The sequence below is a fragment of the Kitasatospora sp. UYEF31 genome (assembly GCF_057291755.1).
In genome coordinates, this window is record NZ_JBXAWK010000037.1 from 1 (window position 1) to 55,935 (window position 55,935).

Here is a 55,935-nt window from a genome sequence, read left to right on the forward strand (position 1 = left end):
TCCCGACCCGCACCACCGTGAGGCGACGGGCGCGAAGCGTCCCGACCCGCACCACCGTGAGGCGACGGGCGCGAAGCGTCCCGACCCGCACCACCGTGAGGCGACGGGCGCGAAGCGTCCCGACCCGCACCACCCCGCAGGCGACGGGCGCGAAGCGTCCCGAGCGCGCCCGGAGGGCGCGGCCCGACCGGGCGACGCGCGGGCGCCGAACGGCCCCTGAGCGAAGCGAAGGGGACGAGAGGACGACGCCCGCGCTTGGAGCCCGGCTCAAAAGAGGAGCCCGGCTCAAAAGAGGAGCCCGGCTAAAGAGCCGTGGCCGAGATGTCCGGGTTCAGTCCCGCCCGCGCCATGCTGTGCTCCAGCCAGGACCGCAGTGTGGTCACGAAATAGGTCCAGCCCTGGGTCTGTCCCACGGCCTGGGCCATGCCCTCGGCGGTGACGGGGAAGTCTGATTCGGTGATGGTCAGCAGCGTGCGGCCGGGTTCCGCGGTGGTCAGTCCGATGGTGACGGTGGCGGTAGCGGGTCCGGTGGCCGGCCACTGCCAGGAGATCAGCTTGTCGGTCTCGATCCATAGCACCCTGACCTCCACGACGGCGTCCCCGGCGTGCCCGAACGTCCAGGTGACCGTGGTGTCCTGGACGAGGGGGCCGGAGGCTGTGGTGGTGAAGAACTGGTTGAGGCCGTCGGGCGTCACGATGGTGCGGAAGATCTCCGCGGCCGGCCGGTCGATGGCGTCCTTGACGACGATCTTCATGCGGTCCGTCCTGTTCGGTCGACTGTGCGTTACTTTCTGTAATTAAATGCACAATAAATGACAATCTGGGTAAATGGTGTCAAGAGTGCTTCCTGCGGGCGGTGCGGGCCGCCCGGTACGCCCGCGCCACAATGGATCCCATGACCACCACGCTCCTGCGCAACGGCGCGATCCACAGCCCCGCCGACCCGTTCGCGACCGCCATGGTCGTCGAGGACGACACCGTCGCCTGGATCGGCGCCGAAGGCGCGGCCGACGCCCACACCGACGCCGTCGACCGGGTCGTCGACCTGCAAGGTGCCCTGGTCACCCCGGCGTTCGTCGACGCGCACGTGCACGCCACCGCCACCGGACTCGCCCTGACCGGCCTGGACCTGTCCGCCGCCGTGTCGCTCGCCGACCTGCTGCGCCGCCTGGAGGAGCACTCCCGCCGCCTGGGCCTGCGCGGCCCCGGCGCGGTCGTGCTGGGCCAGGGCTGGGACGACACCCGCTGGCCCGAGAAGCGCCCGCCCACCCCCGCGGAGCTGGCCGCGGCCACCGGCGGCGCGAAGGTCTACCTGTCCCGCGTCGACGTGCACTCCGCGGTGGTGTCCCCGGCGCTCCTGGCCGCCGTCCCCGCCTACCCGGCGGTGTCCGGGTACAGCCCCGACGCGCCGGTCACCGGCTCCGGGCACCACATACTGCGCGCCGCTGCCTTCGCCGCCCTGACCGCCGCCCAGCGCGCCGAAGCGCAGCGCGCCACCCGGCGCCGGGCCGCCGAACTGGGCATCGCCGCGCTCCACGAGTGCGGCGGCCCCGAAATCGCCGGGGAGGCCGACTTCCGCGGCCTGCTCGCCCTGGCCGCCGCCGAAGCCGGACCCGAGGTCGTCGGCTACTGGGGGCAGGCGGTCACCCGAGCCCAGGAGGCCAAGGAACTCGCCGTCGACATGGGCGCCCACGGCCTGGGCGGCGACCTGTTCGCCGACGGCTCGCTGGGCTCGCACACCGCCTGCTGCAGCCAGGCGTACACCGACCGGCCCGGCGAGACCGGCAACGCCTACCTCACCCGTGAGCACATCGCCCGGCACGTGACCGCCTGCACCGAGGCCGGGATCCAGGCGGGCTTCCACGCCATCGGCGACGCCGCGATCGCCGCCGTGACCGGGGGCCTGGGCGACGCCGCGCAACTGACCGGCATCACCGCCGTCCGCGCGCTGCGCCACCGCGTCGAACACCTGATGCTGCCCGACCAGGGCGTCATCGCCCGGCTGGCCGACCTGGGCGCGGTCGCCTCCGTGCAGCCGGCGTTCGACGCCCACTGGGGCGGCGCGGAGGGCATGTACGCCGAGCGGCTCGGCGCCGGACGCGCCGCGGGCCTCAACCCGTTCGGGTCGCTCAACCGCGCCGGAGTGCCGCTGGCCTTCGGCTCGGACGCACCCGTCACCCCCATGGACCCGTGGGGCACCGTACGGGCCGCCGCCTTCCACCGCACCCCCGGCGAGCGCATCAGCGTCCGCGCCGCGTTCGCCGCGCACACCCGCGGCGGACACCGCGCCGTGGGCCGCGACAACGAAGGGGTCCTGATGCCGGGGGCACAGGCGTCCTACGCGGTGTGGCGCACCGGCGACCTCGTCGTCCAGGCCCCCGACAACCGGGTGTCAGGCTGGTCCACCGACCCGAGTTCCGGAACCCCCGGCCTGCCCGACCTGACCCCGGGCGTGCCGCTTCCGGTGTGCCTGCGCACGGCGGTACGGGGCACGGTCGTGCACGAGGTGGAGGGCGCTTTCGCGTAAGTCCTCCCGTACAGCGGAAAAATGCTGAGGGGGCGTCACCCGGTCTGCGGGTGACGCCCGCAGGCCTTGTACGGAAAACGGCCGGAACGTGCCGCGGCGCACCGCGGCTCAGACGGCTGCGGGTGCGGCGTCGGGCACCGGGGGAGCGGGCTCCGGCCCGGCTGCGGCCGCAGGACGGTTCCCGGCTTCGGTCCCGGTCTTGGGCCCGGCCTCCGGGACGGTGAACAGCGGCAGGAAGACCTGCACCAGCGGGCCGATCGCCAACGCGTACACAACCGTGCCCAGACCGACCGAACCGCCCATCAGCATGCCGACCAGGAGCGCGGTGATCTCGATCGACGTGCGCACCAGCCGCACCGACCGGCCCGTGCGCGCCACCAGGCCCGTCATCAGGCCGTCGCGCGGACCAGGACCGAAGCGCGCCCCGATGTACAGACCACCGGCGATCGCATTCAGCACCACCCCCGACACCAGGAACAGTCCGCGCAGCCACAGGGCGTCCAGGTCGGGCAGGGCCCACAGGCCCGCGTCCACCGCCAGGCCGATCACGAACACGTTGCTGACCGTGCCGAGTCCCGGCCGCTGCCGCATCGGTATCCACAACAGCAGCACCACCGCACCCACGATGATCGTGACCGTCCCGAAGGACAACGGCGTACGCTCCGTCAGCCCCTGATGGAACACATCCCACGGGTCAAGTCCCAGACCGGCCCGCAGCATCACCGCCATGCTGAACCCGTACAGCGACAAACCCACGTACAACTGCACCAAACGGCGTGTCAACAACCAGCCCGACCGGTCCACTGAACCCCCAACATTCGCCACAGGCTTCCGTAAAAAAAGCCACTGATGCGAGAATCCCGGCAACCGGACCGGCGATCCAGAGCCAATCGTCCACAAGTGGACTCGGCCCGGACCGCCTGACACCTCGAGACGAGTCGCCCGATGAGCAGCAGCGCACCCCACCTGTCGGTCAGCAGCCACCGCCTGTCCCAGCTCCTGCAACCCTGGCCCGGCGGCGACCAGAGCGGACCCCCCGCCCCGGCGACGCGGACCACGCCGGGACAGCGCTCCACCCCGGCGTACCAGGCCCTCGCCGACCGCGTCCGCGCCCTCATCCTCGACGGCCGACTCCCGCTGACAGCCCGCATCCCCGCCGAACGCCAGCTCGCCGACGGACTCGGAGTCTCCCGCACCACCGTCGCCGCCGCCTACGACCTGCTGCGCGCCGACGGCTACCTGCACTCCCGCCGCGGGTCCGGCTCGTGGACCACTCTCCCCGGCACCAGCGCCGACATCCCCACCCGCGGCCTGTCGCCCACCAGCTCAACCGGCGTCATCGACCTCGGCCCCGCCGCCCTCCCCGGGCCCGGACGCCCCCTGCACCGCGCCCTGGCCGACGCGTCGGACTCCCTGCCCACCTACACCGCAGGACACGGCTACTTCCCCCTGGGCATCCCCGTCCTGCGCGAAACCCTCGCCGACCGCTACACCCGCCGCGGCCTGCCCACCACCCCCGACCAGATCATCGTCACCACCGGCGCCCTCACCGCCTTCACCCTGGTCATGCGCACCCTCCTGCGCGCCGGCGACCGCGTCGCCGTCGAATCACCCACCTACGCCAACGGCCTGGACGCCATCCGCCAGACCGGCGCCCGGCCCGTCCCCGTCCCCATGACCGACACCGGCTGGGACGTCGACGCCTGGCGCGACACCCTGCGCACCGCGGCACCCCGCCTGGCCTACCTCATCCCCGACTTCCACAACCCCACCGGCCACCTCGCCGACGCCGACACCCGGCGCACCCTCACCTCCCTGGCCCGCTCCACCGGAACCACCCTCATCGTCGACGAGACCTGCGCCGACCTCGACCTCGACGGCAACAACCCCGTCTCCACGGCCACCTGGGACCACGACGGCACCGTCATCACCCTGGGCTCCACCTCCAAGACCTTCTGGGGCGGCCTGCGCATCGGCTGGATCCGCACCACCGCCGACCTCGCCCGCCGCGTCGCCGCCACCCGCGCCGCCCTCGACGTCGGCGCCCCCGTACTCGACCAGCTCATCACCCACCACCTCATGGCCGACCACGAGGCCGGAATCATGGCGGAGCGGCTCCCGGTCCTGCGCACCGCCCGCGACCACCTGGCCGCCGAACTGCGCACCCACCTGCCCGACTGGACCTTCACCGTCCCGCCCGGCGGCCTGTCCCTGTGGGCCCACCTCGGCCCCCTGTCCGCACCCGCCCTCGCCCAGACCGCCATCCGCCACAGCGTCCGCATCGCCCCCGGCACCCACTTCGGCAACCACGGCACCTTCGAACACCACCTGCGCATCCCCTACACGCTGGACAATCCGACACTCACCGAAGCTGTCCGCCGGCTTGCCGTCGCCGCCGCGGAGACCCGCCGCAGCCCGGCCACCAACCACACCCCGCACACCACGACCTGCCTGGCTTGACTTACGCCGGCTCCAAGCACGGACGTCTTCCTCCGGTCCCCGTCGCTTCGCTCCGTGGCCCGTCGGCGTCCGTGCGTCGCCGGAAAAGCCGCGTCCTCCGGACGCGCTCCCTCGCTTCGCGCGGTCGCCTCGTCCGTGGTGCGGCTTCGCTGCTTGTCGCCGGCTCCAAGCACGGACGTCTTCCTCCGGTCCCCGTCGGCGTCCGTGCGTCGCCGGAAAAGCCGCGTCCTCCGGCGGTTTCCGTACGCGCGCCGGAGGTTGCCGGACCGTTTCAAACCCATGCCACCCCAAAGGCGTCCGAACGGGTCACCGTTAGACCGACCGGACGCCGAACCGCCACTCCGCACGCCGTAGCGCAACACCCCCGAAACACCCGACCTGACCTGCGTTGATACCAGAACACCGCAGGTCAAGGCGATGTTGACAACCAACCGTCACCCCCCAGTACGTTCGAGCCGTCCACCGCAGGACGAAGTCGACGAGAAGGCCTTCCCCGAGCACGTACCCGCCCCGGGCCCCAAGTGGCGACACCCGCCACCGGCAGCCAGGCCCGGACCCGGCGGCACCCCACGTCCCGTGTGGCCGCAACACGGCCAGGGCCCGCGAAGCAGCAACCCGTGCAGCTGCCCCGCAGGCCGGAAGGACCCACCCGCCGGAAGGTGAGACACCGGACGGGGCCCGGACGCCCAACAGACAACGACCACCCAGGCCCGCAGCCGGCCGGCCGGGTGTCGGCCCGAAGGGCGTCCAGGCCTCTCCGTGCGTCCCCGCGCCCCGGCGCGCCCTCCCGTACGCGCACCCGTACGCGCGGTTTCCCACGACACCGCGCCCGGGACTGCCTGAACCACTGCGGCTGCCGTGAACACCAAGCGCCCGACGTTGTACCGTCACTCCCTACAAGCCCCGCCGTGCGGCCCCCGCGACACCGCGCCGCGCCGCCGCCGGGGCCGCACGAGTGACACGGACAAAAAAAGGGGCCCACCTGTGCTGCAGCACGACGGCGCGACCGCGACCCCCGCACCCGCGGGCGCGCCTGTGGACACGGCCGCGCCCGGGGACGCCCCGGTGGACGAACCCGCGGACGTGCCCGGAGGCAGGGCCGCGGACGGGACTGCGGAATCGCCCGCAGAACCGGTGACGCCACCCCCCGGGCCCGAACCGGAGGCTCGGCCCGGGCCCGGCCGCCTGCTGCGCGTGAACGCCGCGCTGCGCCACGAACTCCGGCACCCGGCCCGCGCCCTCACCGCCATCGCCGCCGGTCTCCTGCTGGGACTGTCCTTCCCCCCGTACGACCTGTGGCCGCTGAGCATCCCCGCCGTCGCCGCGCTCACCCTCACCGTCCACGGGCGCAGCGCCAAAGCCGGTTTCGGCTACGGTCTGCTGGCCGGTCTGCCCTTCATGCTCTGGCTCCTGAAGTGGCTCCGTGTCGTCGGCACCGACGCGTGGATCGCACTGTCGGTGATCCAGGCCCTGTTCATCGCCGTCCTGGCCATGGCGCTGGCCGTCACCACCAGGCTGCGCCTGTGGCCCCTGTGGACGGCCTGCCTGTGGGTCCTGCAGGAACTCGCCCGCGACCGGCAGCCGTTCGGCGGATTCCCGTGGGGCCGCCTGGCCTTCGCGCACACTGAAAGCCCCTTCACGCCGCTCGCGGCCATCGCGGGAGCCCCCGCGGTCACCTTCGCCGTCGCGCTCACCTCCGGGTTCCTGGCCTGGGCCGCGCTGCGCCTGTACCGCACCCGCGACCGCCGCGCCCTGATAACTTCCGGCGCCGCCCTCGTCGCAGCCTGCGCCCTCCCGGCCGCCGCGTACGCCGTCCCCGTCCCCACCGGCGGACAGACCACCGCCGGGCCCGCCGCGGTCACCGTCGCCCTCGTGCAGGGCAACGTCCCGCGCTCAGGGCTGGACTTCCTCGGCCAGCGCCGCGCAGTCCTGGACAACCACGTCAACGCGACGCACAAACTCGCCAAAGACCTTCGGGACAACCCCGGCAAGCCCAAACCCGACCTGGTCATCTGGCCGGAGAACTCCTCCGACCTCAACCCGTTCGCCGAACCCGACGCGTACCGCGCCATCGACGACGCGGTCAAGGACATCGGCGTTCCGGTCCTGACCGGCGTCCTGGTCGAAGGCCCCGACGACACGCACATCCAGAACGAAGGCATCGTCTGGGACCCCGTCACCGGGCCGGGCGAGCAGTACACCAAACGCCACCCCGTGCCGTTCGGCGAGTACATCCCCTTCCGCTCCGTGCTCACCAAGGTGATCAGCCGCCTGGAGATGGTGCCCCGCGACTTCTACGCCGGGAAGACCGTCGGCGTCATGGACCTGGGCCCCGCCCGCATCGGCGACGTCATCTGCTTCGAGATCGCGTACGACCAGATCGTCCGTGACGCGGTCACCCACGGCGGACGCGTCCTGGTCGTCCAGACCAACAACGCCACCTACGGGCGCAGCGGCCAGCCCGAGCAGCAGCTCGCGATGAGCAGACTCCGTGCCGTCGAACACGGCCGCGCCGTCCTGATCGCCGCGACCAGTGGCATCAGCGGCGTCGTCACCCCCGACGGGAAGGTCAGCCGCCGGACCGCGGAGTTCACCGCCGAGACGATCGTCACCAGCATTCCCCTGCGCGACAGTCAGACCGTCGCCACCCGCCTGGGCGCGGCCCCGGAATGGACCCTGGGGGCGATCGGCCTGGCCGCACTGCTCTACGCTCTGGCACGGACTTCCCGTACAAATCGGCTCAGCGCGCGCCGACGCAACGCCACACCCGGACGGGCGGCCCGTCCCACCGCGCCCCACACGACCACACCAGGGAAGATCGAACCGTGAACGGCACCACCGGACACGCCCCCGACGACCCGCACAAAAGCGCCCGCGCACAAGGAGAAGACGTGACCGACCCCGAGCCGACGACAACCTTCGCCGACCTCGGCCGGATCCTTGTCATCATCCCCACGTACAACGAGGCCGAGAACATCACCGGCATCGTGGCCCGGCTGCGCGACGCCGTCCCCGAGGCGCACGTCCTGATCGCCGACGACAACAGTCCTGACGGTACCGGCGACCTCGCCGACACCCTGGCCAAGGACGACGGGAACGTCAACGTCCTGCACCGCAGGGGCAAGGAGGGCCTGGGCGCCGCCTACCTGGCCGGTTTCGCCTGGGCCATCGCCGAAGGCTATGAAGTCCTGGTCGAGATGGACGCCGACGGCTCGCACCAGCCCGAGCAGTTGCCCAGGCTGCTCACCGCGCTGCGGGACGCCGACCTGGTCCAGGGCTCGCGTTGGGTGCCGGGCGGCGGCGTCGTCAACTGGCCGCTGCACCGCAAGATCATCTCGCGTGGTGGCAGCACCTACTCGCGGCTCATGCTCGGCCTCGACATCCGCGACGTCACCGGCGGCTACCGTGCGTTCCGCACCGCGACGCTCCAGGGCATCGGGATGGACGAAGTCGCCTCCCAGGGCTACTGCTTCCAGGTCGACCTCGCCTGGCGCGCGGTCCGCCGCGGTTACCGGGTCGTTGAAGTGCCCATCACGTTCATCGAGCGTGAGAAGGGCAACAGCAAGATGAGCAACACGATCGTCGCCGAGGCGCTGTGGCGTGTGACCGCGTGGGGTGCGGGGCGGGCCGCCGGGAAGTACCGCGACGGTGCGGACCCCAAGGGCGACGGTGCGGACCCCAAGAAGGACGCCGGGTAGTACCGGTCGCGGGCACAGTTGTCAGGGGCGTCCCGCACGGGGCGCCCCTTTGTCGTCAGGAGACGGCGAGCGCCGGTTCCAGTCTGCGCAGTCGCTCCGCGTCGCCGGTGCGCGGGCAGGTGGAGCAAGCCTCGGCGGGTTTGATCGCGTAGTACAGGCAGCAGCCGAGCCGGGTGCGCGTCGGGTACGACTGCCCGCACGGGCCGGTGAGTTCGCGGAAGTCCGCGCCGCCGGGGAACGGCGTCACGCCGGTGGGCAGCAGTGCGGTGGCGGCCCGTACCGCGTCCGGCTCCCGGCCGAGCATCCGGCCGAGGTACCAGATCCCGGAGACCAGGTCGTCGCCGGCCATGCCCCACAGGGCGCGCGGACCGCGCCGCATCCGGGGTCCGGCCGCTGCGAGCAGTGGTTCCAGGTGGTCGGCGACGGCGGCCCGCAGTGCGGCGCGCAGCGCCTCCTCGTCGCGGACGACGCGGACGCCGGGCAGTCGCGCGGCCGGGTCGTCGGGGAGGCAGGTGAACGGTCCCGGGACGATCTCGAACTTCCCTGTCGTCAGATGGATCCGGACGTCCTGCGGGCGGACCCGCGGGACCCGGCGGTCCAGGTACCAGGGGCCGCTCATCAGCAGTGAGACGGACCACAGGTAGTGGTGCAGGGCGCGGGAGGCGGCGACGTCCGGGCGGGCGGTGTGCCGGTGCCCGGCTTCGATGCGGGCGGACTCGCCTGCGACGAACGCGTCGAACACCTCCGGGCGGGAGGCCAGTTCCGCGCCGTCGACCCAGCCTTCCGCGCCGTCGGCTCCGTCGGTCCGGCCTTTGGTCCTGCCGGTTGTGGCGGTTGTGGCGGTCGTGTCGGTCCGGCCGTCCGTCCCTTCCGTGTCGTCCGTCCCTTCCGTGTCGTCCGTCCCTTCCGTGTCGTCCGTCCCTTCCGTGTCGTCAGTTCCGTCCGTTCCGGCGGTCCGGACTTCGGCGGAGTGCGGCCCGGGGGAGGCGATCTCCACGTCCAGTGATTCGCACACCAGGGTCAGGTGCCGGTAGGCCGTGACGGGGCCGACTGCCGGAGCCGGCGGGTACATGGTCATCGACGTTCCTCAGCACCAGTGGGACACGGAAGGGCAAGGCAAGGCTTACCTTAGCTGAAATTGGATCAGGCGCACCCGTGGTCCCGCGTGGCGCGCGAACACACGGAAGAGTGTTGCGGGTTGACAGGGTTAGGTGTGCCTAACCTAAGCTGCGCTCTCGTGTCCAAGACAGCGCGGGCGGCCCCTCCGGGCGCACCCCATTCCCTCGTACGGCGAATCCCCCTCCTCCTGGTGGGAGTCGCCGCGCTGGCCCTTTGTGCCGTACTGAGCCTGGCCCTCGGGTCGCGTTCGGTACCGCTGTCCACCGTGGCCGACGCCCTGCTGCACAACGGCGGTGGACGCGACGCCCTGGTGGTCACCGGACTGCGGCTGCCCCGCACCGTCGTCGGCCTCGCCGTCGGCGCGGCGCTCGGCGTCGCCGGGGCCGTCGCCCAGGGCGTCACCCGCAACCCCCTGGCCTCACCCACCACCCTCGGCATCAACGCCGGAGCCGGATTCGCCGTCGTCACCGCGATCTACGCACTCCACCTCACCCGGCCCGCCGAGTACCTGTGGTTCGCCTTCGCGGGCGCCGCCGCCGCCGCGGTCTTCGCCCAGACGCTCGCCAAACGTTCCGGCGACCTCGACCCCGTGCGCCTCGCGCTCGGCGGGACCGTACTGACCGCCGTCCTGGTCTCCTGGACCTCGGCCGTGATGCTGGCCAGCAGGCGCACCCTGGACGAAGCCCGGTTCTGGCTGGCCGGCTCGCTCTCCGAACGCACCTTCGACATGCTTTACCCGGTCCTGCCGATGCTGGTCGCCGGCCTGGTCCTGGCCTTCGCGATCGCCCCGGCGCTCAACGCCCTCGCGCTGGGCGACGAGAGCGCCCGGTCCCTCGGCGTGCCGGTCACGAAGATCCGTATCGCGGGCGGCCTTTCAGTCGTTCTGCTGGCCGGCTCGGCCGTCGCCGTCGCCGGGCCGGTCGCCTTCATCGGACTCGCCGCCCCCCACCTGGCCCGCCTGGTGGTCGGCGGCGACCACCGCCTCCTGATTCCCGCCAGCCTCATCGCCGGCCCCCTGCTGCTGCTGTCCGCAGACATCCTCGGACGACTCGTCGTCCGCCCGTCCGAACTGGAGGTCGGCATCGTCACCGCCTTCCTCGGCGCACCCCTGCTGGCCGTACTGGCCCGGAAGGTGGCCCGATGACCACCGCCGTCCGGCCCGGTGCCCGCCCCCGCCCACCCGCGGAACAGACCGGGCCGGCCAAGCGGCCGGGCCGCTCCCGCCGCACCCTGCTCATCAGCGTGTGCGCCGTCGTCATCCTGTGCGCACTGGTCACCACCGCGGTCACCACCGGCCAGGTCACCCTGTCCGCGACCGTCGCGCTGCGCGCGCTGTTCGGCTTCGGGGACTCCGGCGACGTCCTGGTCGTCCAGGACTTCCGGGCGCCCCGGATGGCCTCGGCGCTCATCGCCGGAGCCGGACTGGCCGTCGGCGGCGCACTGCTGCAACGACTGTTCCGCAACCCCCTGGCCTCACCCGACGTGATGGGCGTGACCGGCGGCGCCTCCCTCGGCGCGGTGGTCCTGCTCGCCACCGGCGCCTCCCAGGCGCTCATCCCGGTCGCCGCGCTCGGCGGCGGCATGCTCGCCGCCCTGCTGCTCGGCGTCTTCGCCTGGAACTCCGGACTCGCCGTCACCCGCCTGGTCCTGGTCGGCCTCGCCGTGCAGGCCGGCCTCGCCGCGGCCGTCAACCTCATGGTCGTCCGGTTCCCCGCCGAACTGGCCACCTCCGCCCTGCAGTGGACCACCGGATCGCTGTACGGCCGGACCTGGACCGAGGTCAACGCCGCGGGCGGCCTGACGGTCCTCGCCCTGGCCGCGGCCTTCGCGCAGTACCGGAGGCTGTCCGTCCTGGACCTGGGCGACGACGCGGCCGGCGCACTCGGCCTGAACCCGTCCGCCGCCCGCCTCCAGATCCTCGTCACCGCCGTCGTGCTGGCCTCACTGGCCGCCGCGCTCACCGGCCCGGTCGCCTTCGTGGCCCTGGCCGTACCCCACATGGTGCGGTTCATCGCCGGACCGCCGACCCCCGGCACCCTCGCGCTCACCGGCCTGGCCGGCGCCGTACTCCTGCTCGCCTCCGACCTGGTGGTGCAGCACCTGCTCCCGGTGCGCGGGCTCCCCGTCGGAGTCGTCACCGCGACCCTCGGCGCGCCCTGGCTCCTGGCACTGATGATCCGTCAAAGCAGGCCGGCCCACCGGAGTACCGGATGACTACGACCCGACCGACCCCCACCGCCCCCGCCACGGAGCCGGACCCGAACGTGAGTGCGAAATCGACCGTGAACGCCAAGCCGACCGCACCGGCGGGCACCGGCACGAACCCGAACCAGCTGGCCACCCACGCCCTCGACCTGCGCTACGGCGACCGGCTCGTCATCGACGGCCTCGACCTGGTCATCCCCGGCAACGCCGTCACCGCGATCGTCGGCCCCAACGCCTGCGGCAAGTCCACGCTCCTGCGCGGCCTCACCCGGCTGCTCGCCCCCGCGGGCGGCACGGTGACCCTGGACGGCTCGGACATCCACCGGATGCCGGCCCGCGCACTGGCCCGCCGCATGGGCCTGCTGCCGCAGCAGCCCGTCACGCCCGACGCGATCACCGTCGAGGCGCTGGTCCGGCTCGGCCGCTATCCGCACCAGCGGATGCTCAACCCCTGGTCGGCCGCCGACCAGTCCGCCGTGGAGGAAGCGCTGGAGCGCACCGGCACCACAGAACTGCGCGACCAGCCGGTCGACCAGCTCTCCGGCGGCCAGCGGCAGCGCGCCTGGATCGCCCTCACGCTGGCCCAGGACACCGAACTGCTGCTGCTCGACGAACCGACGACCTTCCTCGACCTGCGGCACCAGCTCGACGTCCTCGACCTCGTCGCCGACCTGCACGCCGAGGCGGGCCGCACCGTCGTGATGGTGCTGCACGACCTCGGACAGGCCGCCCGCTACGCAGACCACCTGGTGGTCCTCAAAGACGGCCGGCTGGCCGCCGCCGGACCGCCGGCCGACGTCCTGGACGCCGCACTGGTCAAGTCCGTGTTCGACGTGGACTGCCGGGTCGTCCCCGACCCGGAGACCGGGACACCCCTGGTCGTCCCCAGAGCCAGGGCCCGCAGCTCCGCCGTACCCGCCTGACCTCCCACCCCCGCACTGTCCCACCCCGCCCCGCCGCACCCGCGCCCACAGCAAGGACCAACCAACCCTCATGTCCCCCGTACACACGCTCCGCCGGACAGCCCGCCCCGCCGCCGCAGTCCTCGCCGTCGTCCTCAGCGCCGCCGCCCTCGCGGGCTGCGGAAACAGCGACAACAGCGACAACACCAAGGCAGCCGCGGACACCAAGCCCACGGCAGCCGCGGACAACACCGGCTTCCCCCGCACCATCGACCACGCCATGGGCAGCACCAAGATCCCGTCCAAGCCGAAGCGCGTCATCGTCCTCGACACCGGCGAACTGGACGACGTCACCCTGCTCGGCATCAAGCCGGTCGGCGCGGTCTCCCCGCACATGAAGACCGACGGCGGCTTCCCGGCGTACCTCAAGGACAAGATCGGCGACGTCAAGGACGTCGGCCCGTCCGCCGAACCGAACCTCGAACTGATCATGTCCCTCAAGCCGGACCTGATCCTGTCCTCCAAAGTCCGCCACGAAAAGGTCTACGCCAAGCTCCAGGCCATCGCCCCGACCGTCTTCACCACCACCACCGGCCTGCCGTGGAAGGACAACCTCGCCGTCCACGCCAAGGCCCTCGGCCTGGAGAACGAGGCCGCCACCGCCCTCAAGACGTACGAGGACAAGGCCAAGAAGCTCGGCGAGGCCATCAAGGCCAAGAACGGCGGCACGCTGCCGTCCGCCTCAGTCGTCCGCTTCGTCGCCGGACCCACCCGCCTGTACCAGAAGGCCTCCTACAGCGGCGTCGTACTCGCCGACATAGGCCTGACCCGCCCGGCCTCACAGTCCTCCGAGGACCCGAAGGTCACCATGCTCGACGTCAGCCCGGAGCAGATCGACAAGGCCGAGGCCGACCTGGTGTTCGTCGCCCTGGCCGACGTCCCGGAGAAGACCCAGCAGAAGGCCGTCACCAACAACCCGGTCTGGCAGGACCTGGCCGCGGTCAAGGGCAACAAGGTCTTCAACGTGGCCGACGAGACGTGGATGTCCGGCATCGGCGTCCAGGCCGCCACGCTCGTCCTGGCCGACGTCGCCAAGGCCACAGGCGTGGAACTCCCCAAGTAGCCCCGAAGTAACTTTCCCAGCGCGCGGAAGGGGCGGGCCACACCAAGGCCCGCCCCTCCTTCCCCCACCGCACCGAGAAAGGGCCACCACCCGTGCGGCTTTACCTCCTCGCCCTCAACCCCACCGACTCGGTCACCGAGGGCTTCCTCCCAGCCGCCGCCCGGCTCGGCCTGGACGTCACCGTCCTCACCGACAAACCCGCCCCCCACCTGCGGGCCTACGGGGACACAGTCGAGGTCCTGGAGTGCGACGTACGGGACTTCCGCGCAGTGGTCACCCGCATCTCCACCCACCACACCCCCGACGCGGTCTTCTCCAACAGCGACCACCTCCAGACCCAGACCGCCCTGGCCGCCGCCTACTTCGCACTCCCCGCCAAGAGCTGGCAGGCCGCACTGCGCGCCAAGGACAAAGCCGAGATGCGCCGCCACCTGGCGGCGACCGGCGCCGACACCGTCTGGTCCGCCGAACTCGCCCCCGGCCAGGACCCCGGCGAACTCCTCCGCCACCCGGTGCCGCACCGCTGCGTCGTCAAGCCGCGCGAAGGAGTCGCCAGCGAAGACGTGGTACTGACCCAAGGGCCCGGAGAACTGCTACAGCGCTGCCAGGAGATCCAGGCCCGCCGCCCCCAGGCACCGCTCGTCGTGGAGGAATACCTCACCGGAGAGCTGTACACCCTCGAAACCCTCGGCGACGGCCACACCCGCCACATCCTGGGCGGCTTCCACACCGGACTGTCCCCGCTCCCGCACTTCATCGAAGAGTGGCTGACGTTCGTCCCCGCCCACCCCGGACCGGTCACCGCCCAGGTCCTGGCCCAACTCGACGCACTCGGCGTCGGATTCGGCGCCTGCCACACCGAGTTCGTCGTCCAGGACGGCCGCGCCCGCATCATCGAAGTCAACTACCGCGCCATCGGCGACCAGTGCGACCTCCTGCTCGCCGGACTGCTCGGCATCCCACTGTTCGAACACATCCTCAACACACACCTGGGACAACCACTGCCCGCCGACCTCGGCGCCCGCACCGACGGCCGGGCACGCCTGGACTACCCCTGCGCCGACCGCGCCGGAACACTGACCGCAGCCCCCGCCGCCACCGACCAGACGACCGACGGCGTACGGATCACCTACCGGCCCCTGCGACCCGTCGGCGAACACCACCGACACCACAGGACCAACCGCGACTACCTCGGCGTCCTGCGCACCACCGGCACCGACCAGGACACCGTCGACCGCGTCGCAGCCGCCTTCCTCACCGCCCAGCACTGGGAGATCACCCCGTGACGGCCACAGCCACCGCGGACACGGCACAAACCGAACTGCTCCTGCGGGTGCTCAGCGCACTCCTGCGCGAAGACGTCGTCGGCCTGCGCACCCGCAGCACCCCCGTCGACCGGCCCGACGGCCGCTGGCTGCGGCTACCGCTGCCCGGCGGCACCGACGCCCTGCTCCTGCCGGTGACCGCAGACGGCTTCCAGTGCGAATACGGCGCCCGCCTGCCGCTGCTGCGCACCGAGTCCGGCGGCACCGACCTCACCGGCCACGACACCGTCCTGGCCGCGCTGCGCACACTGGCCGACCCCGCCGACCGGGAAGGCTTCGACGCCTTCGCCGAAGAGTGCCGGCAGACCCTCGCCACCCTGCGCCTGCACAACGACAACAGTGAGGCCGTACGGAAAGGACTCGCGCGAACGTACGGCCCCGACCCCAGCCGGTGGACCGGCCCGGCCGCCACACTGGGCCACGACACCCTCGCCGCCTACCTCGACCACCCCGTGTACCCCACCGCCCGCGGCAGGGCAGGACTCGGCGAACACGGACTGCGCGCCTACGCCCCCGAATTCCACCCCACGTTCGAACTGGCCTGGACCGCCGTACCCCGGCACACCCTCACCGTCCACGACCCCCAGGCCAACGGCCTGCCGCACTGGTGGCCCACACCAGCCGGGCTCGGCCTGCCGCACCTCGACGACACCCACCTCGCCCTCCCGGTCCACCCACTGACCCTCGGACACTTGCCGGAACCGCCGAACGGGGGAGTGGTGGCGCAGCGCCGGCACACCCGGGTCGTCCCCACCCTCTCCATGCGCACCGTCGCCCTGGCCGACGACCCCACCCTGCACCTGAAACTCCCCCTGGCCACCGCAACCCTGGGCCTGCGCAACCGGCGGACCATAAAACCCGGAACCCTCGTGGACGGCGCAGCCGGCCAACGCCTGCTCGAAGCAGTGACCGCACGCGAACCACGCTTCCAGGACACCGTCCTGCACACCGACGAGCAGCAGTTCCTGCACGCGGGCCACGAAACCCTCGCCGTCCTGCTGCGCCGCTACCCGGCCGGGCTCGACAACGCCGTCGTGGTCCCGCTCGCCGCCCTCCTGGCCCAGGAGCCGGGCGGACGACTGGTGATCGACCGCCTCGCCGACCGCTTCTACGCCGGCGACCCCGTCGCCCTGCTCGACGCCCACCTCAGCGTGCTCTTCGACTGGCAGACCACACTCTTCGGCTACGGCATCGCCCTGGAATCCCACCAGCAGAACATCTCCCTGGTCCTGGACCAGCCCGGGGGAGCCACCCGCCTGCGTCTGCTGTTCAAGGACAACGACGGACCCCGGATCAACTCCACCCGGCTCGGCGCGCGCCTGGGGCCGCCCCCGGAGTTCGACGACTCCCGCACCTTCACCGACCGGGACGGGCCGCTCACCGACCTGTTCACCACCATCACCGTCCACCTGTGCGCCGGTGCCTACGCCTTCGGCCTGGCCCGGCACGGCCGGGCACCGCTGGACCGGCTCCTGCGCCTGGTCCGCGACCGCCTCGACGAGGCCGTCGGCCGACTGGACGCCCAGGCCGCGGCGACCCTGCGCACGCACGTCCTGGACGCCCCCCACCTGCCGGTCAAGGCGATGGTCAGCGCGGGAACCCTGCTCAGCAAAGAACGCTCCGGCGCCGCCGACGTCAACAAGCACTACACGACGGGCCCCAACTACCTCCTGCGCGGCGGTGGGCCGCGATGACCGCCGAGTCGCCGCCGGCCCAAGCACCGCCCACCACCGGCAGAACCGCCCGGGACCGCCCGGCGGGGGGACTGGACCGCCGCCAGGTGCACGCCGTGGCCGCCTGCTACTTCGTCGCGTCCTTCGCCGCGCTGGGCCTGCCCCCGTACCTCACCTCGATCCTCCCCGAACTGGGCGACACCACCGCCCACTGGGCCGGCCTGCTGTACATCGTCCCCACCGTCTTCGGCGGACTGGCCGCACCCCTGTGGGGGAGACTCGCCGACCGCTACGGCCGCAAACGGCTGCTGCTGCGCGCCCAACTGGGCCTGGCCCTGTCCTTCGTGCTGGCCGGAGCCGCCGACTCGCTCGCGACGTTCACCGCCGCACTGGTCCTCCAGGGCATCCTCGGCGGCACCTTCGCCGCCACGAACGGCTACCTGGCCGCCGGACTGGACGGCGCCCGGCTCTCCTGGGCACTGACCCTCATGCAGGGCAGCGCCCGCGCCGCACTGGTCGCCGCCCCGATCGTGGTGGGCTCCCTCTCACCCTGGCTGTCACCGCACCGGCAGTACGCCGTACTGGCGCTGCTCCCGCTCACCGCGGCCGTCATGCTCGCCCTGCTCCCCGAACCGCGGACCGAACTGCGACCGCGGCCCGAAGTGAAGCCCGCACCAGCCGCAGCGGCCCCCGAAACCTCCCCACAGGCCACCTCCCCACAGCCCGAACCCGCACAACCCGAACCCGCACAGCCCACCCCGGCCAGGACCTCCCTGCGGACCCTCTACACCTTCGAATTCGCGTTCGTCTTCTCCACGGTCATCTCCTTCCCCTACCTGATCGCCCTGGTAGAGGACCGAATATCCGGGGTCTCCGCGGTCCTGGCCGGGGTGATCTTCGCCCTCCCGCACCTGTGCTACCTGATACTGGCCGCACCCGTGCACCGCGTCTTCCAGCCCAGACCCCGGCTCGGCATCACCCTCGGATTCGCCCTGGTGGCCCTCGGCCTCGCCGGACACGCCCTCGCGGATTCACTCACCACCTTCACCGCAGTACGCCTCGTGCTCGGCGGCGGCCTCACCCTCGGCCTGGTCTGCCTCTCCCTCCTCGCGGCCGACGCAGCCCACGGACGCTCACCCGGCCAGATGTTCGGCCACCTTGAGTTCGTCTCCAAAGGCGGAGCCGTCGCCGCCGGAGTGGTCGCGGCCCTCTGCAACAGCGCGTTCGGCCCGGCCGCCCCCGTCCTGGCCGGCACCGCCGTCGCCCTGACCACGGTCGCCGCCGCCACCCACGCGCTCTTCTCCCACCCCTGACGGAGCCGTCGATGTCGTTCCCTACGCGCCTCGCGCAGCCCACCACCCGCCCCACGGACCTCCCCACAGCCGACCACGTGGTGGCCCACACCCTCCTCAACTGCCTGCTCCGCGAAGTCTCAGGCCCCGAACACCAGACCGCCGTCACCGACGGCCACCTCCTCCTGCGCCTGCCGCGCGCAGGCGTACTGCTGCGGGTGAAACTCCGCCGCACCTCACTCCTGGGCGCCCACCGCTTCACCGGACCGGTCACCGCACAGGCCGACGGCGACACGGACTGGACCGAACCGGGCTGGTCCCACCTCGCCGCCCACGTCCACACCGAACTGACCCTGCGCACCGGCGTCCCCAACGAGGAATTCCTCGACCAGATCGCCTCCAGCCACCAAGGCGTGGCCGCCGCCCTCACCCGGCGGACCCCACCCGACCCGACCGGCCCCGACGCCGTCTACCTGGAGTCCGAACAGTCACTCCTGTTCGGCCACCGCTTCCACCCCACCCCCAAAGCCCGCACCGGAGAGCCCGGCTCCTGGGCCGCCTACGCCCCGGAAGCCGGCGCCTCCTTCCCGCTGCGCCTCCTGGCCGTACGCGACCACCTGACCGCCCAGGAGACCGCCCACCCCGGCGCGACCGACCCACTCGACCGCCTGCACCCGGTACCCGCCGGCTACCGCCTCCTGCCCGCCCACCCCTGGCAGTACGGCCTGCTCCGCACCGACCCGGCCCTCCAGGCCGCCCTGGCCACCGGCGACATCCTGGACCTCGGCACCGGCGACACCCCCTTCACCCCCACCGCCTCGGTCCGCACCCTCTACGACGGCGACACCTTCCTCAAGTTCAGCCTCAACATCCGCATCACCAACTGCCTGCGCAAGAACGCCTCCTACGAACTCTCCGGCGCGGTCGCCCTCACCACGCTGCTCACCCCGGTCCTCGACGACCTCGCCGCCCGCTACCCCGGCACCGCCATGCTCCGCGAACCCGCGTACCGCAGCCTCGCCCTCCCCGGCCCCGACGGCCACCCCGACCTCGGACTCCTCGAAGGCTTCGGCGTGATCGTCCGCGACGGCCTGGCCGCACACCTGCTCCCCGGCGTCACCCCGCTGCTCGCCGCCGCCGTCGCCGACGAATACCCCACCGGACCAGCACACGTCTCCCAACTCCTCGAAGGAGCCGGACCCCAGACCGTCCTGGACTGGTGGGCCGCCTACACACGGCTGCTCTTCCCACCCGTACTCGCGGCCTACTTCGACCACGGCGTCGTCCTCGAACCCCACCTGCAGAACGTCCTGATCGGCGTCGACACCGACGGCATGCCCGCCCAGGTCCTCTTCCGCGACCTCGAAGGCACCAAGCTCCTCCCCGAACGCCACGCCGCCACCCTCGCCGCGCTCCCCGCCGACGTCGCCCGCCCCATGGCCTACGACGCCCAGCGCGGCTGGGACCGCGTCGTCTACTGCCTCCTGGTCAACCACGCCGCCGAACTCCTCGCAGCCCTCGCCGACCTGCACCCGCAGACCGAAGTCGCCCTGTGGACCCAAGTGCGCACCACCCTGCGCGAATACGCCGCCCTGAACGGCTGCCCACCCCGGCTGAGCGCCCTCCTGGCCGGCGTCCCCCTGCCCGCCAAGGCCAACCTGCTCACCCGCTGGGAACGCAAGGCCGACCGCGACGCCGGATACGTACGACTCCAGTCCCCGTTCGCCGACGACATGCTGTCCGCAGCCGACCGCACCAACCCCTGGAACCAGTGATGATCACCGACGCCGTCCACAAGCACGTCACCGCCCTGGCACCCCAGGACCTCCCCGCCTACGTCTACGACCTGACCGCACTGGCCGAGCACGCCCGTACAGTCCGCGACGCACTCCCCGAACGCGTCGAGCTCTACTACGCGGCCAAAGCCAACCCCGAACCCGAGATCCTCACCGCACTCGCCCCACACGTCGACGGCTTCGAAGTCTCATCCGGCGGAGAACTCACCCACGTACACCAAGCCGTCCCCAACGCACCGCTCGCCTTCAGCGGCCCCGGCAAAACCCCCACCGAGATCACCACCGCCCTCAGCCTCGGCGTACCGCGCTTCCACGTCGAAAGCCTCCACGAACTGCACATGCTCGGCCACCTGGCCGCCGCCCACGCCCCCGAAGCCCACACCGGCGTCCTCCTGCGCTTCAACCTCCCGCTGCCCGCCGACACCCTGGACGGCAGCGCCCTCACCATGGGCGGCAGCCCCACCGCCTTCGGCCTCGACCCCGGCCAGGCCGACACCGCCGTCCGCCTCCTCACCGACGGCACCTACCCCCACCTGGAACTGCTCGGCGTCCACACCCACCTCGCCAGCGGACTGCACGCCGCCGAACAACTCGCCGTAGCCGGACAAACCGTCACCTGGGCCGCCGACCTCGCCGAACGCCACCGCATCCCACTCCCCGAAGTCAACATCGGCGGCGGCATGTCCGTCGACTACGCCGACCCCGGAGCCCGCTTCAACTGGCCCGCCTACGGCACCGGCCTCGCCCGCCTCACCACAGCCCACCCCGACCTCACCCTGCGCATCGAACCCGGCCGCGCACTCACCGCCTACTGCGGCTGGTACGCCACCGAAGTACTCGACGTCAAACACAGCCACGGCGAAGAATTCGCCGTCCTGCGCGGCGGCACACACCACCTGCGCACCCCCGCCGCCAAACAGCACGACCAACCCTGCGCCGTACTCCCCGTCGAACACTGGCCCCACCCCTGGCCACGCCCCACCGCCCACCACGACCACATCACCCTCGCCGGCCAGCTCTGCACCCCCAAAGACATCCTCGCCCGCCACGTCCCAGCCCCCGGACTGCGCGCCGCCGACCGCATCGTCTTCGCCCTGACCGGCGCCTACGCCTGGAACATCTCCCACCACGACTTCCTCATGCACCCCCACCCCGCCGCCCACTTCCTCCCCGACACCCCCAGGAACGCAACCGGCCCCCGGCGAGTTGTAATAACACAAGAACCCGGAAACCCGCAGAACCGAAGGACGTGACCCATGCCGCCAGGCACCCGGCCCACCGCGCGAACCCGCCGGAAAAAGGCACTGCCCCTGGCGCTCGCCGCCCTCCTGGTGACCGAGATCGTCCTCATCAGCCTCGTCGGCAGCGCGATCGGAGCCGGACCCACCGTCCTGCTCCTGCTCGCCGGAGTCATCCTCGGCGGCCTCGTCATCCGCTACGCGGCCCGCCGCGCCCTGGCCACCCTGCGCGAGACCCACAGCCGTGAGACCGGCGACCCCACCGCCGACAGCGCCGAAATCACCCGCACCGCAGGCGACGCCGGACTCATCACCGTGGCCGGACTCCTGCTGATCATGCCCGGCTTCCTCAGCGACGCACTCGGCCTCCTGCTCCTCCTCCCGGGCGTCCGGCCCCCGCTGCGCCGACTCATCGCCGGCCAGGTGCTGCGCCGCACCCGCCTGGGCCCGGTCGTGGCGCAGGCCCGCATGCACCGCCCCGACGGCAAGGTCGTCCAGGGCGAGGTCATCGACCCGGAGCGTCCGTACGGGAGCACCCCGTACGACGGCGGTCCCGGCCGGGTCATCCAGGGCTGAACTGATGCCGGGCTCCAAGCCCGGCGTACTTCCTCACATCCCCGTCGCTTCGCTCCGGGGCTGAACTGATGCCGGGCTCCAAGCCCGGCGTACTTCCTCACATCCCCGTCGCTTCGCTCCAGGGCTGAACTGATGCCGGGCTCCAAGCCCGGCGTACTTCCTCACATCCCCGTCGCTTCGCTCCAGGGCTGTTCGGCGCCAGGCGTCGCCCGGGTCAAGCCGCCGGCTCCGCCGGCGCTCCCTCGCTGCGCTCGGTCGCTCCACCCACGGGACACGGGAGGGGCCCGACAACACCTTTCAGTGTTGTCGGGCCCCTCCCGTTGAACGTCCAGTCGACCTTGTCGGGGGTCAGGCGCTCTTGCGGTTGCTCCGCGGGTCGTGGTGCAGGTTGATCCCACCTGAGCGGAGGATCGCCAGCCGCTCGGCCAGCACCTCCTCCAACTCCTCCCGGGTCCGCCGTTCCATCAGCATGTCCCAGTGTGTCCTGGCGGGCTTGTTCTTCTTCTCCTCCGGCGGTGCCCCGTCCACCAGCTGGGCGATCGCGCCGCAGCTGCGGCACTCCCACAGTGACGGGATCTCCGCTTCCACGGAGAAGGGCATCTCGAACCGGTGCCCTCGCGGGCATGCGTACTCCACGCTCGTGCGTGGAGCCAGATCGATTCCACGGTCGGTCTCGTAGCTGGTGGCGCCGAGGCGCGTGCCGCGGAGAGCTCGCTCACTCATGAATCGTCCCTCCTGGGCTTCAGGTACCCACTTCGACAGGGGTGGCCGTATCAACTGACAGATCAACGCCGGGCAGGGTCCGAAGATTCCCGATCACCGAATGTGGCCGGTGGTGAAGGCGAAGCCCGCGTCGGAGGAGTGGCTACCCACAAAAAGTAAATTTGGCACATCAGGGATAGAAACCAACAAAATGGCTCATCAATGCAGGTTGATAGTATGAATAACGGGCCTTTAGCTCCAACTTAACACCCAATCACCCACAAGCCCACTGGATCACCAGCCCGAACCGGTGATCCACTGATCCGCAACCAGCCACGGACATCTGCACCAGCGGACCGGGGTCACCCGTCGGAGATCTCCGCCCACACGACCTTTCCGCTGTCGGTGGGCCGCACGCCCCAGTCCGCGGCCAGGGCCCCGACCATCGCCAGGCCCCGGTGCCGCTCGTCGAAGAGCGTGGCCGGCGACTCGCGCGGCATCCGCCCGTCGTGGTCGACGACCTCGACGACCAGTCGGCCGGGGTGGTGGCGCAGCTGCACCTGCATCGGCGTACGGGCGTGCTCCACCGCGTTGGACACCAGCTCCGTGACGATCGAGCGGACCGCGTCCACGTGCTCCTCCCGCCCCCAGCGGCCGAGCGTCGAGGTGGCGAACAGTCGTGCCTCACGGGCCGAACGGGGGTCGGCGGGCAGGTCGAGGCATGCGGCGAGCTCGACGCTGGCGCGGGCGCGGACCATCAGCAGGGCCACGTCGTCGTGCTCGTCGCCGGTGATCATCGAGGTGACCAGTTCGGTGCACACGGCCTGGACGTCCCCGCTGGCGCCGTCCATGTGCAGGGTGAGTTTGCGCAGCCGGTCGGTCAGCGACGCGTCGTGCCGTTCCACCAGCCCGTCGGTGTAGAGCAGGAGCCGGTCTCCAGGGTGGAAGGGCACGTAGGCGTCCTCGAACGTGGTGCCGTCCAGGCCGAGCGGCACGCCCAGGTCGTCGTCCAGGAGGTGGACGTCGCCGTCGGCGGCGATGAGTGCGGGCGGCAGGTGTCCGGCGTTGGACCACGTGATGGTGGCGCTGCCGGGGTCGTACACGGCGTAGACGCAGGTGGTGATGCGGTCCTGGTCGTCGTCCAGACCCAGCGCCAGACGGTTGAGGTGGCGCATGAGCTGGGCGGGCGGCAGGTCCATGACGGCGTACGCGCGCACTGCGGTGCGCAACTGGCCCATGACGGCGGCGGCTTTGAGGCCGCGTCCCATGACGTCGCCAATGACCAGGGCGATGCGTCCGGCGGACAGCGGGATGACGTCGTACCAGTCGCCGCCGACCTGCTGGCCCTTGGCACCCGGGAGGTAGCGGCAAGCGATGTCGAGCTCGTCCAGGACGGGCGGTGGCGTGGGCAGCAGGGTGGCCTGGAGTTCGACGGCGGTGTCGCTGACACGTCGGTAGAGGCGGGCGTTCTCGATGGCGGCGGCGGTCTGCGCGGCGATGCCCCGGGCGAGCTGTTCGTCGCGTTCTGTGAAGACGTGGGTGTGGGAGTGGGTGAACGCGATGCTGCCGAGGATGTCGCCGTCCCGAGTGGTGACGGGGAGGGACAGGAAGCTGCGGACGGGGGGTGTGGTGCCGAGGTGGGGCGGCGGGTGGGGGAGGTGCGTGAGAAGGCGGTCGCGTTCGGGGTGGCCGGCGAGGTCGCCGACGCGGACGACGCGGTGGTCGGTTCGGGGTGCCGTGGGCGGGTGGTGGCGCAGGAGTGCGGCGTGGACGCCGGAGACGGTCCACGGCGGGGTGGGCGTCCGGGTGGTGGGCAGGGCGTCGGGTTCGGGTTCCGGCTCGGTGTAGTGGAAGGCGCCGGTCTCGGCGGCGATGACAGAGGTGGCGGCGTCGGTCGCGGTCTGGATGAGGCGTTCGAGGTCGAGTTCGCGGGCGAGTTCGTGGCCGATGCGGTAGAGGGTCTCGACGATGCGGGTCTCTTGCTCGAGACGGTGCTGTTTGAAGTCGAGCTGTTCGGTCTGGTTGCGGCTGCGGTCGCGGTAGTCCGCCGCGGCGCGGGCCTGGTGGAGGCTGGCGGTCTCCTGTGCCGTGAGGAGTCTTTCGAGGGCTTCGAGGTGGCCGCCGCAGTGGGTGGGGGCGAGGGCGAGCTGGGTGGCGGCGGCCAGGGTGTGGAAGTGGCGGGCGGTGGTTTCGGGGACGGGGGTGCGGGCGTAGAGCAGGACGGTGAACTGCTGGTGGGCCGGGTGGCCGCAGGTGTAGCTGAGGACGGAGCGGATGCCGCGCCGGTGGACGAAGTCCTGGTCGGGGACGGCGAAGGAGTCGCGGGCGTCGGGGACCAGGCGGACGGTGCACGGGTTGTCGCCGGTGCCGTGCGGCCCGTGGACGAGGTGTCCGCCGCCCGGGGCGGTGCCGGTGTCGTCGGTCCGCAGGGCATCGGGCCCCGGGTCGCCGTAGACGGCCAGGAGGGTGGTGCGTGGCGCGCCGGTCCCGGGGTCGGGGACGGTGTGGAACAGGCAGGTGAGGACGGTCTGTTCGGTTCCGTCGACGGGGTCGTGGAAGCTCGTGTGCAGGTGGTGGACGAGGGCTTGGGCGGCGGTGGGCAGGTCGGGGGCACCCTGAGTGGCCCGGCGGAGCCCGGAGCTGTAGACGGCCATGTCGCTGACGGTGAAGTTGAGCAGGTCGTACACCGGCGTCCACGTCCTTATGTGTCACTGAGCGTGCTCACTGCGGTTTCATGATGACCTGGTGCCGGGTCGCGGGGTGGGGCTTTCGGGGGTTTTCGCAGGATGTGCGGGGTGGTTGTGGCACGGGCTTTCGTTCGGAGGCGGAGCGTGTTTCCCGATGGCCGCGAATGACCGGTTCGGATATGGGAATGCCCCGGTTCCCTGAGGCTGGGAAGCGGGGCCTTGCTGATGCGGGCTCCAAGCGTGGGCGTTGTCCTCATGTCCCCGTCGCTTCGCTCCGGGGTCGTTCGGCGCCCACGCGTCGCCCGAAGAGCTGCGTCCGCCGGACGCGCTCGGGGACGCTGCGCGCCCGTCGCTTCGTACTCAGATACCCGGTGCGGCGGTCTTCTCGAAGTCGTTCTTGTCGAAGTCGCGCTTCTCGGAGGTGGCCGGGCGTTCGGCCCGGGGGAGCAGGTCGAGCAGGCGCAGCCTGTCGGCCTCGTCGGTGTCGTCCTCGAGCGGGTCGGGCGTGTGGGGGACCTGGACGCGCAGTACGGGGCCGTGGCCGATGCGGGCGTATCCGCGGCCGGGGGGCATGTGGCCGCCGCCGCTGATGCCGGGTGCGGTGCCCAGGGTGTATTCGATGATCTCGGGGCTGAGGGGTCCCAGGGCGACGCGGGCGCGGGTCTGGGTGAACAGGGCAGGGCGGATGCGGTCGAGGTGTCCGGGGCGGACGGTGGCGATGATGCTGATGTTGGCCGTACGGCCCAGGCGCAGCGGCAGGTCGAGGAGTTCCTGGGGGTCGGGCAGGCCGTGGGCGGCGGCGTGTTCGGTGAGTTCGGTGATCTCGTCGAGGAGGACCCACAGGGGGTGGCGGTCGGCGTCGGGGACGGGGGTGCCGGTCTGTTTGGCGTGGGTGATGGCGGTGATGCGGCGGTTGGTCTCGTCGCGGAGCCAGGTGAGGGTTTCGACGGTGGGCTGGTAGCCGGCGTCGACGCGCAGTACGCCGGGGCGGTTGTTGAGGTAGGTGTGGTCGCCGCTGCCGGGGCCGTCGACGACGATCAGGTCGCCGTCGCGGAGGGCTTGGACAGCGATGGTGCGCAGCAGGGTGGATTTGCCGCTGGCGGCTTCGGCGACGACCAGGAGGTGGGGGTCGGTGCTGTGGTTTCCGGCGCGCCAGATGACGGGTGGCAGTTGGCGGGTCTGTCCGTCGAGGTGGACGGGGATGGTGCGGCTGGTGTGGGTGTTGTCGGTGAAGCCGAGGACGGTTTCGCTGGGTGCTGTGACGTAGGCCTGGGCGGGGACGGGTGGCGGGAGGTCGGGGAGTGCGGTGATGGTGAGGTGGTTGTGCTCGGTGTCCCAGTCGTAGTGGTACTGGCGGGTGCGGCCGGTCTTGGTTTCGATGACGCGTTCGATGCGGTGGCGGGTGGCGGGGTCGTCGTCGGTGAAGTAGGCGCTGTAGCGCAGTTCGAGGCGGGTGAGGCGGTCGTCGTCGAAGTGCCAGTTGTCGAAGGCGTCTTTGTAGTCGCCGCCGGGGGTGAACAGGCCGGCGGGGTCGTGGTCGTCGGAGAGGTGGGGGACGAGGGCGTTGTAGAGGGTTTCGAGCCGGCCGTCGGAGGGTTCGGGTGCGGGTGGTGGGGGCGGTGAGTTGTCGCGGCCGAGCCAGGCGGCGCTGCCGAGGAGGGACACGATGGCGATGAGTGGGGCGTAGGGGAGGAAGTACAGGGCGAGGAGGGCGGCGCCGCCGCCGATGGCGGCGGTTTTGCGTTTGTCGGCGGGGGCTGTCTTCCACCAGGTGCGGGCCCAGGTGAGTTGGGCGTGGAAGCCGCGGCCGAGGTGGAGGAGGGGGGCGAACATGTCGCGGGCGTGGTGGCCGATGCGGTGGGCGGCGTCTTTGGTTCCGCCGAGGCGCCGGGTGAGGGTGGCGAGGTTGGCTCGGGGTCCGGGGGACATGCGGGGCTCCTACGGGCAGGTGTGGGAGGTGGTTTTGTGGTGGTTATCGCGCGCGGCCCCGGTGCCGGTGGGGTCCGGTGCCGGGGCCGTTGTTGCGACTGGGCGCAGGGAAGGAGCGTGGCCGTAGGTGGCGTCTTTTCCAGGCGACGCGCGGCGCCGACCGGAGACTGAGCGCAGCGAAGGCTTAGGGAATGGCTTAGGGAAGGGAACTCCGAGCTTGGAGCCCGGTAACGGGCAGGTCAGAAGTTCAGTCCGCTGAGGAGGCTGGCGAGGCTGTTGCCGCTGGTGCGGATGTGGGGGGCGATCGAGGTGCTGGCGAGGTAGAAGCCGAGCAGTGCGCACACGACGGCGTGGGAGATCTTCATGTTGTCTTTTTTGAAGAACAGGAAGGCGACGATCCCGAAGAGGAGGACGCCGGAGATGGACAGGACCATGGTTTCTTCTCCTCGGGTGGGCGCGCTCGCGAGGTGGGGCGGGGACGCTTGATTACGGTGTGTGATTTTTATGTAACGAAAAGTAAGTGTATGAGAAAAGTCGCAAAACTTCGCAATTAGTGCATATTGCCTATTTGATCGGCGTGTGGCGTCGTGTGGCGTCGTGTGGCGTCGTGTGGCGTCGTGTGGCGGCGGGGGTGGACGCGGTGGGGTGCGCGTCAGGCGGGATCTACCTGACGGTTGGTTGCCGGGGAATCGCCCGTTGTGGTGACGCTGCCGCGTCGGCGGCCCGGGGGGGAGTTGGCGCCGCGGACGACACAGGGCCCCGGCGACCTGGTGGTCTCCGGGGCCCTGTGTGACGAGTCCTCAGTTCTTCGGCGTACGGCCGCTCTGCCGCGTCCGGCGGCTCCTGCGGTTGGTGGCCCGGCGCTCGGCTTCGGCCCGGGCGAGGTGCTCGGTGCGCAGCCACAGCGGGCGGGTGCCGAGCAGTTCGGCGACGTACGCCGCCGCCCACCGGCCGCTGCGGGGGCGCAGCGCGCGGACGAGGTCGGCGGGAAGGCTGAACAGTTCGGCGACGGCGTCGTCGGTGAGGGTGGACACGAGTTGGTCTGCGGCCCGGCAGGCGGCGTCGCCGGCCAGTTGCTGTTCGTACCATTCGTCGTCCAGGGCGCGGGCGAGGCGTTCGCCGGCACAGGTGAACTCGTAGTGGGCGTACAGCTCAAGGAGCCACACGGGGGGTGCCGCGGCGAGGCTGGCGATCTCGTCGCGGGGGATGTGCGCGGCGACGGACGGGAGATGGTGGGCGGCGTCCTCGGCGGGGATGTGCAGCCAGGCGGTGATCTCCCGGGGCCCGGCGAGGGTGCGGGCGGCCCGGTGGGCGGCGGGCAGACAGGAGGCTGCCTCCGCGGCGAGGGTGTCGGGCGTGAGACGGCAGGTGCGCACGAGTTCGGCGAGGTCGCGTACGGCGGTGTCGCCGGTGAAGCGGAGCAGCCAGTCGGGAGTGCTGCCGTGGGCCTGGTGCACGGCGGTGGCCCACACGATGTGGGCGACGGGGCCGGCTGTGGGGACGGGGCGCCGGGCGGTCATCCTGACGCGGGCGACGGCGGCCTCCTCGCGGTTGCGGGCGCGGGTGCGGGCGCCTTTGCGGGCCGCCTCCGAACGCGCGACAGCGGTTGCCGCGGCCCGGAGTTCACGGTCGGCGACGATGTGCGACGTCAGGGAGTCGACGTCCGCGGTCCGCCAGTAGCGCACGTCCAGGGTGCGGCCGTAGCGGTGCACGTGGACGCGGTCGACGACCGGGATGGCGGCGGCGCGGGCGACGCGCTGGAAGCTGGTGCGGCTGACGCCCAGCCGGGCGGCGGCTTCGGTCGCGTTGAGGGGTTCCTCGCGGCGCAGCGCGTCGAGGAAGCTGTCCGGGTGGGCGGCGGCGCGGGCGACGGCGGCCGGGTCGAAGGTGCCGTCGTCGTGCTGGGGGAGTAGTCCGGCGCGGGCGGCGAGCCGGACCTGGCGGGGGATCAGCCCCAGGGTCCGGCCTACTCGGGTGGCGTCGATACCTGCTCGGGTCACGTCCCGTCCCCTTCCGTGGGGTGACTGCGAACGGGGCCGAATCTAGACCGCTGCGCGGGCCGCGGGGGGCGGTATGCGGGAAAGAGTGGGGAAAACGACGTGAACAATCCCTGCGGGTGACACGCGGTTGGGCCGTACGGGTGAGGAGTGGTGGCGGGTTGCCTTGTGGCTCACGGTGCTGGCACCGTTCGGACGCATGGCCACCCTTCTTGTTGTGCACCACACTCCCTCGCCCGTTCTCGCCGAAATGCTCGAAGCCGTTTTGTCGGGCGCGCGGGACCCGGGGATTGAGGGTGTGGAGATCGTGGTGCGCCCGGCGTTGACGTGTTCGCCGGTGGACGTCCTGGAGGCGGACGGCTATCTCCTGGGGACCCCGGCGAACCTGGGGTACATGTCCGGCGCTTTGAAGCATTTCTTCGACCAGGTGTACTACCCGGTGCTGCACGCGACGGTGAAGAGGCCGTACGGGTTGTATGTGCACGGCGGCAGCGACACCACGGGCGCGGTGCGGTCGGTGGAGTCGGCGGCGACCGGGCTGCAGTGGCGGCGGGTGCGCCCGCCGGTGGAGGTCGCGGGCCCGTTGGACAAGGCGGCGTTGGCGGCGTGCGCGGAGCTGGGCGCGGTGGTCGCCGCGGAACTTACGGCGTAGCGACTTGGCCTGCGTCCGGGGAGTCGCGGGTTCACGTGCCGCTTGCTTGCGAGGGGAGGCCCGTTCCCGTGCTACTTGACATAATGTACATTATCGGCGATTTTCGGGGAATCGCCGGAAGGGGCTGGTCCGGGCCCCCGGGACTACATCGAACGGTGCACGCCGGCTCTCCTCAACCGCGACGATGTCCGGACGGTCACCGCTGGGCATGCTTGTGGGATGGACTCAACAAGGAGCACCCGGGGTAAGGCAGTCGCCATGTGGGGCGTACTGGAAGTCGCCGGCTGGATTGTCCTGGTCCAGGGCGCGGGTTCGGTGATCGCCCCGGCGCTGGGCGGTGACCACAAGTGGATCGGGATGCTGGAGTGGGCCGACGGCCTCCAGCCGTTCATCGGCATCGTGATGGTCTTCGTCGGAGGGTTCCTGGTCTGGGCCTGCAGTCGGACCCGTAAAGCCGCTAAAGCCGTCGGCTGATCCCCCGTACAACTTTGAAATGATCTTGATTTTGCCCGCCCCGCGCCTTCGTCCCCGCCCCGGACGGCGGTGTCCGGCGTGCGGGTGCCCCCGGGTCGTGTCAGCGTGGGGGTGAGGGCGAGGGCGTCCCCCGCGAAGGGAGGCCCGGCGGACTGATGGAGTCATGTCGTGTAATGGCGATTACACGACATGGCTTTGTCGTGGTCGAGAATCCCCGCCGGCCGGAGTCACTGACGTTCAGTCATCAACCTGCTCCGGCCATGGAGTTCCCCGCGAACGTACGGCATCCTGACCGTTTTGACGGCAGAGGGCGTACGAAGGGCGGATGGCATGACACTGGACCCGCGGACACCGGTGCTGGTCGCCGTCGGAACGGCGCAGCAACGCGAGGACTCCCCCGGCGTCGGGGTCGAGGCCGTGGAATTGATGGTCCGGGCCGTTGAGGACGCCGTACGCGACGGTGGTTCTCCCGCGCTGGCCGCGGCTGTGGACCGGGTGCTGGTTCCCCGGGGCACCTGGAAGTACACCGATCCGGGGCGGGTCGTGGCCGACCGGGTGGGTGCGGTGAAGGCCCGGACGACGGTCGCCGACCTGGGGGTCCTCCAGCAGTCGTTGTTCACGAGGGCGTGCCGGGACGTCGTGTCGGGGGCGTCGGATGTCGTGCTGGTGGTCGGCGGTGAGGCGGCGTACCGGCGGTTGCGGGCCCGGATCGGCGGGGTCCGGGCGGCGGAGACCGACCAGGGCGGCCTGCGCCCGGACGAGGTCTGGTCGCCGGCCGCGGACATCATGGCGCGCGTTGAGGCGGAGCGGGGTTTCGCCGTCCCGGCGCGGCAGTACGCGGCGGTGGACTCGGCGTTGCGGGCCGCCGGGGGGCTCACCCTGGAAGCACACGCGCAGGAGGTTGCGCGGCTGTGGGCGGGGTTCTCGCAGGTGGCCACCGGCAACCCGGAGGCGTGGCGGCGCGACCCCGTGTCGGTGGACGACCTCGTCTCCCCCACGGGGCGGAACGCGTGGCTTGCGTCCCCGTACAGCAAATGGCATTGCTCGCAGATGAACGTGGACCAGGCCGCGGCGCTGGTCCTGTGCTCGGTGGAGGCGGCGCAGCGGCTGGGTGTGGCACGGGACCGGTGGGTGTTCCCGGTGGCCGCGGCGGAGTCGAACGTGATGGTGCCGGTGGTGGCGCGGGCCGAGTTGCACCGCTCCCCCGGTTTTGCGGCGGTGGGGGCGTGGCTGGCGGGTCAGGGTCTGGCCGCGGCTGATGCCGGTCATGTGGACCTGTACAGCTGTTTCCCGGCGGCGGTGCGTGTCCAGCAGCGGGAGATGGGTCTGGTGGACCGTGAGGTGGTGACGGTGACCGGTGGGATGGCGTTCGCGGGCGGGCCGTTGAACAACTACGCGTTGCAGTCGACGGTGGCGATGGCGCGGCTGCTGCGGTCTGATCCGGGGGCGACGGGGCTGGTGACGTCGGTGTCGGGGATGGTGACGAAACAAGGTGCGGGGGTGTGGTCGGCGACTCCCCCGGCGGGCGGGTTCGTGTATGCGGACGTGTCGCCGCAGGTCGGGGAACTGCCGGTGGTCGTCGACACGGAGGGCGTGGGGACGGTGGCCGGGTACACGGTCGGTTTCGACAAGGGCGCTCCGGCGGTCGGTGTCGCGGTGGTGTCGTTGCCGGACGGTGCCCGTACGGTCGCGTCGTCGTCGGACGCGGGCCTGGTGGCGGCGATGCTGACCGGCGAGTGGGTGGGCCGTCGGGTCCGGGTGCGGGAGGGAGCGCTCCTGCTGTGACGGTCTTGGGGTCTGCCGGGCGGCCCATGGTGGTCGCGGTGGCCTGCGAACCCGAAGACCACTGCTGCTGGCGCGTCAGCCGGTCGCGGTGGTCCGTGGTTTGGGCTGTGGCCCGAAGAGTTTGCGCAGCACGGGTTCGGCGTAGCGGGCGGTGAAGGGGCCGGCGATGACCATGATGAGGACGTACGCCGTGGCCAGCGGGCCCAGGCCCGGTTCGACGCCTGCGGTGATGGCGAGTCCGGCGATGACGATGGAGAACTCGCCGCGGGCCACGAGCGCGCCGCCGGCGCGGTAGCGGCCGGGTCTGGCGATGCCCGCCTGTTTGGCGGCCCAGTAGCCGGTGGCGATTTTGGTGAGGGTGGTGACCAGGGCCAGGCCGAGTGCGGGGAGCAGGTGGGCGGGCAGGTCGGCGGGGTTGGTGGACAGGCCGAAGAAGACGAAGAAGACGGCGGCGAACAGGTCCCGCAGGGGTGCGAGGAGGGATTCGGCGAGTTCGGCGACTTCGCCGGAGATGGCGATGCCGACGAGGAAGGCGCCGACGGCGGCGGAGACCTGGAGTTTGTCGGCGAGTCCGGCGACCAGGAGGGTCAGGCCCAGGACTCCCAGGAGGAGGAGTTCGGGCCGGTCGCTGGAGAGGGCCTGGGAGATGTGGTGGCCGTGCTTGAGGGCGAAGTAGAGCACGGTGCCGATGGCGGTCAGGGCGATGAGGACGGTGATGGAGCCGCCGAGGACGCCGACACCTGCCAGGACCGCGGTGAGGATGGGCAGGTAGACCGCCATGGAGAGGTCCTCAAGGACGAGGATGCTCAGGATGACGGGGGTCTCGCGGTTTCCCAGGCGGTCGAGGTCGGCGAGGACTTTGGCGATGACGCCGCTGGAGGACACCCAGGTGACGCCGGCCAGGACGAGGGCGGCGACCGGTCCCCACCCCAGGATGAAGGCGAGTGCCGCGCCGGGCAGGGCGTTGAGGAGGGCGTCGACGGCGCCTCCGGCGGCGCCCGCGCGCAGGTTGCCGACGAGTTCGCCCGGGGTGTATTCGAGGCCGAGCATCAGGAGCAGCAGGATGACGCCGATCTCGGCGCCGGTGGAGATGAAGGAGTCGGCGGCCTTGATGTCGACGAAGCCGCCGGAGCCGAAGGCCAGGCCGCCCAGGAGGTAGAGGGGGATGGGCGACATGCCCAGGCGTCCGGCGATGCGACCCAGGATGCTGAGGGCCAGGACGACGGCGCCGAGTTCTATGAGCAGGGTGGAGGTGTGGTGCACGGGGTTCCCGGTGTCGGGTTGGAACTGTGACTGGGCGGAGTGACGGCGGGTGGGAGGCTGTGAACCAGGGCTGTGAACCAGGGCTGTGAACCAGGGCTGTGAACCACAGCCGCTCCGCGGCGGGCGCCTCCGCTTGGAGCCCGGTGTCAGCGCTGGTCGTCGGTGAGCAGGCGGGCCAGGACGGCGGCTTCGGCGGCGGTCAGGGCGATGCCGGGGCGGCAGGCGTCCGGGTCGTCGTCGGCGTAGGAGGCGATGGAGCGTGACCCGTCGCGTTTGGTGACGACACTGATGACCTGTCCGCCTTTGAGGCTGATGCGGTACTGGGTGCCGATGCCGGGCAGCGGGTTCTTGCTGACGGACACTTCCTGGGGCACGGGTTGCTCCTTGTGCGCGGGATCTGCGGGATCTTTGGCTTTGTGTGGCAAGGGTACGACTGTGGGCGGTGTCCGGCCGCCGGTCGGTGAGTGTGGAGGTGTGCGGTGGCTGCGCCGCGGAAGCTGGACCGGGTTTGTGTGGGGCGCGCGGCGGACGAGTACGTCGACGCGTTGGGGCTGCGGGCGGCGATGGGGTCCTTGTCGGCGGCGACGGTGCGGGCTTACTCGCGGGATGTCGCGGAGTTCACCGCGCTGGTGGGTGCGGCGACGGTGCTGGACGACGTGGAGGCCCAGGACGTCGAGTTGGCCGTCGTACGGATCGCTTCCGCGCCGGACCGACGTTTCACGCGGGGCCGGAAGATCGGCGGTGACGGGGACGAGGTCCCGGGTCGCGGTCTGCACGCGCGGGCGCGCTGGCTGGCGTCCGTACGCGGACTGTTCTCGTGGGCCCTCGACCAGGGGTATGTGGTGGCCGATCCGATGCCGCAGGTGACCCGGGTGCGGGTTCCGTCGCGGGCCAAGGGGGCGCGCCTGGGTCTGAGTGTGGAGGAGGCGCGGGCGCTGCGGGACTCCCCCGGCGCTGTTCCGGCGAAGGAGGACGGCCGGCTGCGGGCCGACCAGGAGTTGGGCCTGCGCGACGAGGCGCTCCTGCGGTTGCTGACGGAGACGGGGCCGCGGGTGTCGGAGGTGTGCGCGGCCAACGTGGAGGACGTACGGCGGCACCGGACCTCGGGCGGGTGGGTGCTGCACATCCGCCGGGGCAAGGGCGGCCGGGCGCGGGACGTGCCGTTGTCGGACGCCCTGGTGGAGATCCTCGACCGTTACCAGGCGCGGGAGCGCCCGGCTCCCCCGGCGTCGGACGCGCCGCAGGCCCGCGCCGACGCCCAGCGGGCGCTGGTGGTGACGGTGCGGGGCCGGCGGATGGATCCGCGGGACGTCCAGCGGATGGTGCACCGGCATGTGCGGCACATGCCGCCGGGTCTGCGGCAGGAGGTGACGCCGCACGGTCTGCGGCACACGGCGGCGACGGTGCTGCTGCGGCAGGCGGGGGCGGATGTGGGGACGGTGGCCGACATCCTGGGCCATGGGGATGTGTCGACGACGTCGGTGTACCTGGACCCGTCGTCGGTGGCCGCGGCCGAGGCGCTGGGGCGGTCACCTTTGGCGCAGCCGTAGGTTGCCGGGGTTGCAGGGGTGCTCCGGCCCCGGCAACGCGGGGGCGCGCAGGGAAGGGGGGTGCCCTGGTGGTCCCCGGTCAGCGGCGGCCGGTGGCCAGGATGACGAGGAACTGGCCGCCGCCCGCCTCGATACCGGCGGTCACCGGCAGCCCCGGTACCAGTCGGGAGAACCGGTCCACCAGCCAGTCCGCCGCTTCTTGGGCGTCCCGCCTGGTCGGACAACGGCCCACCATCTCGCGGCCCCCCTTGCGCTCCAGCCTCCCGGCGACGGCGACCAGCGGCGCGGGTTCGACCACGTACAGGCGGTCCGGCCAGGCGATGACCACCTTGACCGCGCCCTTGCGGGTGTTGCACCCGCGGTGCGCGAGCCGCTCGGCGACCTTGGCCTTCCGGTCGGCGGTCCGGCTGTCAACGCTGGGCCCCCGCGGGTCGTTCACCGACTTGTCGGAGTCGACCGGTTCGTCGCACACCCAGCACCGCCAGCTGTCACGCTCGGCCACATCATCGAGGAGACTCATCCGGGCAAACTAGCCTGCCCAGCCGCCACCCCGCGCACCAGGCCCTCGGCAACCAGGTGAACTGTGGTCCATGTCGTCCCCGCACCACTCCTGGCAGCCAGCGGTCGACCGTGTCATCCAGGGACAGTTCGCCCTCGGCCTCCAGTTGGCGGACCACGGTGGCGACCAGCGTCTTGGACGTGCTGGTCATGCGGAAGTAGCCGTCGGAAGGGACCAGGCGGCCGGTGTTCAGGTCGGCGGTGCCGCTGGAAGATGGCCGCTCTGTGCGGGGCGAAGGGCGCGCAGCGTCCCGAGCGCGACCGGAGGTCGCGGCTTGACCGGGCGACGCGCAGGCGCCGAACGACGACTGAGCGACACTCCCACAAGGCGAGGGCGCGCAGCGTCCCGAGCGCGACCGGAGGTCGCGGCTTGACCGGGCGACGCGCAGGCGCCGAACGACGACTGAGCGACACTCCCACAAGGCGAGGGCGCGCAGCGTCCCGAGCGCGACCGGAGGTCGCGGCTTGACCGGGCGACGCGCAGGCGCCGAACGACGACTGAGCGAAGCGAAGGCGGCGTGAGGAAAACGCCTGCGCTTGGAGCCCGGCATAAGTACAGCCCGGCCTAAGCCCTGTAGCGCAGCGGGTGTTCGGCTGGGATCTCGACGATGCAGATGCGCAGGCCGTCCGGGTCGGCGATCCACATCTCGTCCAGTCCCCACGGTTCGCGCCTGGGTTCGCGCAGGACGGTGACGCCCTGGGTGAGGAGTTCCTTGGCGGTGGCGGCGAGGTCGCGGACCTGGAGCCAGAGCTGGGTTGCTTCGGTGGGTGGGGTGTCGCTGCCGGCGGACACTTCGAGGTGTCCGCCGCCGAGGAAGAAGACGGTGCCGCGGGTGGGTCCGGTGCTGAATTCGCGGAGGATCGGGAGGTTGAGCACGTCGCGGTAGAAGGTGCGGGTGCGTTCGAGGTCGGTGGGCCGCAGGAGGATGCGGCTGGAGAGAACGTCCATGGGTGGTGTGTGGCCTGACGGGCTGTGGAATATGCGTGCGATGCGGCACGGACCTCTGATATCGTCAACATGACGATATGAAGGGGTGGTTCCTGATGGTGCGGGACGCGGTTGCGGGGAGCATGTTCGGGCTGGCGTACGGGGACGCCCTGGGCGCGGAGACGGAGTTCTGGCCGTACGCCAGGATCGTCAAGGAGTACGACCTGCCGGGGCCCATGGAGCTGAAGGGCTTCCCGGCGCAGGTCACCGACGACACGCAGATGATGCTGGCGGTCGCCGACGCCGTAGTGGCCACCCGCGGGGACGGCGGCGCGTTCACGGCCGAGCGTTTCGAGTCCCGCGTACGGGACCGGTTCCTGGCCTGGTGGGACTCCCCCGACAACAATCGTGCTCCGGGCAACACGTGCATGGGCGCGTGCGCGGTACTCGCCGCCGGCCTGCACTGGACGACCGCCACCCGGCGCGGCTCCAAGGGCTGTGGGGCGAACATGCGCACGACGCCGCTCGGCCTGACCGACGGGGTCGGTACGGACGACATGCTCGGCGCGGCGCAGCTCCAGGCGGCGCTGACGCACGGCCACCCCACCGCGCTGGCCGCGTCCGACCTGACGACCGCCGCGGTGCACACACTGCGCCACGGCACGGCCCCGCGGGACCTCCCGGCCTTCCTGCGGGCGCACGCGCAGGCGCAGCGCAGCGTCTACCGGGGTGACTGGCTGGGCGACGAGCTGTGGCGGGGCCCGTTCGGCTCGACCCCTGAGGCGTTCATCGAGCGCGGGTGGGACGAGTGCCTGGAGGTCCTGGACCGGCTTGACGCCGGGGTGGCGGACGGGGACCGCCGGACGGACCCGTGCCAGGCGACGGGGCAGGGCTGGATCGCCGAGGAGGCCTTGGCGACGGCGGTCCTGTGCTTCCGGTTGTACGTGGACGAGCCGGTGTGTGTGCTGGCCCGGGGCGCGGCGACGGGCGGTGACTCGGACTCGATCGCGGCGATCGCCGGGGCGCTGGTGGGGGCGGCGTACGGCATGGACGTGTGGCCGCAGGGCTGGGCTGAGCAGATCGAGTACAACGGGGACCTCAAGCGTCTTTCAGGCTTGTTGTGAGTTTCCGCTGAGGGCTTGTCAGGCGTCCGCCCGCCCGCCCCGTACGCTCGACGCGTTCGAAGTCGGGTTAGTGGGTAGAGGCGGGCGCATGGGAATGATCCACAATCTTGACCGGATGGCATTCATCTGGGTGGCTGAGCATCATGTGCCGTGGGCGAACCGTGCGTTGCCGGCGTTGTCGCGGGCGGCGAACCACTCCCGGGTGTGGGGTGTCGCGGCGGCCGGGATGGCTCTGGCGGGCGGGCGTCCGGGGCGGCGGGCGGCACTGCGTGGTGTGGGGTCGGTGGCGTTGGCCTCGGCGGTGACCAACACGGTCCTGAAGTCGTGGATCCGTCGGCCGCGTCCGCTGCTCGACCCGGTGCCGCATGTGCGGCGGTTGCACAAGCAGCCGTGGACGACGTCGTTCCCTTCGGGGCACGCGGCCTCGGCGGCGGCGTTCGCCGCGGGTGTGGCGCTGGAGTCCCCGAAACTCGGTGTCGCGGTGGGCGCGGTCGCCGGCGGGGTGGCGTTCTCCCGGGTGTACACGGGGGTGCATTACCCCGGTGACGTGCTGGCGGGTGCCGCGCTGGGCGTGGGGATGGCGGCGGTGACGCTGCGGTGGTGGCCGCGCCGGCCCGACCAGGCGGCGCTGGCGGCTGTGGTGCGTACGGAAGTGCCGCAGTTGTCCCAGGGCGCGGGGCTGGTCGTGGTGACCAACGCGTCCGCGGGGCCGACGGTGCCGGGGGTCACGCCCGAGGAGAGTGTCGCGGCGCGGATCAGGGCGCTGCTGCCGCAGGCCACGGTGATCGAGCGCGGCCCCGACGAGGACCTGATGGAGGCGTTGTCGAAGGCCGCCGACGGTGCGGCGGTGCTCGGTGTGGCCGGCGGCGACGGGTCGGTCAACTGCGGGGCCAGGGTGGCTCTGGACCAGGGCCTGCCGTTGGCGGTGTTCCCGGCCGGGACGCTGAACCACTTCGCCGGTGACCTGGGCCTGTACCGCCTGGAGGACACCGCGCAGGCGCTGGGTGAGGGCTGTGCGGTCCTGGTGGACGTGGCCGAGCTGGCCCGGGACCGGGCGCACGCGTTCGCCGATCCGGACGACGGCGAGCCGGAGATCTTCCTCAACACGTTCTCGCTGGGCGTGTACCCCGAGCTGGTGCGGGTGCGCGAGTCCTTGGAGGGCCGGATCGGCAAGTGGCCGGCGATGACGTGGGCGCTGGCGAAGGTGCTGCGGGACGGCCGTCCGGTGAAGATGCGGGTCAACGGCCGTCCCCGGACGGTGTGGCTGCTGTTCCTGGGCAACGGGGAGTACGCCCCGGCGGGGTTCACCCCCACTTACCGCCCGGACCTGTCCGACGGGCTGCTCGACGTGCGGCTGGTGGACGCGGCGCGCAGGTTCGCCCGGACCCGCCTGGTGGCCGCGGTGCTGACCGGCACCCTTGGTCGTTCGCGGGTGTACGAGGCGGGCACCGCCCCCACTGTGCGGCTCACCGAGATCCAGGAGGGCGCGGAGCTGGCCGTGGACGGCGAGGTCCGGCCCGGCGCCTCGCAACTGCAGGTGGCCAAGACGCGTCGTCTGGTGGTGTACCGCCCCGACGGGGCACACCGTGAGTAAGCCGTACAAGACGACGGACGTGAGGCGTCCCGAGTCGCGCCACGGTGAGGCGACTGAGCAAAGCGAAGCGAAGGCAGCACCACGAACGAGGCGACCGAGCGACAGCGAGGGAGCGCGACCGAAGGTCGCAGCTTGTCCGGCGACGCACGGCGCCGAACGGCCCCGGAGCGAAGCGAAGGCAGCACCACGAACGAGGCGACCGAGCGACAGCGAGGGAGCGCGACCGAAGGTCGCAGCTTGTCCGGCGACGCACGGCGCCGAACGGCCCCGGAGCGAAGCGACGGGGACGTGAGGAGAACGCCGTGCTTGGAGCCGGCATTAGGGGGAGCACAGATGGACGCGGTTCGGATAGCCAGATTGTGTGCGGTGGCGCGGGTCGCGGCCGGGGTGGTGGCGGTGGCGTCGCCGAAGGTGGCGGTGCGGTGGATGCCGGGCCGCGGCGGCCTCCCCGCCGACCAGTCGGCGCTGGTGCGGGGCCTTGGCGTACGCGATGTCGTCCTGGCCCTGGGCCTGTTGCAGGCCCTGGGCAACGGCAGGGGCACGGATCGGGAGGCGGCGGTGTGGGGCTGGTTCCAGGCGGTGTCCGACATCGTGGACGCGGCCGGTGCGGAACGTCCTGGACCCGCGCCGGTCGGCGACAGCGCGTACCGGGTCCTGCTCGCGGTGGCCGCCGCGGCGGTCGCGGTCGGCCTGGGGGCACCGGGCCAGGGGCTTCCAGCATCGGAGGAAGTGCGCTGACGGGGTACGCGTGGGGCGGCTGGGGTGCCGCGCTCGGTAGGGTTGGCGCCGAATGACGTCGGGTTGTCCGCGCTGCGGGTGGCCCCTGGAGGATCGGTAACCGATGGCAGGCAACATGGTCCCCGGCCCAGGGGGTGTGCAGCGGGGCTCTGAACCGCTGCCGCCGCGCGCGAAGCTGGCGATGGCCGCGTCGCGGGTCACCGCGGCGATCTCGCGGCGCGCGGGCAAGGGCAGCGGTTCGGTGATCGGGGGCAAACTGGCCCTGCGGATCGCGCCCGATCTGCTCGCACAGCTGTCCGACGGTCTGCAGACCGTGCTGGTGTCGGGCACCAACGGCAAGACGACCACGACGCGGCTGATCGCCGAGGCGATGCGGGCGGCGGGCCCGGTGGTGTCCAACGCGCTGGGCGCGAACATGCCCGCGGGCATCACCGCCGCGCTGGCCGGTGCCGGTCCTGAGGCGCAGTACGGCGTGATCGAGGTCGACGAGAAGTACCTGCCGGGTGTCGCCCGCGATGCTGAGCCTTTGGTGATCGCGCTGCTGAACCTGTCGCGCGACCAGCTGGACCGGGCCGCCGAGACCCGCATGATGGCTGAACTGTGGCGTGAGGGTCTGCGCGGTTCCGGCGCGGTCGTGGTGGCCAACGCCGACGACCCGCTGGTGGTGTGGTCGGCTTCGTCGAGCACCGAAGTGGTGTGGGTCGCCGTCGGCCAGACGTGGCAGGAGGACTCCTGGTCCTGTCCGTCGTGCGGTGGTGTGATGCAGCGTCCGGGTGACGACTGGTTCTGTGGTGAGTGCGACTTCCGTCGCCCGCAGGCCACGTGGGCGCTGGTGGGCGACCGTATGGTCGACCCGGACGGCAAGGTGTGGCCCATCCAGCTGAGCCTGCCGGGCCGGGCGAACCGGGCCAACGCGGTGACCGCGGCCGCGGTCGCGTCGGTGTTCGGTGTGCCGACGGCCGCCGCGATGGAGCGCATGACGCACGTCAAGGCGGTCGCCGGCCGGTACGACGTGGTCGAGTTCGCCGGGCGCAAACTGCGCCTGCTCCTGGCGAAGAATCCGGCGGGATGGGTCGAGACGTTCTCGCTCATCGACCCGCCGCCGACCCCGGTGATCTTGTCGGTCAACGCGCTGGACGCCGACGGCAAGGACACGTCCTGGATCTGGGACGTCGACTTCAGGCAGTTGGCCGGGCACCCGTTGTTCGTGCTGGGCCAGCGCCGCGTGGACCTGGCGGTGCGCCTGGACGTCGCGGGCCTGCCGTTCCAGGTGTTCGAAGACTTGTCCGACGCGGTGGCCGCGTGCCCGCCCGGACAGATCGAAGTGATCGCGAACTACACGGCGTTCCAGTCGCTGCGCCGTCGTATCAAGGGAGACCAGGCGTGATCGGGCAGAGCAGGCTTCGGATCGTTTGGGTCTACCCCGACTTGCTGAGCACTTACGGCGACCAGGGCAACGCCCTGATCGTGGAGCGCCGGGCGCAGTTGCGCGGAATCGAGGTCGAGCGGGTGGACGTGCGCTCGGACCAGGCGGTGCCGACGCAGGGCGACATCTACCTGATCGGCGGCGGTGAGGACCGCCCGCAGCGGCTGGCGGCTGAGCGGCTGCGCCGGGACCCGGGCCTGTCGCAGGCGGTGGCGTCCGGTGCGACGCTGCTCGCGGTGTGCGCGGGTTACCAGATCATCGGGCATGAGTTCGTCGACGACCTGGACCGGGTCGAGTCGGGCCTGGGCCTGCTCGATGTGACGTCCGGGCGCGGGCCGGTGGGCCGGCGTTGTGTGGGTGAGGTCCTGGCGGACGTCGCCCCGGAGCTGCGGCTCCCGCAGCTGTCCGGTTTCGAGAACCACCAGGGTGTGACGCACATCGGCCCCGGCGCCAGGCCGCTGGCCCGGGTGAGCTCCGGGTTCGGCAACGGTACGGGTGACGGCACTGAGGGCGCGTACAGCGGCAAGGTCATCGGCACTTACCTGCACGGTCCGGTGATGTCCCGCAACCCGGGTCTCGCGGACGTACTGATCACGTGGGCCACCGGTGTGCCGCTGACGCCGCTGGAGGACCGCTGGCACGAGCAGCTGCGCGCCGAGCGCCTGCGCGCGGTGCGCACCGCGGGTTCGAACTCGAACTGACGCGCCCGCTGAAGAAGGCGGGCTGAGGAGCAGCGGATTCGCGTATGGAAGGACCCCCGGGCGGGTGACCGCCTGGGGGTCCTTTCTGAATCCGGCTCCAAGCGCAGGCGTCGTCCGTCGCAGGGCGCCGGATCCGGACCCGTACCGGGGGTCAGTACCTGGAGGATTCGGCAACGCCGCGAGGGGCGGTGCCAGGCGGCGCGGGCCCGGGGGGAAACCCAGAACAGGACCTAGGTCGCGCAGTGTCCGGCGGCGCTGTCGCCTATGGTCAGCAGCCTCGACGGGACGTGGTCGACCTGCAGGGTGGTGTGTTCGATCCCCCATTTGTCGTGGAGGATCCGTTCCATGTCGACGCGCAGCGCGTGGCAGTCCCGGCCGGTGTCGACCAGGATGTGTGCGGACAGGGCGGGGAAGCCTGAGGTGATGGTCCATACGTGCAGGTCGTGGACTTCGGCGATGCCGTCCTGGTCGGTGAGCATGGCGCTGATCTCCGCGGGGTCGGCTCCGGCGGGGGCGGCTTCGAGCAGGATCTTCCACGAGTCGCGGACCAGGCCGACGCCGGCGTGCAGCATGAGGGCGGCGACGATGAGTGAGGCGATGGCGTCGGCGCGGGCGAAGCCGGTGGTGACGACGACGAGTCCGGCGATCGCGGTGGCGATGAACGCCCACAGGTCGTTGAGGACGTGCTGGTAGGCGCCTTGGACGTTGAGCGAGCTGCGGTTGGCCTTGGACATGAGGTAGGCGGCGGCGACGTTGACGACGATGCCGACCAGGGCGGTGGCCAGGACCAGGGCGCCCTTGACCTCGGGCGGGTCGAACAGGCGGCGGATGCCCTCGTAGCCGAACCAGACGACCATCAGCAGCAGGGTGATGCCGTTGACCTGCGCGGAGATGATTTCGGCGCGTTTGTAGCCGTACGTCCACTTGCCCCGGGCCGGTTTGGCGGCCAGGCGCATGGCGGCCAGGGCCAGGACGATCGCCATGGAGTCGGTGAGCATGTGCCCGGCGTCGGAGATCAGTGCCAGGGAGTTGGCGATGACGCCGACGACGACTTCGACGAGCAGGAATCCGACGAGCAGGGCCAGTGCGCCGGTGAGGTAGCGGCGGTCGGCGTCGGCGGACACGGCGTGGTTGTGTCCGCTGTGCCCGTCTTGGCCGGTTTTAAGCGCGGGCGCTGCGCGCCCGTCGCCGTCGTGGTCGTGCTCGGCGCTCATGCGGGGTCTCCAGGGGTCTCGGAGCTGTGGGTCAGGGCCAGGTCGAGGAGCATCCGTACGTGGGCGTCGGCGAGCTTGTAGTAGGCGCGGCGTCCGCTGCGGCGGGCGGTCACCACCCGGTGGGCCCGCAGCAGGCGCAGCTGGTGGGAGACGCCGGACTCGCTCTGTCCGATTGTCGCGGCCAGGTCGCATACGCACATCTCGCCGTCCAGGAGGGCGAGCAGCAGGCGGAGCCGGCCGGGGTCGCCCAGGAGGGCGAAGACCTCCGCCGCGCGGGTTGTGGCTTCGGGGCCGGGCAGGGTGCGGGTCACGTCGGTGACTTTGTCCCCGTCCACGGCCGGTACGGCGCAGGTGTCGTCCTGCGTGTGGTCCTGCGTGGTGCCGGTCATCAGGTCGCCTCCCGCCGGTTCCTTGATACCTGAATATCTGTTCATACGTTGACGTGATGACGATAGGGGTGGGGGGTATGAAAAGCAACCGCGCTCGAGGGCGGCCGCAGCCGGTACACCGTGCAGTGGACTGCCGACGGACCCGGGATCAGGCGGACTGCCGTGTAAGTGCCGGAGGGTGACGAGGCGGATCTGCCTCAGCCGTCGAGTAGCCGCCGTGCGGTGAGGGCAAACCTGGCCCGTATCAGTCCGGTGGGCTCCGTGGGTTCGATGCCCAGGGCCTTTCCGATCTGTTCGAGTCCGCGGGCGACGCTGCTGTGGCGCAGGTGAACTCCTGAACCGGCGTACGGAAGGAGCACACGCAACGGGAGCCGCCGAACACCACCGTCGCGCTACCACGAACTGTGCCGTTGCGGACACGGAGTAGTCGATCGGGCACGGAAACGGCCCCCGAAGTCGCTACGCTCATCGGAAAGGCCGCACAGCCGCACATCGGCCCCCGGGGGCAGCATGTCTCACTCCAGGTTCGGTCATCGCGCCGGACGTCCGACCGTTTCTGCTCCGTGCCTTCCCCGCGGAGGGACGGCATGACGGTGCTGGACGCCGGAACACCCGTCTACAGATTCGACATCCCACCCGACGCGGCGGTGGTGCCGCAGGTCCGGCGGGCGGTGCTCCAGGCCGCAGCCGCCTGGGGCCTGCCGCCGGGCTGCGACACCGCGTACAGCCTGCGGGTCATCGTGTCCGAGCTGGTCACCAACGCCGTCAAGCACGCCGGGGTGCTGTCCCCGCAGATTAGCGTCGTCGTCCGGCTGACCGCCGACGACAGCTTGTACGTCGGGGTGCACGACCAGCACCCCTTCCGGCCACGTGCCCTCCTGGAGACCGTGGACGACGACGCCGGCCGCGGGCTGCTCATCGTCAAAGCCCTGGTCACCGAGGCGTACGGCAGTTGTGGCGTGGAACCGGACGGCGATCTGGTGGGGAAGACGATCTGGGTCTCGCTGCCGCTCCGCAGCGGGGATCCCACCCGGTAGGCAGACCGTGTGCGGCGAATCAGCTTCCGCTCGGTGGTGATTTCGGCTCCGCGGGTTCTGCGCGGTCACCTCGGCCACCCGTGCGGACAGGTGCTCGGCGTCGGTGGTGGGGCGGGAACCCGGGAGCAGACGCCGGCCGTGCCGGTCCCGGCGCAGCCGGCGTCGTCACCGCGCACCCGGTCAGTGGAACTCGACACTCACCCGGTCGGCCGTCAGGACCACCTCTTCGAACTCATAGACGCCGTCGCCGTCCCGGTCACCGGTGGCGGACTTGACGGGGAAGGCGTTCACCAGCCTCCAGGTGACGAGCGGTCCGTCGCCCGTCCCGGCCGTCAACGCGATCGAGACGTCGCGCAAGTCGGCCTCGCTGTCGTCGATCCCGCCGACCCACTCCGCCCAGACGCCCTTCACGCTCCCCGGCTCACCGCGCCGCAGGGTCACCCGCGGCCGCTCCGGCCGGTCCGGTATCCGCAGCCAGTCCCCCGCTCCGTCCCGGTACTCGATCGTGTCGTAGGACACGGCCAGGCCGGAGGTCGAATTGAACGTGACCGACTCACCTCCGACCGTGCACCGGAAGCGGTAAGTGGGAGCGGGGGCGGAAACGATCTCGAACGTCATCGTGAGCCTCTCCAGCAAGAGGGCCGGGCCGGGAACAGACCGGATACGCGACGCTACAAGCTGACTGTCACTCAGGGAATCAAATCCGGCGACCGGCCCGGTGCCGGAGGAATCCGGTTTCAGCCGAAACCGGATGCCGGCGGAGCCCGGCGTCACCAGGGCCCGCCGTCAGAACAGCCCGGTGTCAGAACAACTCGACCACCGTGATGACCGAAAGCACCGCCATAACCACACCGGCGACCCGCCGCACCAGCTTCATCGGCACCACCCGCAGCAGCGCCGAACCGGCGGCCACGCCCAGTGCGGACACCACAAGCAGCGCCAGGCCCGCGCCGACGCCCACCGACAGTGGGTCGTACTTCGCGGCGAGGTTCGCCGTCGCCAACTGCGTGATGTCGCCCCACTCGGACACGAAGATCAGACCGAAGCCGATCGCGAACGTGGCGAGGAAGCCGGACGCGTCGGTCTTCTTCGGCGCGTCCGCGTCGACCTCCTCCTCGTCACCGCCGAACAGCAGCACGGCCGCGCCCACCGCGAACAGCAGCGCGACGACGATCTGCACGGGCGTCCTGGGCAGCAGTGCCAGCAGCCCGCCCGCGGCCACGGCGATGACCACGTGGATGAGGAACGCGGTGGCGATGCCCAGCCACACCCACAGCGGGCGCAGCCGGCTGCCGAGCATCAAGGACGCCAGCAGCGACTTGTCAGGGAGTTCAGCGAGGAACACGACCACAAACGTGGTGGCGATGACGGTCAGACTCATGGGACGGAGGGGCCTTTCAAAGACCGCACCTCACACGCCGCGCAGGGCGAGGACAACCAGCCTGTCAGGGGAGGACGTCTTCGACCGGTGTCGGCGTCGCGGCGCGGAAAACGCGTACGACGGACTGGTCGAAGGTCTCGTCCACCCGCGGTTTTGAGGCCGTGGGCCCGGCGACCGGGCGCACGAGTGCGCCAGTATGTCGACCGTCCGGTTGCTACAGGACTACTCCCCTTCAGCCGGTCAGTCTACCGGGAAGGCGGCCTCGCCCTGCGCGCGAGGTGACCCGTACGCGGTCGTCCTTCGGGTTTTCGGGCCCGCGACGGCGCAGCGTCGCAGGTCAGGTGTCCTTGCCCCGGGTCAGCCCGGCCGTCAGGCCGATCACCTGGTCGGTGAGCTGCTCCACCCGGGAGCGGGAGCGTTCCAGTTCGGTACGGGCCGTCTCGTGCTGCGCCCCGGCGGCTGCCAGTGCGGTGCGCAGACGTTCGGTCTCGGCTTCCGAGACGGACCGTGCCGTCTCGGCGGCGGACACCCGTACGGTCAGTTCCTCTACGGCGGCCCGGCACGCGGTGCGGTCCGTCTCGGAGACGGCCAGTGCCGCACTGAGACGGTCCGTCTCGGCTTCGGCGGCGGACCGTGCCGTCTCGGCGGCCTCGCGGGCGGTCTCCGCCTGCCCGGCCGTGTGTCCGGCCTCGGCGGCGCGGCGCTGTGCGCGGTCCCGGTCGGCTTCTGCGGTCTGCCGTTCCCTTACGGCTTCCCCGGTCTGCTGTTCGGCCTGCCCGCGGGCCGATTCCGCGGCTTCGGCGCGGGCCCGTGCCCTGGCGGAGGTCTCCGCGGCCTCTTCGGCGCGGCGTTCGGCCGCGTCGCGGGCCTCGCGGTCCGACTCGGCGCGGGTGACGGCCCGCTCCAACTGCGTGCGGGCGCCTTCGGCGGCCTCGGCGGCGCGGTCGGCTTCCAGGAGCGCGCCGTCGCGGGCGGTGGCCGCCTCCTGGGCGAGGGTCAGGGAGTCAAGGGCTTCGGTACGGGCGGCCCGCGCGTCAGCGTCCGCTTGCTTCGCGTCCTGCCGTGCCTGCGAAGCGTCGGCCTGCGCTGTCGCGGCGGTCTCCTGCGCGGCGACGCGTTCACTGTGCGCGGCGGCGATCTGCGCCGCGGCCTCCGCGCGGACGTCGGCGAGCTGCTTCTCGACCCCCGACGCGCTCAGCTCCGCGGCCATGGCGTCGGCGAGGCTGTCGGTCATCTGCTCAAGGCGGTCGACCATCTCCCACGTACGGGAGACCTGCCCGGGCAGTCCGGGCGCGTGTCGGGTGCGCTGCCGGGTGTTGCGGGCGGCCTTGATGCACGCGTCGTCGTTGTCCTGGCAGTACCGGAAGGGCCTGCCCGCACCGGGTTTCTGGGCCACGGGCCTGCCGCAGTGCGTACAGGGCCGGAACAGCTGGGTCGTCGTCTCGCTCACAGGAGCGAAGCCTAGTGCCGCAACGGTTCGGCCCGTGGACAGGACCTAGAGGTTGTGCCGCAGGTCCAGGTCCATCCGCTGTTCGACGGCGTCCAGGCCCCACATCCGGGCGGGCCGCTCGACCGTGAGCGTGAACCCGGCTTTGAGGTAGATGTGGTGTGCGGCGTCCAGGTCACCGGGCCGGTCGGCGGCGCGGACGACAGTGGCGGTGCTGTCCATGGAGGTCTCCCGGGTGGTTTTGTGGCGGGGGCGGGGCACTGCGTGCCGGTCGGTGTCGGGTGGCCGGTGAATTTAGTGCGCCGTGGTGTCCCGGGCCGGTGAATTTACTGCGCCGCGGGGCGCAGCCGTGCGCCGAGCCGGTGGGCGAGACCGTCCAGGAGCAGTTCCAGGCCCGTGTCGAAGCCGCGCGCGTCCAGCCCTGGCAGGCCGCCCGGCCCGGTGCCCGCTGCTTCGAGTGCGTCGGCCAGAGCCGGATAGTCGGGCCGGTAGGCGTCCGGGGTGCGGTCGAAGCCCGCGGTGTAGGTCTCCAGGACCGAGCCGACGATGAGGTAGTCGAACGCCGCGGAGAATTCGGCGGCCTCGGCGGGCGTACAGCCGATCCGCACCAGGGCGCCCAGGGTCGCGTCGTACCCGGACAGGGCCTCGCGGGTGGCCACCGGGCGGCGGGCGACCACCGGCAGCAGCCCGTGGTGCAGCAGGTAGGCGTGCCGGTACCGGTGGGCGTAGGCGGTGAACCCGCGCCGCCAGTCCTCGTCGTCGAGCAGGTGCCGGTCCAGGTCCCGGACGATCAGCTCGGTCGCCGCGTCCAGGAGGTCCTCCTTGGAGGCGACGTGGTTGTAGAGCGAGGGCCCGCGGACTCCGAGCCGGGCGGCGAGCGCGCGCATCGTCAGGGCGTCGAGGCCCTGTTCCGCGACCAGTGCGAGGGCTGCGGCTGCTATCCCCTCGCGGCTGAGCAGGGGTTTGGTCGGTCGTCCCATGTCGTGCGCCCTTCCCGGCCCGGCCGACCCGCGGGTCCGCCGGTCACTCAGCGTCGTCAGCGTACCTGTGAACCGGGTCTTCCCAGCCGGTGCCGTCAGGGTCTACATTCCCCAAAACTAACAACGTAAGTTTTTGATCGGACGACACGGCCGACGCCGTTCCCCGGCGGACCGGCCGACCTCCCGTACCGACCTCTCAGCAGATGAGGGCCCATGACCGACGACCAGCACCCCACCCTCCACAGACCCGGCGTCGACGCCGACACCGCACACCTGGAGAGCCTCGGCTACAAGCAGGAGCTCAAGCGCAGCCTCAGCGCCTTCGGCAACATCGCCATGGGATTCGCCGCCGTGTCACCGGTCGTCGGCCTGTACGCGGTCGTCCAACTCGGCATGACCGTCGCGGGCCCCGCGTGGGTCTGGGCCCTGCCGGCCGTCTTCCTGCTCCAGGCGCTCGTCGTGTGCGTGTACGCCGAACTCGCCGCCGACTACCCGATCTCGGGCGGCGCCTACCAGTGGACCCGCCGCCTGATCGGCCCGAAGTACGCCTGGCTGGTCGGCTGGATCACCCTGTGCTCACTGTTCTTCGCCCACACCACGATCGCCTACCTCGCCTCACCCTGGTTCTTCGCCCTGTTCGACCTGACCCCGACACCCGGCCGCGTGGTCGCCGTCGCCGCCCTGTTCCTCGCACTGTGCGCACTGGTCAACGCGTTCGGCATCGACCTCCTCAAACGCGTCGTCGACCTCGGCATCGCCGCTGAAACCCTCGCCTCGGTCGTGGTCGGCTTCGGCCTGCTGTTCCTCTTCCGCGAACACGGCTTCTCCCTGCTCACCGAGACCTTCGGTGCCGAAGCGCTGTCCGGCGGGTCCAAACCCATGGCCTTCACGGCGGCCCTGGCCGTCGCCGGCTGGGCGTTCGTCGGCTTCGACGCGTGCGTGGGCATGGCCGAGGAGACCAAAGGCGCGGCCCGCCAGGTCCCGCGCGCCCTGTGGTGGGCCTTCCTCAGCGTCGGCCTGATCGTCATCCTCAACGCCGTCGCGGTCGAACTGTCCCACCCCGACCCCGCGAAGGTCATGACCGGCGGGGACCTCGACCCGGTCACCACCGCCGTCGTCGCCTCGTTCGGCGACTGGTCCGCGAAGCCGTTCATCGTCGTCGTGATCATCGCGTTCATCGCCTGCGCACTGGCCTCCCAGGCCGGCGGCGCCCGCGCGGTCTACTCGATGGCCCGCGACGGAGTCCTGCCCGGATCCGCGGTGCTGCGCCGCGTCAACAGCCGCCAGGCACCCGTCGCAGCCCTGGTCCTCGACCTCGCCGTCAGCTGCGCCGCCCTGCTCCTGGGCCTGGAGGCGTCCGCGATCGGCAGCATCGTCACCTTCGGCAGCGCCGCGCTGTACCTCACGTTCCTGGCCATCGCCCTGGCCGCACTGATCGCCCGGCTGCGCGGGACCTGGGTCCCGGCCGGGATCAGACTCGGCGGATTCGGTACGGCGGTCAACTTCGGCGCGGTCCTGTGGCTGGCGTTCGAATTCGTCAACATCGCCTGGCCGCGCACGCTCCTGGCCCCGCCGGACGCCCCCGGCTACCAGGTCTGGGCCGCGGTGATCGGCGTCGCGCTCGTACTCGGCACCGGCATCGCCTACCTGGCCGTCGCCCGGCCGCACCGTGCCCTCACAGCCGCCACGCCCGCTGCCGCCGAACAGCCCGCACCCGCCGGGGTCACCTCATGAACCGCCCCGCAGACCTGGTCGTCGTCGACGCGCACATCCGCACACTCGACCCGGAGAACCCCTTCGCGACCGCGGTGGCCGTACGCGACGGGCTTGTCCTCGCCGTCGGCGACGACGCCGGCGTCCGCCCGCACACCGGCCCCGGAACCGAGGTCGTCAGCGCGACCGGCCACACCGTCACCCCCGGACTGACGGACTGTCACCAGCACCCGGTGCTCGGCACGGACATGGCCCGCGGCGCCGACCTGACCGGAGCGGTCACCCTCGGCGAAGTCCGCACCCGGCTCGCCGCCCGGGCCGAAGCAGCCGGCCCCGACGGCTGGGTGACCGGCTTCGGCGGCGAGTACGCCGCGTTCACCGGACCCGGACTGCACCGCGACACCATCGACGCGGCGGTCGGCGGACGCCCGGCGTTCCTCTGGATGTCCGACGCGCACTCCGCCCTGATGAGCACCGCGGCCCTGCGGCTCGCCGGGATCACCGGACCGCGCGAATTCGCCGACCGCTCCGAAATCGTCTGCGACGAACGCGGACCGACCGGCGAACTCCACGAGAACGCCGCCGTCCAGCTCGGCTACACCGCCGTACCACCGATGCCGCACCCCGAACTCCAGTCCCGCGTCCAGCAGTTGTTCGCCGAACAGAACCGGCACGGCATCACCGGGGTCCACGTCCTGGACGACGGCCCGCGCACCGCCGACACCCTGGCCGCACTCGACGCCGACGGCCGGCTCAGCGTCCGCACCCGGTTCGCGCCCTGGTGCCCGCCGGGCGACGTCGACAACCTCGCCCAGCGCATCAGCGACCTGCGCACCACGACCGCCGGAGCCCGGCTGCTGCGCCTGGCGGCGGTGAAGTTCTTCGCCGACGGCGCGATCGACGGCGGCGGCGCGTGGCTGCGCGAACCCGACTGCTGCGGCCAGTCCCACCGCTCCCAGTGGAAGGACGTGACGCGCTACGCGCAGGCCGTACAGATCGCCGCCGACGCGGGACTCCCCTCCTGGACCCACGCGATCGGCGACAAAGCCGTGGCGAACACACTCGACACGTACACCCGCACCCAGGCCCCCGCCGGAACACGGCACCGCGTCGAACACGCGGAAGTCCTCCAGAACGCCGAGATCACCCGCTTCGCCGCCCTGGACGTCGTCGCCTCCATGCAGCCGACCCACATGGACTGGTCACTGCCCGACCAGTCGGACAACTGGTCGACCCGGCTTGGTCCTGAACGCTGCGCCCTGGCCTGGCGGTACGGCGACATCCTGCGCGCCGGCGGCCGGGTCGCCCTGGGCTCGGACTGGCCGGTGGCCGCGTTCGACCCGCGCCGCACCCTCGCCGGTGCGCAGCTGCGCCGTCCGGCGGGCGAGAAGGACCGCGCCCCCTACATCGCCGACCAGGCGATGAGCGCCGGACAGGCACTGGCCGGGTACACCACGGAGGCCGCGTACGCGGCCGGCGAAGACCAGGTCGCAGGCCGTATCAAGGTGGGCTTCCACGCGGACCTGACCGTGTTCGGCGGCGATCCCGTCCGGTGTGCGCCGGACGACCTGGTCGACCTGCCGGTGACCGCGACGCTGGTCGCGGGCCGCTTCGTGCACCGCGCGGGGATCTAGGGGGGATCTAGCGGGGGCAGCTGAAGGGCGTCGGTTGACTAGCCGTCAGTTGATCAGTCGTCAACGTAGGTGGCCCGGCGTGTCGCAAAGTCGTACTCCATTCGGGTGATGTTGCGCAGGCGGGGTTGAGCGGGTCCGGCGAAGCTGGTCTCGTTTCCCCCAACCACGCTGTCCACGTAGGAGCCGTGAGCTGATGCGTCCTCTCCGCATTTCCCTGCTGTCCGTAGCCCTGGCCGGGGCACTGCTCACCGGCCCGGTGGCTGCGGCGTCCGCCGCCCGGTCCCCGGCGGGCCCGCCCACCGGGGTGTCCGGCAGCTACGGCGACGTCGCCGGAGTCGAAGGGTTCACCGGCTTCGACCGGGCGGCGGGCACGGCCGCCGTCCGCGGTCCGGAACGGGTGGACCCGCAGGCGGCGGCCGTCGCGGCCCGCGGCGGGAACAAGTGTCCGCTGGGGCACACCCGCATCGCCTGTGTGGACCTGAGCGCGCAGAAGATGTGGGTCCAGGACAAGAACGGCAAGCACCTGTTCGGGCCCGTGCCCGTACGCACGGGGCGCGACGGCTACGAGACCCGCACCGGCATGAAGAAGATCTACCAGAAGAAGCGCAACCACTACTCGACGCTCTACAACGTGGAGATGCCGTACACCCAGTTCTTCGACGGCGGGATCGCCTTCCACGGCATCAGCGGCAGTGTGTCCTCCCCTCCCGGCTCGCACGGCTGCGTGAACATGCGCAACGGCGACGCGAAGGCGCTGTTCGATCTGACGCAGGTCGGCGACAACGTGTTCGTGTGGGGGCGCAAGGCCGGCACCTGAGCAGTTCCGTACAAAGGACGCCCCCGCCGCAACGGCGGGGGCGTCCTGCGTTCAGCGCTCCACCGTCACCGCGACGCGCACGTGTCGGACGTCGCCCGGCCGGTGTTTTCCCCCGCGCAGCCCGCGGACCCCGCCCGGTAGGGTGATCATCATGCTTCCTGTCGTCAACGCGACCCGTTTTGTGGCCCCGCTGCGTGAGGGCGGCTCCCTCCCCGGTCTGGTCGAGGCCGACGACCTCGGCACCTACGTGACCAAGTGGCATCGCGCCGGTCAAGGGCCAAAAGCGCTGGTCGCCGAGGTGATCGTCGGTGAACTGGCCCGGAGGCTCGGCCTGCCGATGCCCGACCTGGTGCGGATGGAGTTCGACGCGGTCATCGGGCGCGGCGAGATCGACCAGGAGGTCCAGGAGCTCATCGTCAAGAGCGCCGGGCTGAACCTGGGCATGGACTTCCTGCCTGGCTCGGTCGACTTCAACCCGGTGACGGTCTCCCCCGACGGCACACTGGCCGCGCGGATCCTGTGGCTGGACGCGTTCACGTCCAACATCGACCGGTCCTGGCGCAACGCGAACCTGCTGGTGTGGCACGGGAACCTGTGGCTCATCGACCACGGTGCGGCCCTGTGGTTCCACCATTCGTGGAAGACCGCGGACAAGGCCGTCGACCGCCCGTTCGACGCCGCCGACCATGTGCTGCTCGCCAGCGGTGGCCCGCTTCTGGCGGAGGCCGACGCCTTTTTGGCGCCCTTGGTGACCGGGGAACTGCTGCGGGAGGTCACCGCGCTGGTCCCCGACGCGTGGCTGGAGCCGTCCGAGGCCGACGCCGCGCTGGGTCTGGACTCGCCGCAGGCGTTGCGGGACGCGTACGTCAAGCATCTGCTCGCCCGGGTCGGCGGGGCCCGGGCCTGGCTGCCGGACATCGCCAATACGGCTCCCCGCACGGCGAGTTCGTCCCACCAACCGCGCCCCGACTGGATGATCGAACTGCCGGAGAAGAAGTGGAAGCCGTGAGCTGTGAGCGGGAGTTCTACGAGTACGCGCCGATCCGGATCGTTCCGTGCATCGAGCGCGGCGAGTGCGTCAACGCCGGGGTCGTCCTCTACAGCCAGTGGTTCGGGTTCCTGGGTGTGCGCACGCATCTCGACGAGGTGCGCCTGCGGGCCCTGGCACCGGACGTCGACATCGATCAGGTACGGGCCGCTCTGGTCGCCTGGGAACTCATGTGCGCCGGGGGCGAGGACGCCGGACCGGCCGGGGCGGATCCGATCGGCCGCCGGTTCCGCTGGCTGACCGCACCGAAGTCCACCATCGTGCAGGCCGGCCCGGTCCACGGCGGCCTGACCGCCGACCCGGCGGCCGACCTTGAGCGCCTGTACGGACGGCTCGTCCTGCGCTGACGCTGCTCCGGGAGCACTCGGGGGTGTGACACCCGCTGCCCTGAAACAGCTCGATCGTCTTCCGGCCCGGGACCGGGCGGACTACCGTGCGCAGCAGCGCACCGTACATCCTGCCTTTGGTTTTTCCGGGAGGGGACCATGTCGCAAGGAACGCTCAGTGGTCAAAGCCGCGGACTGATCGTCTGCACGCTCATCGCACTGACCTTGATCGGGTTGTACACGGCCGTCTACGACGCGGTCTCGTGGATGTGGCTGGTGTGGAGCATCATGGCGATCATGACCGGCGCGGTGGTGGCCACGGACCCGGACCGGCACCGCTGACCCGGGGCGTGGTTCTACCCCTGCGGCTGGCGGTGTGACGGGCACAGGCCCTGACACGCGGAAGCGGCGGGTGCCGACGGCTGTGGCGCCCGCCGCTTGGTGGCCCTGCGGCTGTGTCCCTGTTGAGTCTGCCGGTTCAGTAGCCGGAGGTTATACCCGGCCGGCCGCCCGCGAAGGTCATGCCGTAGTGGACCCCCACGACGATGGCCAGGAAGGTGAACGCGATCCCGACGATGCTGATCCAGAAGAGCTTCGCGCTGGGGTCGGGGAAGGCGTTGGTGTGCTTCGGCGGGAAGTCCGGCGGCCAGGTCTCAAGGACGTGCTCGCTGCTGTTGTTGTGAACGATCTCATTTGCCATGGAGGCAAAGATATCCAAGGCGTTCCGGCGGCGGTCACCGCACCCGGTTACGCCGTCCGGGAAGCGGCACCCCGCTCACGGCGGGAAGCAGCACCCCGACCCTGCTGAGGAGCAGCGCCCGCTCACCGCGGGACAGCACCCGGAGCCATAGCGTTGACACAGTCGGCGGTTCCGGCGCGTGGGGTGAAACCCGCACGCCGGAAGCGCCGGTCTCCCCCGCCGGCCTGAGGGCGGAAGCAGGCAGCGGCCCCGAAGGGAACCCGCTCAGCCGGTGTACGACACCTGCATCTCCTTGATGCCGTTGATCCACGCGTGCCGCAGCCGCCGCGGCTCCGCGAGCTTGCTGATGTCCGGCATCGCGTCGGCGATGGCCTCGAACATCAGGTTGATCTCCATCTTCGCCAGGGTGAACCCCAGGCAGAAGTGCGGTCCGCCGCCGCCGAACCCCAGGTGCGGGTTGGGGTCGCGGGTGATGTCGAACTTGTTCGGCTCGTCGAACACCGTCGGGTCGTAGTTCGCGGACGAGTAGAAGATGCCCACCCGCTGGCCCTTCTTGATCTCCTGGCCGCCCAGGACTGTGTCCTCGGTGGCGGTGCGCTGGAAGGACATGACCGGCGACGAGTAGCGGACGATCTCGTCGGCGGTGGTCTCCGGGCGGGTCTGCTTGTACAGCTCCCACTGGTCGGGGTTGTTGAAGAACGCGTCCATGCCGTGCGTGATCGCGTTGCGGGTCGTCTCGTTGCCGGCCACGGCCAGCAGCAGGACGAAGAACCCGAACTCGTCCGACGACAGCGATCCTTCGGACTCGGCGGCGACCAGCTTGGAGACGATGTCGTCGGCGGGACAGGCTTTGCGCTGCTCGGCCATGCCCATCGAGTACATCAGCACCTCGGCGGCGGCCTTCGCGCCGGCGTCCTGCGACTCGGCGTACTCCGGGTCGTCGTAGCCGAGCATCGTGTTGGACCACTCGAAGATCTTCTGCCGGTCCTCCTGCGGGATGCCGATCAGCTCGGCGATGGCCTGCAACGGCAGCTCGCAGGCTATCTGCGTGACGAAGTCGCCCGACCCCTTCTCCAGGGCCTCCGCGACGATCCGCTTGGCGCGCTCGGTCAGGGCTTCCTTGAGGTTGCGCATCGCCCGGGGCGTGAAGCCGCGCTGCACGATCGACCGCAGCCGGGTGTGCTCCGGCGGGTCAATGTTGATCATG

Annotated in this window: 53 protein-coding genes (1 of these 53 only partly in view); 31 read left to right on the forward strand and 22 right to left on the reverse strand. The window is 71.4% G+C overall.

Features of this window, described 5'->3' with window-relative positions; genetic code table 11:
• On the forward strand, positions 1–220 hold a 220-nt coding region (locus tag AC0Z36_RS18740; protein ID WP_485464084.1), incomplete at its 5' end, for a hypothetical protein.
• Positions 221–302: 82 nt separating this feature from the next.
• Here AC0Z36_RS18740 and AC0Z36_RS18745 read toward each other — a convergent pair.
• Positions 303–755, reverse strand: coding sequence for an SRPBCC domain-containing protein (locus tag AC0Z36_RS18745; RefSeq protein WP_485464085.1), 453 nt, complete (start codon positions 753–755; stop codon positions 303–305).
• A gap of 140 nt (positions 756–895) precedes the next feature.
• Between AC0Z36_RS18745 and AC0Z36_RS18750 the strand changes: the two genes are divergently transcribed.
• Entirely contained in the window at positions 896–2,527 is a 1,632-nt protein-coding gene (locus tag AC0Z36_RS18750) for an amidohydrolase (RefSeq protein WP_485464086.1), read from the forward strand.
• Between the two features lie 108 nt (positions 2,528–2,635).
• Here the strand turns inward: AC0Z36_RS18750 and yczE are convergent, their stop codons facing one another.
• Entirely contained in the window at positions 2,636–3,295 is a 660-nt protein-coding gene (yczE, locus tag AC0Z36_RS18755) for a membrane protein YczE (RefSeq protein WP_485464087.1), read from the reverse strand.
• A gap of 177 nt (positions 3,296–3,472) precedes the next feature.
• Between yczE and yczR the strand changes: the two genes are divergently transcribed.
• From yczR to AC0Z36_RS18770, 3 genes are all read left to right on the forward strand, one after another.
• Positions 3,473–4,987, forward strand: a complete 1,515-nt coding sequence (gene yczR, locus AC0Z36_RS18760) for a MocR-like transcription factor YczR (protein WP_485464088.1) — start codon at positions 3,473–3,475, stop codon at positions 4,985–4,987.
• Positions 4,988–5,971: 984 nt separating this feature from the next.
• Entirely contained in the window at positions 5,972–7,816 is a 1,845-nt protein-coding gene (gene lnt, locus AC0Z36_RS18765) for an apolipoprotein N-acyltransferase (RefSeq protein ID WP_485464089.1), read from the forward strand.
• A 62-nt stretch (positions 7,817–7,878) separates the two neighbouring features.
• Positions 7,879–8,685, forward strand: coding sequence for a polyprenol monophosphomannose synthase (locus AC0Z36_RS18770; protein WP_485464143.1), 807 nt, complete (start codon positions 7,879–7,881; stop codon positions 8,683–8,685).
• Between the two features lie 55 nt (positions 8,686–8,740).
• Here AC0Z36_RS18770 and AC0Z36_RS18775 read toward each other — a convergent pair whose 3' ends face one another.
• Positions 8,741–9,763 (reverse strand): (2Fe-2S)-binding protein, encoded by a 1,023-nt coding sequence (locus tag AC0Z36_RS18775; protein ID WP_485464090.1) that lies wholly within the window; start codon positions 9,761–9,763, stop codon positions 8,741–8,743.
• Positions 9,764–9,922: 159 nt separating this feature from the next.
• Here AC0Z36_RS18775 and AC0Z36_RS18780 point away from each other — a divergent pair, with 159 nt between their 5' ends.
• From AC0Z36_RS18780 to AC0Z36_RS18825, 10 genes are all read left to right on the forward strand, one after another.
• Entirely contained in the window at positions 9,923–10,948 is a 1,026-nt protein-coding gene (locus AC0Z36_RS18780) for a FecCD family ABC transporter permease (protein WP_485464091.1), read from the forward strand.
• Positions 10,945–12,018 carry a FecCD family ABC transporter permease gene (locus tag AC0Z36_RS18785; protein WP_485464092.1) on the forward strand — a complete coding sequence of 358 codons (1,074 nt, stop codon included), beginning with the start codon at positions 10,945–10,947 and terminating at the stop codon, positions 12,016–12,018. The genes AC0Z36_RS18780 and AC0Z36_RS18785 overlap by 4 nt, the downstream gene beginning before the upstream one ends.
• On the forward strand, positions 12,015–12,932 hold the full coding sequence (locus AC0Z36_RS18790) for an ABC transporter ATP-binding protein (protein ID WP_485464093.1): 918 nt from the start codon (positions 12,015–12,017) through the stop codon (positions 12,930–12,932). Before AC0Z36_RS18785 ends, AC0Z36_RS18790 begins: the two co-directional genes overlap by 4 nt.
• A 70-nt stretch (positions 12,933–13,002) precedes the next feature.
• Positions 13,003–14,034 carry an ABC transporter substrate-binding protein gene (locus tag AC0Z36_RS18795; protein WP_485464094.1) on the forward strand — a complete coding sequence of 344 codons (1,032 nt, stop codon included), beginning with the start codon at positions 13,003–13,005 and terminating at the stop codon, positions 14,032–14,034.
• A gap of 92 nt (positions 14,035–14,126) precedes the next feature.
• On the forward strand, positions 14,127–15,320 hold the full coding sequence (locus AC0Z36_RS18800; protein WP_485464095.1) for an ATP-grasp domain-containing protein: 1,194 nt from the start codon (positions 14,127–14,129) through the stop codon (positions 15,318–15,320).
• Positions 15,317–17,053 (forward strand): IucA/IucC family protein, encoded by a 1,737-nt coding sequence (locus AC0Z36_RS18805; RefSeq protein ID WP_485464096.1) that lies wholly within the window; start codon positions 15,317–15,319, stop codon positions 17,051–17,053. The genes AC0Z36_RS18800 and AC0Z36_RS18805 overlap by 4 nt, the downstream gene beginning before the upstream one ends.
• A complete protein-coding gene (locus AC0Z36_RS18810) occupies positions 17,050–18,345 on the forward strand; it encodes an MFS transporter (protein WP_485464097.1) in 1,296 nt (431 codons plus the stop codon). Before AC0Z36_RS18805 ends, AC0Z36_RS18810 begins: the two co-directional genes overlap by 4 nt.
• An 11-nt stretch (positions 18,346–18,356) precedes the next feature.
• The gene (locus AC0Z36_RS18815; RefSeq protein ID WP_485464098.1) at positions 18,357–20,099 is read left to right on the forward strand and encodes an IucA/IucC family protein; all 1,743 of its coding nucleotides are present in this window, start codon (positions 18,357–18,359) and stop codon (positions 20,097–20,099) included.
• Complete coding sequence (locus tag AC0Z36_RS18820; protein ID WP_485464099.1) at positions 20,099–21,373, forward strand: type III PLP-dependent enzyme; 1,275 nt, start codon at positions 20,099–20,101, stop codon at positions 21,371–21,373. The genes AC0Z36_RS18815 and AC0Z36_RS18820 overlap by 1 nt, the downstream gene beginning before the upstream one ends.
• 3 nt (positions 21,374–21,376) lie before the next feature.
• Entirely contained in the window at positions 21,377–21,934 is a 558-nt protein-coding gene (locus AC0Z36_RS18825) for an FxsA family protein (protein ID WP_485464100.1), read from the forward strand.
• 348 nt (positions 21,935–22,282) lie between these two features.
• On the opposite strand, the gene AC0Z36_RS18830 is transcribed toward AC0Z36_RS18825, so the two are convergent.
• The 5 genes from AC0Z36_RS18830 to AC0Z36_RS18850 form a co-directional block, all read right to left on the reverse strand.
• Positions 22,283–22,657: an RNA polymerase-binding protein RbpA gene (locus AC0Z36_RS18830; protein ID WP_485464101.1), complete on the reverse strand. Its 375-nt coding sequence runs from the start codon at positions 22,655–22,657 to the stop codon at positions 22,283–22,285.
• Positions 22,658–22,998: 341 nt separating this feature from the next.
• Positions 22,999–25,323, reverse strand: a complete 2,325-nt coding sequence (locus tag AC0Z36_RS18835) for an ATP-binding SpoIIE family protein phosphatase (RefSeq protein WP_485464102.1) — start codon at positions 25,321–25,323, stop codon at positions 22,999–23,001.
• 360 nt (positions 25,324–25,683) lie between these two features.
• Positions 25,684–27,252 (reverse strand): ATP-binding protein, encoded by a 1,569-nt coding sequence (locus AC0Z36_RS18840; protein ID WP_485464103.1) that lies wholly within the window; start codon positions 27,250–27,252, stop codon positions 25,684–25,686.
• A 239-nt stretch (positions 27,253–27,491) separates the two neighbouring features.
• Entirely contained in the window at positions 27,492–27,686 is a 195-nt protein-coding gene (locus AC0Z36_RS18845; protein WP_485464104.1) for a hypothetical protein, read from the reverse strand.
• A gap of 366 nt (positions 27,687–28,052) precedes the next feature.
• Positions 28,053–29,252: a hypothetical protein gene (locus tag AC0Z36_RS18850; RefSeq protein ID WP_485464105.1), complete on the reverse strand. Its 1,200-nt coding sequence runs from the start codon at positions 29,250–29,252 to the stop codon at positions 28,053–28,055.
• Between the two features lie 196 nt (positions 29,253–29,448).
• Here AC0Z36_RS18850 and AC0Z36_RS18855 point away from each other — a divergent pair, with 196 nt between their 5' ends.
• From AC0Z36_RS18855 to AC0Z36_RS18865, 3 genes are all read left to right on the forward strand, one after another.
• Positions 29,449–29,901, forward strand: coding sequence for a flavodoxin family protein (locus tag AC0Z36_RS18855; RefSeq protein ID WP_485464106.1), 453 nt, complete (start codon positions 29,449–29,451; stop codon positions 29,899–29,901).
• Positions 29,902–30,120: 219 nt separating this feature from the next.
• Complete coding sequence (locus AC0Z36_RS18860) at positions 30,121–30,375, forward strand: hypothetical protein (protein ID WP_485464107.1); 255 nt, start codon at positions 30,121–30,123, stop codon at positions 30,373–30,375.
• A gap of 330 nt (positions 30,376–30,705) precedes the next feature.
• Positions 30,706–32,160, forward strand: a complete 1,455-nt coding sequence (locus tag AC0Z36_RS18865) for an acetyl-CoA acetyltransferase (protein ID WP_485464108.1) — start codon at positions 30,706–30,708, stop codon at positions 32,158–32,160.
• 75 nt (positions 32,161–32,235) lie between these two features.
• Here the strand turns inward: AC0Z36_RS18865 and AC0Z36_RS18870 are convergent, their stop codons facing one another.
• Positions 32,236–33,423 (reverse strand): cation:proton antiporter, encoded by a 1,188-nt coding sequence (locus AC0Z36_RS18870; protein WP_485464109.1) that lies wholly within the window; start codon positions 33,421–33,423, stop codon positions 32,236–32,238.
• Between the two features lie 146 nt (positions 33,424–33,569).
• On the reverse strand, positions 33,570–33,797 hold the full coding sequence (locus tag AC0Z36_RS18875; protein ID WP_485464110.1) for a cation:proton antiporter regulatory subunit: 228 nt from the start codon (positions 33,795–33,797) through the stop codon (positions 33,570–33,572).
• 105 nt (positions 33,798–33,902) lie between these two features.
• On the opposite strand from AC0Z36_RS18875, the gene AC0Z36_RS18880 reads away from it, so the two are divergent.
• On the forward strand, positions 33,903–34,973 hold the full coding sequence (locus AC0Z36_RS18880; protein ID WP_485464111.1) for a tyrosine-type recombinase/integrase: 1,071 nt from the start codon (positions 33,903–33,905) through the stop codon (positions 34,971–34,973).
• 79 nt (positions 34,974–35,052) lie between these two features.
• Here AC0Z36_RS18880 and AC0Z36_RS18885 read toward each other — a convergent pair whose 3' ends face one another.
• The 3 genes from AC0Z36_RS18885 to AC0Z36_RS18895 are packed head-to-tail and all read right to left on the reverse strand — an operon-like array spanning position 35,053 to position 36,480.
• Positions 35,053–35,493: a hypothetical protein gene (locus AC0Z36_RS18885; protein ID WP_485464112.1), complete on the reverse strand. Its 441-nt coding sequence runs from the start codon at positions 35,491–35,493 to the stop codon at positions 35,053–35,055.
• Positions 35,477–36,082 (reverse strand): serine hydrolase, encoded by a 606-nt coding sequence (locus AC0Z36_RS18890; RefSeq protein ID WP_485464113.1) that lies wholly within the window; start codon positions 36,080–36,082, stop codon positions 35,477–35,479. The genes AC0Z36_RS18885 and AC0Z36_RS18890 overlap by 17 nt, the downstream gene beginning before the upstream one ends.
• 14 nt (positions 36,083–36,096) lie before the next feature.
• On the reverse strand, positions 36,097–36,480 hold the full coding sequence (locus AC0Z36_RS18895) for a VOC family protein (protein ID WP_485464114.1): 384 nt from the start codon (positions 36,478–36,480) through the stop codon (positions 36,097–36,099).
• 77 nt (positions 36,481–36,557) lie between these two features.
• Here AC0Z36_RS18895 and AC0Z36_RS18900 point away from each other — a divergent pair, with 77 nt between their 5' ends.
• The 5 genes from AC0Z36_RS18900 to AC0Z36_RS18920 all read left to right on the forward strand — a co-directional run bounded on the left by AC0Z36_RS18900 (position 36,558) and on the right by AC0Z36_RS18920 (position 42,042).
• Positions 36,558–37,583, forward strand: coding sequence for an ADP-ribosylglycohydrolase family protein (locus tag AC0Z36_RS18900; protein ID WP_485464115.1), 1,026 nt, complete (start codon positions 36,558–36,560; stop codon positions 37,581–37,583).
• Positions 37,584–37,698: 115 nt separating this feature from the next.
• A complete protein-coding gene (locus AC0Z36_RS18905) occupies positions 37,699–39,177 on the forward strand; it encodes a phosphatase PAP2 family protein (protein ID WP_485464116.1) in 1,479 nt (492 codons plus the stop codon).
• Positions 39,178–39,543: 366 nt separating this feature from the next.
• A complete protein-coding gene (locus AC0Z36_RS18910) occupies positions 39,544–39,915 on the forward strand; it encodes a hypothetical protein (RefSeq protein ID WP_485464117.1) in 372 nt (123 codons plus the stop codon).
• A gap of 115 nt (positions 39,916–40,030) precedes the next feature.
• Positions 40,031–41,302, forward strand: a complete 1,272-nt coding sequence (locus AC0Z36_RS18915; protein WP_485464144.1) for a MurT ligase domain-containing protein — start codon at positions 40,031–40,033, stop codon at positions 41,300–41,302.
• On the forward strand, positions 41,302–42,042 hold the full coding sequence (locus AC0Z36_RS18920) for a type 1 glutamine amidotransferase (protein ID WP_485464145.1): 741 nt from the start codon (positions 41,302–41,304) through the stop codon (positions 42,040–42,042). Before AC0Z36_RS18915 ends, AC0Z36_RS18920 begins: the two co-directional genes overlap by 1 nt.
• A 230-nt stretch (positions 42,043–42,272) precedes the next feature.
• Here the strand turns inward: AC0Z36_RS18920 and AC0Z36_RS18925 are convergent, their stop codons facing one another.
• Complete coding sequence (locus AC0Z36_RS18925; RefSeq protein WP_485464118.1) at positions 42,273–43,256, reverse strand: cation diffusion facilitator family transporter; 984 nt, start codon at positions 43,254–43,256, stop codon at positions 42,273–42,275.
• Positions 43,253–43,645 (reverse strand): ArsR/SmtB family transcription factor, encoded by a 393-nt coding sequence (locus AC0Z36_RS18930; protein ID WP_485464119.1) that lies wholly within the window; start codon positions 43,643–43,645, stop codon positions 43,253–43,255. Before AC0Z36_RS18930 ends, AC0Z36_RS18925 begins: the two co-directional genes overlap by 4 nt.
• Before the next feature lie 587 nt (positions 43,646–44,232).
• Between AC0Z36_RS18930 and AC0Z36_RS18935 the strand changes: the two genes are divergently transcribed.
• Positions 44,233–44,682: an ATP-binding protein gene (locus tag AC0Z36_RS18935; RefSeq protein ID WP_485464120.1), complete on the forward strand. Its 450-nt coding sequence runs from the start codon at positions 44,233–44,235 to the stop codon at positions 44,680–44,682.
• A 180-nt stretch (positions 44,683–44,862) separates the two neighbouring features.
• On the opposite strand, the gene AC0Z36_RS18940 is transcribed toward AC0Z36_RS18935, so the two are convergent.
• The 5 genes from AC0Z36_RS18940 to AC0Z36_RS18960 form a co-directional block, all read right to left on the reverse strand.
• On the reverse strand, positions 44,863–45,300 hold the full coding sequence (locus AC0Z36_RS18940) for a phage tail protein (protein ID WP_485464121.1): 438 nt from the start codon (positions 45,298–45,300) through the stop codon (positions 44,863–44,865).
• A 184-nt stretch (positions 45,301–45,484) separates the two neighbouring features.
• Positions 45,485–46,063, reverse strand: coding sequence for a TMEM165/GDT1 family protein (locus AC0Z36_RS18945; RefSeq protein ID WP_485464122.1), 579 nt, complete (start codon positions 46,061–46,063; stop codon positions 45,485–45,487).
• A gap of 337 nt (positions 46,064–46,400) precedes the next feature.
• Entirely contained in the window at positions 46,401–47,513 is a 1,113-nt protein-coding gene (locus tag AC0Z36_RS18950) for a hypothetical protein (protein ID WP_485464123.1), read from the reverse strand.
• A gap of 45 nt (positions 47,514–47,558) precedes the next feature.
• Positions 47,559–47,732, reverse strand: a complete 174-nt coding sequence (locus AC0Z36_RS18955; RefSeq protein ID WP_485464124.1) for a hypothetical protein — start codon at positions 47,730–47,732, stop codon at positions 47,559–47,561.
• 104 nt (positions 47,733–47,836) lie between these two features.
• Positions 47,837–48,490, reverse strand: a complete 654-nt coding sequence (locus tag AC0Z36_RS18960) for a TetR/AcrR family transcriptional regulator (RefSeq protein ID WP_485464125.1) — start codon at positions 48,488–48,490, stop codon at positions 47,837–47,839.
• Between the two features lie 213 nt (positions 48,491–48,703).
• Here AC0Z36_RS18960 and AC0Z36_RS18965 point away from each other — a divergent pair, with 213 nt between their 5' ends.
• From AC0Z36_RS18965 to AC0Z36_RS18990, 6 genes are all read left to right on the forward strand, one after another.
• Entirely contained in the window at positions 48,704–50,224 is a 1,521-nt protein-coding gene (locus tag AC0Z36_RS18965) for an APC family permease (RefSeq protein WP_485464126.1), read from the forward strand.
• Positions 50,221–51,837, forward strand: a complete 1,617-nt coding sequence (locus AC0Z36_RS18970) for an amidohydrolase (RefSeq protein ID WP_485464127.1) — start codon at positions 50,221–50,223, stop codon at positions 51,835–51,837. The genes AC0Z36_RS18965 and AC0Z36_RS18970 overlap by 4 nt, the downstream gene beginning before the upstream one ends.
• Positions 51,838–52,030: 193 nt before the next feature.
• Positions 52,031–52,654, forward strand: a complete 624-nt coding sequence (locus AC0Z36_RS18975) for a L,D-transpeptidase (RefSeq protein ID WP_485464128.1) — start codon at positions 52,031–52,033, stop codon at positions 52,652–52,654.
• Between the two features lie 151 nt (positions 52,655–52,805).
• The gene (locus AC0Z36_RS18980) at positions 52,806–53,663 is read left to right on the forward strand and encodes a HipA family kinase (protein ID WP_485464129.1); all 858 of its coding nucleotides are present in this window, start codon (positions 52,806–52,808) and stop codon (positions 53,661–53,663) included.
• Positions 53,660–54,049 carry a DUF3037 domain-containing protein gene (locus tag AC0Z36_RS18985; RefSeq protein WP_485464130.1) on the forward strand — a complete coding sequence of 130 codons (390 nt, stop codon included), beginning with the start codon at positions 53,660–53,662 and terminating at the stop codon, positions 54,047–54,049. Before AC0Z36_RS18980 ends, AC0Z36_RS18985 begins: the two co-directional genes overlap by 4 nt.
• A gap of 138 nt (positions 54,050–54,187) precedes the next feature.
• Positions 54,188–54,370, forward strand: a complete 183-nt coding sequence (locus AC0Z36_RS18990; RefSeq protein WP_485464131.1) for a hypothetical protein — start codon at positions 54,188–54,190, stop codon at positions 54,368–54,370.
• 136 nt (positions 54,371–54,506) lie between these two features.
• Here AC0Z36_RS18990 and AC0Z36_RS18995 read toward each other — a convergent pair whose 3' ends face one another.
• On the reverse strand, positions 54,507–54,728 hold the full coding sequence (locus AC0Z36_RS18995) for a hypothetical protein (RefSeq protein WP_485464132.1): 222 nt from the start codon (positions 54,726–54,728) through the stop codon (positions 54,507–54,509).
• A gap of 264 nt (positions 54,729–54,992) precedes the next feature.
• Positions 54,993–55,935 carry the 3' portion of a cytochrome P450 gene (locus AC0Z36_RS19000; RefSeq protein WP_485464133.1) on the reverse strand. The gene runs 299 nt beyond the window's last position, so only the last 943 of its 1,242 coding nucleotides appear in the window; its start codon lies off the right edge, out of view; its stop codon occupies positions 54,993–54,995.

Bases quoted from the DNA above. Each gene is read 5' to 3' on its own strand.
- AC0Z36_RS18745 (WP_485464085.1), bottom strand. From the start codon at position 755: ATGAAGATCGTCGTCAAGGACGCCATCGACCGGCCGGCCGCGGAGATC.
- AC0Z36_RS18750 (WP_485464086.1), top strand. From the start codon at position 896: ATGACCACCACGCTCCTGCGCAACGGCGCGATCCACAGCCCCGCCGAC.
- yczR (WP_485464088.1), top strand. From the start codon at position 3,473: ATGAGCAGCAGCGCACCCCACCTGTCGGTCAGCAGCCACCGCCTGTCC.
- AC0Z36_RS18775 (WP_485464090.1), bottom strand. From the start codon at position 9,763: ATGACCATGTACCCGCCGGCTCCGGCAGTCGGCCCCGTCACGGCCTAC.
- AC0Z36_RS18785 (WP_485464092.1), top strand. From the start codon at position 10,945: ATGACCACCGCCGTCCGGCCCGGTGCCCGCCCCCGCCCACCCGCGGAA.
- AC0Z36_RS18790 (WP_485464093.1), top strand. From the start codon at position 12,015: ATGACTACGACCCGACCGACCCCCACCGCCCCCGCCACGGAGCCGGAC.
- AC0Z36_RS18795 (WP_485464094.1), top strand. From the start codon at position 13,003: ATGTCCCCCGTACACACGCTCCGCCGGACAGCCCGCCCCGCCGCCGCA.
- AC0Z36_RS18810 (WP_485464097.1), top strand. From the start codon at position 17,050: ATGACCGCCGAGTCGCCGCCGGCCCAAGCACCGCCCACCACCGGCAGA.
- AC0Z36_RS18815 (WP_485464098.1), top strand. From the start codon at position 18,357: ATGTCGTTCCCTACGCGCCTCGCGCAGCCCACCACCCGCCCCACGGAC.
- AC0Z36_RS18820 (WP_485464099.1), top strand. From the start codon at position 20,099: ATGATCACCGACGCCGTCCACAAGCACGTCACCGCCCTGGCACCCCAG.
- AC0Z36_RS18825 (WP_485464100.1), top strand. From the start codon at position 21,377: ATGCCGCCAGGCACCCGGCCCACCGCGCGAACCCGCCGGAAAAAGGCA.
- AC0Z36_RS18830 (WP_485464101.1), bottom strand. From the start codon at position 22,657: ATGAGTGAGCGAGCTCTCCGCGGCACGCGCCTCGGCGCCACCAGCTAC.
- AC0Z36_RS18840 (WP_485464103.1), bottom strand. From the start codon at position 27,252: ATGTCCCCCGGACCCCGAGCCAACCTCGCCACCCTCACCCGGCGCCTC.
- AC0Z36_RS18845 (WP_485464104.1), bottom strand. From the start codon at position 27,686: ATGGTCCTGTCCATCTCCGGCGTCCTCCTCTTCGGGATCGTCGCCTTC.
- AC0Z36_RS18855 (WP_485464106.1), top strand. From the start codon at position 29,449: ATGGCCACCCTTCTTGTTGTGCACCACACTCCCTCGCCCGTTCTCGCC.
- AC0Z36_RS18860 (WP_485464107.1), top strand. From the start codon at position 30,121: ATGGACTCAACAAGGAGCACCCGGGGTAAGGCAGTCGCCATGTGGGGC.
- AC0Z36_RS18865 (WP_485464108.1), top strand. From the start codon at position 30,706: ATGACACTGGACCCGCGGACACCGGTGCTGGTCGCCGTCGGAACGGCG.
- AC0Z36_RS18885 (WP_485464112.1), bottom strand. From the start codon at position 35,493: ATGAGTCTCCTCGATGATGTGGCCGAGCGTGACAGCTGGCGGTGCTGG.
- AC0Z36_RS18890 (WP_485464113.1), bottom strand. From the start codon at position 36,082: ATGCCGGGCTCCAAGCGCAGGCGTTTTCCTCACGCCGCCTTCGCTTCG.
- AC0Z36_RS18895 (WP_485464114.1), bottom strand. From the start codon at position 36,480: ATGGACGTTCTCTCCAGCCGCATCCTCCTGCGGCCCACCGACCTCGAA.
- AC0Z36_RS18900 (WP_485464115.1), top strand. From the start codon at position 36,558: ATGAAGGGGTGGTTCCTGATGGTGCGGGACGCGGTTGCGGGGAGCATG.
- AC0Z36_RS18905 (WP_485464116.1), top strand. From the start codon at position 37,699: ATGGCATTCATCTGGGTGGCTGAGCATCATGTGCCGTGGGCGAACCGT.
- AC0Z36_RS18915 (WP_485464144.1), top strand. From the start codon at position 40,031: ATGGTCCCCGGCCCAGGGGGTGTGCAGCGGGGCTCTGAACCGCTGCCG.
- AC0Z36_RS18925 (WP_485464118.1), bottom strand. From the start codon at position 43,256: ATGAGCGCCGAGCACGACCACGACGGCGACGGGCGCGCAGCGCCCGCG.
- AC0Z36_RS18930 (WP_485464119.1), bottom strand. From the start codon at position 43,645: ATGACCGGCACCACGCAGGACCACACGCAGGACGACACCTGCGCCGTA.
- AC0Z36_RS18935 (WP_485464120.1), top strand. From the start codon at position 44,233: ATGACGGTGCTGGACGCCGGAACACCCGTCTACAGATTCGACATCCCA.
- AC0Z36_RS18940 (WP_485464121.1), bottom strand. From the start codon at position 45,300: ATGACGTTCGAGATCGTTTCCGCCCCCGCTCCCACTTACCGCTTCCGG.
- AC0Z36_RS18945 (WP_485464122.1), bottom strand. From the start codon at position 46,063: ATGAGTCTGACCGTCATCGCCACCACGTTTGTGGTCGTGTTCCTCGCT.
- AC0Z36_RS18955 (WP_485464124.1), bottom strand. From the start codon at position 47,732: ATGGACAGCACCGCCACTGTCGTCCGCGCCGCCGACCGGCCCGGTGAC.
- AC0Z36_RS18960 (WP_485464125.1), bottom strand. From the start codon at position 48,490: ATGGGACGACCGACCAAACCCCTGCTCAGCCGCGAGGGGATAGCAGCC.
- AC0Z36_RS18965 (WP_485464126.1), top strand. From the start codon at position 48,704: ATGACCGACGACCAGCACCCCACCCTCCACAGACCCGGCGTCGACGCC.
- AC0Z36_RS18970 (WP_485464127.1), top strand. From the start codon at position 50,221: ATGAACCGCCCCGCAGACCTGGTCGTCGTCGACGCGCACATCCGCACA.
- AC0Z36_RS18975 (WP_485464128.1), top strand. From the start codon at position 52,031: ATGCGTCCTCTCCGCATTTCCCTGCTGTCCGTAGCCCTGGCCGGGGCA.
- AC0Z36_RS18980 (WP_485464129.1), top strand. From the start codon at position 52,806: ATGCTTCCTGTCGTCAACGCGACCCGTTTTGTGGCCCCGCTGCGTGAG.
- AC0Z36_RS18990 (WP_485464131.1), top strand. From the start codon at position 54,188: ATGTCGCAAGGAACGCTCAGTGGTCAAAGCCGCGGACTGATCGTCTGC.
- AC0Z36_RS18995 (WP_485464132.1), bottom strand. From the start codon at position 54,728: ATGGCAAATGAGATCGTTCACAACAACAGCAGCGAGCACGTCCTTGAG.